Genomic DNA, 57,671 nt, shown 5'->3' with positions numbered 1-57,671 from the left:
CGACCCAGTCCCGCAATCCAATCAACCAGTTCATTATGCGGTCTCCTGATCGATACCGATGACGAGCACGTGCTCGCCCTCATAGGAATGGGGCGGTACTTCGAGATTGGTCGGCGCCGGCACTCCCTTGAACACCCGGCCGGCCAGATCGAATTTGGATCCGTGGCAGGGGCAGAAGAATCCGCCAAGCCACTCGGCGCCGCCCAGGTCGGCCGCACCCACATCCGGACGGTATTTGGGGGCACACCCGAGGTGGGTGCACAAGCCAAGCAGCACCAGGAACTCCGGCTTGATCGAGCGCTGCTCCGGATCGACATAGGCCGGTTGTACCGACTCCTGCGACTCGGGGTCGCGCAGCATGGACGTATCGCGGGTCAGCGAGTCGAGCGACTCCTGCGTACGCCGCACCACGTAGACGGGTTTGCCGCGCCATTCAACGACGACCATCTGTCCGGGTTCGAGCTTGCTGATATCTGCCCGCACCGGCGCACCGGCTGCTCTTGCTTTCGCGCTCGGATTCCACGAGGCCACAAACGGCACGGCAACTCCGACCACGCCCGCCGCCCCAACAACCGAGGTGGCGGCGGTCAGGAACTGACGCCTCCCCTTGTTAACACCTTGCTCACTCACGAGGGAGATACTCCATTCACGGATTGAAAACTGCGCGGATAAAACGCCCGGAATGCTAAAGAATTTTCCGCTTTCTGACAAGGAATTTAGGGATATTGCCGAACCGGCATGGATCACGGGTACGGCAAAAAAAAACGCCCGGGCCAGCGGGGCTCCGGGCGTTCGTCGATTCGACCTGCATCCGCAGGACGCGCGTCGATGCGATCAGCGCTTGGAGTACTGCGGACGCTTGCGCGCCTTGCGCAGGCCGACCTTCTTGCGCTCGACCTCGCGCGCATCACGGGTGACATAACCCTGCTGACGCAACGACGCTTTCAGCGTTTCATCGTAAACGATCAGGGCGCGCGTAATGCCATGACGGATGGCGCCGGCCTGTCCGAAGCTGCCGCCTCCGCAGACCGAGACCATGATGTCGAACTTCTCGTTCAGACCTACCAGCTCGAGGGGCTGGCGCACGATCATGCGTGCCACCTGCCGGCCAAAGTACTGGTCGAGCGGGCGATCGTTGATCGAAATCGTGCCGCGACCCGGCCTCAGGAAGACCCGTGCGGTTGCGGTCTTGCGGCGTCCGGTTCCGTAGTATTGCGTAACGGCCATGAGCGTTTATATCTCCAGTGCTTGCGGTTGCTGAGCGGCGTGCGGATGTTCACTGCCCGGGTAAACCTTGAGCTTGCGCGCCATGGCCCGGCCCAGCGGATTCTTCGGCAGCATGCCTTTCACCGCCATTTCAATCGCCTGCTCCGGAGCTTTTTCCATCAGTTTCCCGAAACTGATCGATTTCAGCCCACCCGGGTAGCCGGTGTGATGGTGATAGATCTTGTCCTTGGCCTTGTTGCCGGTTACATGAACCTTGCCGGCATTGACGACCACGACGAAATCACCGGTATCCACATGCGGCGTGAACTCCGGCTTGTGCTTGCCACGCAGGTGCGAGGCGATGGCACTGGCCAGGCGACCGAGCGTCTTGCCACTGGCATCGACCACGAACCAGCTGTGCTCGATTTCGCCGGGTTTGGCGGAATAGGTTTTCATCGGATAAAGCCTCGACGGGATGAGCCCGGAAAAGGGGGCGAATACTACACCATTGCTTTTCGGCCGGGCAACACCGGTGCCGGGAATTTTCACACCGCAAGCCGCAATCAGGGCCGGTGGGGACGCCCCAGGTATTCGTGCGACTGCATCTCCATCAGCCGGCTCACGGTGCGCTGGAACTCGAAAGCAAGATGCGTGGCCTGGTAAAGCTCCGCGAGCGGCGCCGCGGCCGACAACACCAGTTTCACGTTGCGATCGTAGAATTCGTCGACCAGGTTGACGAATCGCCGCGCCTGGTCGTCCTGCTCGGCGCGGAATACCGGCACATTGCTGATCAGCACGGCGTGGAACACCCGGGCCAGCTCGATATAGTCGTTCTGGCTGCGCGGACCGTCGCACAACTCGGCAAACTCGAACCAGACCACGTCATCGGCGCAATAGCGCGTGACGATCGTCCGGCCCTCGACCTCCAGCACCTGGCCTTTGGTGGCGGGTTCCGGTGCCAGGCTGTTGAAGCTGTCCATCAGGCTCTCGTCGGCGCGCTCGTCGAGCGGGCAATGAAAGAGCTCCGCCTGCTCGAGCAGGCGGAGCCGGTGATCGATGCCGCCGTCGACGTTGATGACCCGCGCGTGCTGTTTGAGCAGGGCGATTGCCGGAAGGAAGCGCTGGCGCTGCAATCCACCCCGGTACAGTCCATCGGGCTCGACATTGGAAGTCGCAACCAGCGTCACGCCGCGGGCGAACAATTCCTCGAGCAGGCCCGCAAGAATCATCGCGTCGGTGATATCCGCCACGAAGAACTCATCGAAGCACAGCACCCGGGTCTCGCGCGCAATACGCTCTCCGAGCAGTTTCAGCGGGTTCTTGTGCCCCGCCAGATCGCGAAGCTCGTGATGCACCCGCTGCATGAAGCGATGAAAATGGGTGCGCAACTTGTTCCCGGGCGCAAGCGACTCGAAAAACAGGTCCATCAGGTAGGTTTTGCCGCGTCCCACGCCACCCCAGAGATAAAGCCCCCTGACCGGCTCATGGAACCGCGTCGCGGCCGGGGACACGCGGGCCAGCAGGCGATTCAGCAGACCGGTGCCCGGTCCTGCCGTGAGTGCCAGGTAGAGACGCTGGAACTCGCCCACGGCCAGCTCCTGGGCGGGATCGAAGGTGAAGCCGGGGCGCCGCAACTCGGCGCGGTATCGTTCCTGTGGGTCCATATGCCTCTGTTTCGCTCGCCCCCATGGCATCGGCGATGCGGAAATGTAGCCACGCCTTCCGCGCTGTGCAACCACCTGCGACGCGACGGGGAGTGGCCCGAATGGTTATACTCGCAGACACGTACACACAAGCACCAAGGAGAGCGATTCTCTTGTACAGCTCCGCAACTTTCTGGCTGATCATTGCAGCCTGTCTGGGACTCGGAACCGTGGCCGGCTGGTTCATGCACCGCATGATGGACCCTGCCGAGCGCCGCCAGCGCGAATTTGCCCGCAAACTTGCGGATACCGAGCGCGCGCTGGCGGAATACCGCACCGAGGTCAACGAGCATTTCCGCGGTACCGCCGAGCGCGTGAATCGCCTCACCGAGGATTACCGCGAGCTGCATCAGCACCTCTCCGATGGTGCGGTCGGATTGTGCGCGGGGGGTGATACCGAGCAGCCGCTGCTCACCAGCCTCGCCGGCGCCGCCCATCGCGGCGCTGCGCCGAGCACCAGCCCACCGCTCGACTATGCGCCCCGCCGCTCGGCCATGGAGCCTGGCATACTCAACGAGGAATACGACCTCGACAGCGTGCGCAGCGCCTGACAGGGCCTGGAGGCGCCCGCGCAACAGCCTCGATCGCAGGAGGACACGCATTGAAACTGCCCCCATCGCTAGGCTGGCCGGTGGCAGGCGGGCTACTGGCCGCACTGCTGTTTTCCGCATACCTGCAGCAGCGCGGGACCCCGGGCGAACATGCGCATCTCGCGCAACGCGGGGTGGACTCCTATGCGACGGCCGTGCAACGCGCAACCCCGGGTGTCGTGAACATCTACACCAGCAAGGTGGTGCGCCGCCCCTACCACCCGCTCCTCGACGATCCGGTACTGCGGCGCTTCTTCAACCGCAGTCCAGCACCCCAGCGCGAGCGTATCCAGCGCAGCCTCGGGTCGGGCGTGATCATTTCCGAAGACGGCTACCTGCTCACCAACAACCACGTCATCGAGGGTGCCAGCGAAATCCTGGTACTGCTCGCCGATGGCCGCGAGGCGCTGGCAACCGTGATCGGCACCGATCCTGACACCGATCTGGCAGTACTCGACATCGATCTTCCCGACCTCAAACCGGTTTCAATCGGCGACCCGGATAGCGCCGAGGTCGGCGATGTCGTACTGGCGATCGGCAACCCCTACGGTTTCGGACAAAGCGTGACCCAGGGCATCATCAGCGCGACCGGGCGCTTTGGACTGCAACTCAACACCTACGAAAACTATATCCAGACCGACGCCGCGATCAATCCGGGAAACTCCGGCGGGGCGCTGGTCGACAGCAACGGCAACCTGCTCGGGATCAATACCGCCATCTATTCCCGTTCGGGCGGCTCGCAGGGCATTGGCCTGGCAATTCCCGCCGACTACGCCATCAAGGCGCTGCGCGACATCGTGAGTCATGGCTTCGTGGTACGCGGCTGGCTCGGGGTGGAAGTACAGCCGCTTCCGGCACGGGTACAGAACCGCGACACCGTCACCACGGGCCTCGTGGTGAGCGCCATCGAACCGGGCAGCCCGGCCGCAGCCGCGGGGCTGGAGCCCGGCGACATCCTGGTCTCCATAAATGGCAAACCAACCCACCAGGGCCGCAGCGCGATGTACCGCATTGCGCTGATGGCGCCCGGAGATGCCTTCGAGCTCGAAGTCTATCGCGCGGACCGGCGCATCAATCTGCGCGGGACGCTGGGTCAGCATCCCTGAGCCCGAGCGCCCCGTCGAGTTCGGCCAGCAAGCGGTCGTTCTCGGCCCGGCTTCCCACGGTAAACCGCAGGCACTCGGTCAACGTCGGGTGAGTGCCATGCAGGCACTTCACCAGCACTCCCCGCTCGCGCAACGCCGCATGAGCCCCGACCGCGTCTCCCGCGACGATTCGCGCCAGGATGAAGTTGGCATCGCTCGGCCAGCAATGCAGTCGTGAATCGGCTTGCAGCAAGCCGTAGACGCGTTCGCGCTCGCGCACCAGCGTACGGCTCTGTTCCAGCAGCAATCCGAAATGTTCGAGGGCCACGCTGGCCGCCAACTGATTCAGTGTGCCGATATTGTAGGGCAGGCGTACCTTGTCCAGTTCGGTGATCCAGCGCGGGTCCCCGACCAGGTAACCGAGGCGCAATGCGGCAAACCCGAGCTTCGACAGGGTTCGCATGATCAGCAGGTTCGGATATTCGGCCAGCCAGGACAGATGGTCGCGGGTGGAAAACGCCGAGTACGCCTCATCGATGACCACCAGCCCGGTGCTCGCCTCGAGGATGGTGCGCAGTGCCGCCTCGTCAAACAGGTTGCCGGTGGGGTTGTTGGGGCAGGCCAGGAAAATCAGCCGTGGCTGGTGGCGCTCCATCGCAGCGAGCATCGCCGCCACGTCGAGCGTGAAATCATCACCGAGCGGCACCTCGTCGAAGCCGACGCCCGACCATTGCGCGATCAGGCGAAACATCACGAACGAAGGCGCAGGCGCAAGCACCCTGCAGCCTGGGCCGGCAAGCGCGGTCACCAGCATCTGGATTATCTCGTCCGAGCCGTTGCCGAGCAGGAGCTCCCAGCGCGGATCGATGCCGAGCGCCGCGCGCATACGCGCTTTGAGGGTCGAGGCCTGCGGGTCCGGATAGCGGTTGAACTCCACATCGCGAATCCGCTCGCCCAGCGCATCGCGGACCACTTCCGGCCATGGGAAAGGATTCTCCATCGCATCCAGTTTCACCATGCCCCGCGAATCCGGAACATGGTAGCCGGCGGCGGCACGCACCTCGGCGCGCACCAGCCGCGCGATGTACTCCCCGATCCCGCGGCTCACTGCCCCGGACTCTCGCAACGGGCGTCCGCCGCCAGCGCGTGCGCCTGCAGGGACTCCGCCTGCGCAAGCGTGCGCGCCAGCTTCCCGAGGCTGCGCGCACCGGCAGGCGTGCAACCGATCAGGGAACTGCGTTTCTGGAAATCATGGACTCCGAGCGGGGAAAAAAACCGTGCGGTGCCCGAAGTCGGCAGCACGTGGCTGGGACCGGCGCAATAATCGCCGATGGCCTCCGAGGTGTTGCGACCGAGGAATATCGCGCCGGCGTGGCGGATACCGGTGAGCAGCGCGTCCGGGTCGGCGACCGACAGCTCGAGATGCTCGGGTGCAATCCGGTTGCTGATCCGCGCCGCATGCGCGAGATCATGACAAAGAATCAGCGCACCGCGTCCGGACAGCGAACGTGCGATGATTTCCGCGCGCTCCATCTCCGGCAGGAGTTGCTCCATGACGCGCTCCACCCGGTCGAGAAACGCGGCATCGGGGCTGATCAGTATCGCCTGCGCGTTCTCGTCATGCTCGGCCTGCGAGAACAGATCGAGACAGATCCATCGCGGATCGGTCGCGCCGTCGCAGATCACCACGATCTCGGACGGCCCCGCAATCATGTCGATACCCACCCGTCCGAACAGCTGCCTCTTGGCTTCGGCCACGTAGACATTGCCGGGACCCACGATCTTGTCGACGCGCGGCACCACGGCAGTGCCGAACGCAAGCGCCGCAATGGCTTGCGCGCCACCGACCTCGAACACGCGGTCGACACCCGCGATGCTTGCCGCCGCCAGCACCACGTCGCTCAATTTGCCGTGCGGTGCCGGCACGGTCATGACCAGTTGTCCGACACCGGCAACCCGGGCCGGGATGCAGTTCATCAGCACCGAGGAGGGATAACTCGCCTTGCCGCCCGGCACGTAGACGCCCACGCTGTCGAGCGGCGTCACCCGCTGACCGAGCAACGTGCCCCCGGCATCGTGGTATTGCCACGACTCCTGCCGTTGCCGGCGATGAAATTCATCGATGCGCACGGCGGCCTCGCGCAATGCCTCGCGCTGCGCCGGCTCGATACGATCCAGCGCCTGCGCCAGCCTCGGCACCGGCACTTCGAGCAGGGTCGCATCCTCGATCTCGCGCTGATCATAGCGGTTGGTGTATTCGAGCAGCGCCGCATCGCCGCGCCGCTGCACTGCATCGATGATCGCGCTGACCGTGGTCACGACCTGTGGATCGCGCGCAACCACGAACTCGAGCAGCTGGTCGAGCGCTGCATCGAACAGCGGGGTCGTGGCATCGAGCCGGCGCATCATTGCCGGCTATTTCCCGGCGTTTGCGCTGCCGCCGCGCGCACCGCATCGGAAAGTTGCTCCACCAGTTCGCGCAGCGGTCCCGGATGCAATTTCATCGACGCCTTGTTCACCACCAGCCGCGAACTGATCTGTGCGATGACTTCGATCGGCTCGAGACCGTTGGCACGCAGCGTGTTGCCGGTATCCACGATATCGACGATGCGTTCGGCCAGCCCCAGCACGGGAGCCAGCTCCATCGCCCCGGAGAGCTTGATGATGTCGACCTGCCGGCCCTGCGCCGCGTAGAACCGTCGCGCCACGTTCACGAATTTGGTCGCTACCCGAACCCTGCCCGGCAGCGCCGTGCGCCCAACCAGGCCTGCTGTCATCAGCCGGCAACGCGCAATACCCAGATCGAGCGGCTCGTACAAACCCTCACTGCCGGTTTCGAGCAGCACATCGCGCCCGACGACTCCCGCGTCCGCCGCACCATGACGAACGTAAACGGGCACATCGGAGCCCCGCAGCACCAGCAAACGCACCCCAGGGTGGCTGGTGGTGATGACCAGCTTGCGGCTGGAACCGGGATCCTCTTCCGGGGCGATCCCGGCGCGCGCCAGCAGCGGCAGGCATTCCTTCAGGATTCGCCCGCGTGTCAACGCCAGCGTGAGTGGCCGTGCCACCGCTTGCAGACTCATGCGCAGAGCCTCCGGATATCGGCACCGAGCTGTTGCAGTTTCTGCTCGATGCATTCGTAGCCGCGATCGATGTGGTAGATCCGCTCGATCACGGTTTCACCCTCCGCAACCAGCCCTGCGATCACCAGGCTCGCCGAGGCACGCAAATCGCTGGCCATTACCGGGGCTCCCTTGAGACTCGGCATGCCTTCCACGATGGCTGTATGCCCCTCGACACCGATACGCGCACCCATGCGGTTCATCTCGTGGACCTGAATCAGGCGATTCTCGAAAATCGTCTCGATGACCGTGCTGCTGCCCTCGGCAACCGCGTTCATCGCCGTGAACTGCGCCTGCATATCGGTTGGAAACGCCGGGTAGGGCGCGGTACGGATACTGACCGCTCGCGGCCGCTTGCCTGCCATATCGAGCTCTATCCAGTCCGGTCCGTGCTCGATACGCGCGCCGGTCTCGGCGAGTTTGACCAGCACCGCCTCCAGGGTATCGGAACGCGTCCCCAGCAATCGCACCCGTCCACGGGTAGCCGCCGCCGCGACCAGAAACGTTCCGGTTTCGATGCGGTCGGGCATGACCGGATATGCGCATCCCTTCAGCTGTTCCGCTCCGTCCACCACCAGGGTATCGCTTCCCGCTCCGCTGATACACGCCCCCATTGCCTGAAGACAGTGCGCGAGATCGACGATCTCGGGTTCGCGGGCCGCGTTCTCGAGGACCGTGCGGCCATCGGCCAGACAAGCGGCCATCAACAGGTTTTCGGTGCCCCCGACGGTGACCTTGTCGAACAGGATATGCGCGCCACGCAGGCGCCCCGTGACGCGGGCATTTATATAACCCCCGTCGATCTCAATCTGCGCCCCCATCGCCTGCAATCCGTGCAGATGCAGATCGATCGGGCGTGAACCGATCGCACATCCGCCGGGAAACGACACATGGGCGCGACCAAAGCGCGCCAGCATCGGGCCGAGCACCAGGATCGAGGCGCGCATCGTCTTGACCAGTTCATAAGGTGCGCTGAAATCGGTGACTCGCGCCGCGCACGCCAGCACCTCTCCGTGCTCATCGGCACGCAGTTCCACTCCCATGCTCGAGAGCAGCTTTATCATCGTCGTGATATCGCGCAGGCGCGGCACGTTGCCGATACGCACCGGGTCCGGCGTCAGCAGGGTTGCCGCCAGAATCGGCAGCGCGGCATTCTTGGCGCCGGAAATGCGGATTTCGCCATCGAGGCGGGTGCCTCCGCGTATGGAAAACCTGTCCATCGGTGGTGCTTCCCGCCCCCCTCAGGGCGTTGATCCGGGATGTGCGGCACCCCATTCGGCAGCGGTCAGCGTGCTGATATTCACCGCGTGCAGCGCGCCGGTGCGGATAGGATCAGCCAGGGCCGCGTACACGAGCTGCTGGCGACGCACCCGCGTCAGCCCTGCAAACGCCTCGCTGACCACGGTGATGTCGATGTGATAGCCATCGCCGCCAACATCCACGCGCGCACCGGGCATGCCGGCAAGCACCAGATCCCTGATTTCGTCTTCACTCATGCTGCTCGACACTCCCTGCCATGCCGGATCCGATGCCCGGACATTTTGCTCACTGCTTCCGCCCGGTCTCCGGAACGACCGACCAGTTCTCGATTACCGCATCGATGTCACCACCGAATTTCCCCGCCGCAGAGGCAAACTGACTCTGGTAGACCTTGCCGAGATTGAGCGTGTCGAGCGTCACGTTGCGCACCCTCCAGTTCTGGTCCGGATCCTTGCGCATCTTGTAACGAATCACGTACTGGTTACCGTCGCGTCCATGAATCACCTGCACCACGGTGGCCACTCCGGTTGCAATTTCTTCCGGCTTTGCGCTGTGAACCTCGATGGTTTCGCCGCTGAAAGCCATGAGCCCCTTGCTGTAGGTGCGCACCAGGCCCTGGCGGAAAACCCGCACAAAGCGCCCGACCTGGTCCTGGTAGCGCTTTTTCTCCGGCGCGCCCAGCGATTCATAGTAGGCCTTGCTGCCCCAGCGCCCCATCACGCCGCGCGAAAAGCTGTAAAAATCGACCACGGGGGCGATCGCGGAATCGACCTCGGCGTAATAGCGCTCGGGATCGCGGTCGAAGTACCCGCGCGCACCGTCGACTATCTGGAGCAGGTTTTCGGTTGCCGCACGGATCGCGGCATCGGGTTCGGCCGGGCTGCCGGCCAATGCCTGCTGGTTCAGGGCCACCATCAGCAGCAGGCTGCCCGCGATCCGGATCCAGTTGCTCCGCCTCCTCATTTCAGCCTCCCTCGATAGCCGCTTGCTCCGGCATGATGCTGGCGCATTGGTTCCGGAAACCCGTTATCATACCCGCCCGACGGAACCCCAGTGAACACCCGCGTGCGTGACTTTCACCGCCAATTGCCCGCCAAAGTGCGATATTGCCCGATCACGGCACCCGAGGTGCCGGCAGGCACCGGGGAACATCCGGGCTCGCAAACCAGCCGTCACGACGACCGGACCACGATACGGAAAGCGGTGACATGACAAGCCTCTCGTACCTCGAATCGGCCCAGCGCACGGTGGCCATGGAAATCGCGGCCGTGACCCAACTGCAGACACGCATCGACGGCTCTTTCGTCAGGGCCTGCGACATCATGCTCGCCTGCGGCGGGCGGGTAGTGGTCACCGGCATGGGCAAGTCCGGTCATATCGGCAACAAGATCGCCGCAACCCTGGCAAGTACCGGCACGCCGGCCTTCTACGTTCATCCCGGAGAGGCCAGCCACGGCGACCTGGGCATGATTACCGGCAAGGATGTGGTTCTCGCGCTGTCGAATTCGGGGTCCACGCCGGAGATTCTCACCATCGTTCCGCTGATCAAGCGCATGGGGGCCAAGCTCATTGCAATGACCGGCAAGCCCGAATCGACCCTGGCGCAGCTGGCCGACGTGAACCTCGATGCGGGAGTCGAAGCCGAGGCTTGCCCGCTCGATCTCGCCCCTACATCCAGCACCACGGTGGCATTGGTGCTGGGCGATGCGCTGGCCATTGCGCTGCTGGAAGCACGGGGATTTTCCGTCGAAGACTTCGCGTTCTCGCATCCCGGCGGCGCACTGGGCCGCCGCCTGCTGCTGAAAGTCGCCGACATCATGCACCGGGGTCGCGAGATCCCCAGCGTTTCGCCGGAAACGATCATGCGCGAGGCCCTGCTGGAAATGACCGCCAAGGGTTTTGGCATGACCACCGTAACCGACGTCGAGGGCCGGTTGCTGGGTATATTCACTGACGGTGACCTGCGCCGCGCGCTCGATCGCGGCATCGACGTTCATTCGACCCGGCTTGCGGATTTCATGTCCGCGCGCTGCAAGACCGTGACTCGCGAAATGCTGGCCGCCGAAGCGTTGCACATCATGGAGGAGTGCAAGATCACCGTACTCGTGGTGATCGACGGGGAGCGACGACCTACCGGGGTGATCCATTTGCACGACCTGCTCCAGGCGGGGATCGCCTGAACATGCAACGAGGCCAGGCCCCCATGGACGCAGAACTGTTGTCCGCAGCCGCCGGCATCAGGTTGCTGGCGCTCGATGTGGATGGTGTTCTCACCGACGGACGCATCCATTACACCAGCACCGGCGAGGAGCTGAAAAGTTTTTCGATACTCGACGGTCTTGGCATAAAGCTGGTGCGCCGGCACGGCATCAGCGTGGCGATCATTACCGCCCGCAAATCGGACATGGTGACCCGCCGCGCCCGCGAACTCGGCATCGACCACTGCCTGCAGGGACGCGAGGACAAACTGGCCGCATTGCTGGAGTTGTTGCGCGAAACAGGAATCTCGCTCGCGGAAACGGCGTATATGGGCGATGATTTGCCCGACCTCGGGGCGTTGCTCGCGGTCGGGCTGGGTATGACCGTGGCCAACGCCAGCAGCGAGGTGGCACGGCGCGTCGCATGGCAGAGCAGCGCCCGTGGCGGCGAGGGTGCCGTGCGCGAAGCCTGCGAGATGCTGCTGCGTGCGCGCGGCGCCTGGGAAAGTGCGATCGAAGCCTACCTGCTTGCCCCCGGCCCTTGATCATTCTGGAATCACGAGGATTGTTAGCAGTGAGTCATGCGTTTTCTGCACCTTGTCGCCCCTGGCTCCGCGCCGTGACGTTGTTCGCGGGACTGGCAGGTTTGCTGTCCTCGGTGGCTGCGCTCGCGCTGCCTGAGGATCGCGACCAGGCGATCTACATCCAGTCGGACCGTGCCGAGCGTGACGAGCGCAAGGGAACCACCGTATACACCGGCGATGTCGAAATCGACCAGGGAAGCCTGCACATCTCCGCCGAGCGCGTGACCATCCGCAGCACCGATGACGAGGTGAGCGAGATCGTGGCCACCGGCTCGCCCGCAAAGATGCACCAGAAACCGGCCGTGGACCGCGAGCCCGTCTACGCCCGGGCCCGCAACATACAGTACGACGTGAAAGGCGAAGTCCTGACCCTGCTCGAAAAGGCCACGGTAACCCAGGAGGGATCGACGGTTACCGGCGAGCGAATCGTTTATTACATCAAGGAGCAACGCGTCAAGGCCAGCGCAGGCAGCGCCGCATCGGGGCAGCCGCGCGTGGAGACGATCATCCCGCCACGGCGCAACAGCGCGCCCGAAACCGCCCCCGAAACCGTCACACCACCTGCCGCGAGCCCGGACAATGGCGCGTCTTGAGGCGCTCAACCTGGCCAAGGCATACCGCGGCCGCAAAGTCATCCGCGACGTTTCCCTGACCATGGACAGCGGGCAGATCGTTGGCCTGCTGGGACCAAACGGAGCCGGAAAGACCACCTGCTTCTACATGATCCTCGGGATCATCCCGGCCGATTCGGGCCGCATCCTGCTCGACGGAGAGGATCTCACGCACCTGCCCATGCACGGACGGGCACGCAAGGGCATCGGCTATCTCCCCCAGGAAGCCTCGGTGTTCCGGCGCCTCAGCGTCGAGGAGAACATACTTGCCATCCTGCAGACGAGGCGCTCGCTGGGGCGGGAGCGAATGACCGAGAAGCTCGAGGAGTTGCTGCAGGAGTTCAATCTCACGCATCTGCGCGATTCGCGCGGTATCGCCCTCTCGGGAGGCGAGCGGCGGCGGGTGGAAATAGCGCGCGCCCTCGCCAGCGACCCGGCCTTCATCCTGCTCGACGAGCCTTTCGCGGGAGTTGACCCGATCTCGGTCAATGACATCAAGGAAATCATCAAGCACCTGCAGCGGCGCGGCATCGGCGTGCTGATCACGGACCACAACGTACGTGAAACGCTCGACATATGCGAACGCGCCTATATCGTCGGCGAGGGGCATATCATCACCGAGGGCGATGCCACCGCCATCCTCACCAATGACAAGGTCCGCGAGGTCTATCTCGGGCAGCAGTTTCGCATGTGAAATCTATTTGTGGCGCGGGCGTTGCATGGCCAAGGCGCCACGACTACACTCTCGGGACCAGCCATTTTCCGGGCCGCCGAGCGCCCTCCGCCCCAAGACGGAGCCCTGACGAAGATCTCATGAAGCAGTCGCTACAACTAAAACTGGGTCAGCATCTGACGATGACCCCACAGTTGCAGCAAGCGATCCGACTGCTCCAGCTATCGACACTGGAACTGCAGCAGGAAATCCAGGAGGCCCTGGACAGCAATCCCCTGCTCGAATTCGTCGAACACGATGGCGTCAATTCCGCGGAAGCGCGCGTTTCACAGGACAATTCGACACAATCACAACCCGCCGAATCGGGCGGGCCGGCCACCGAGGCAGGGGAAGCCGCGGCGACCGATGCCATCCCCACCGAACTTGCCGTGGACACCAGCTGGGACGATATCTACGAACCGGTGTCGATCAGCGGCAGCGGCGAGTCCGAGGAGAGCCGCGATTTCGAAAGCTATACAGCCGAGGTATCGACGCTTGCGGATCACCTGAAGTGGCAACTGAACCTCACGCCGATGTCGGATACCGACCGGGTGATCGCGCTGGCGATCATCGATGGCATCGACAACGACGGCATGCTCACGGTGAGCATCGAGGAACTGGCGGAGGGCTTCGCGGGCGAATCCGGGGTCGAAACCGATGAAGTGCTGGCCGTGCTGCATCGCCTCCAGCATTTCGACCCGGTCGGAGTCGCTGCGCGGGATTTGCGTGAATGTCTGCTGATCCAGCTGCGCCTGCTCGACCAGCAGGACGCTGCAGTGCGCAACGCGCACGGCATCGTCGACAAGTATCTCCACCTTCTCGGAGGCAAGGACTACGCCACGCTGATGCGGCGGCTGCATATCGGCGAGGCAGAGCTGAGAGACGCCATCCACTGCATCCAGCAGCTGAATCCGCGACCCGGCAGCGCGGTGAGTGCCAGTACCGCGGAATACGTGGTTCCCGACGTCATCGTCAGCAAGCGCAACGGGCGTTGGCTGGTGGAGCTCAACCCCGATATCGCTCCTCGCCTGCGCATCAACCCTTACTACGCCGGGCTGATCAGGCGCGCCGACAACTCGGCAGACAACGTTTTTTTGCGCGACAACCTGCAGGAGGCAAAGTGGTTCATCAAGAGCCTCCAGAGCCGCAACGAGACGCTGCTCAAGGTTTCCAGCTGCATCGTCGAGCGCCAGCAGGGATTTCTCGAGCATGGCGAAGAGGCCATGCGCCCGATGATTCTTCATGACGTGGCCACCGCGGTGAACATGCACGAGTCGACCATTTCGCGGGTGACCACGCAGAAATACATGCATACACCGGGCGGCATTTTCGAGCTGAAGTATTTTTTCTCGAGCCACGTGAGCACGGCCGCCGGCGGCGAATGCTCGTCGGTGGCGATACGGGCTATCATCAGGAAGCTGGTCAGTGCCGAAAACCAGCGCAAGCCGTTGAGCGACAGCAAGATCGCCGCGATACTGGAAGACCAGGGCATCAATGTCGCGCGGCGCACCATCGCCAAGTACCGGGAGGCACTCGGGATTGCACCTTCCAACGAGAGGAAGCAACTGGTCTGACGACAGGACCATGTGTTTCCGGGCAGCACCATTTCACCCAGTCAGGAGTTACGCCACATGCAGATCAACATCAGCGGACACCACGTTGACCTCACACCCCCGCTGCGCGAGTACGTCACCAGCAAATTCAGCCGCCTGGAGCGCCACGCGACCAACATCACCCATGCCGACGTGGTGCTGAACGTGGAGAAACTGCGGCAGAAGGTAGAGGCCACCATTCGCATGGCTGGCGCCGAGCTGTTTGCGACTTCGGAGTCCGAGGACATGTACGCTGCGATAGACGCCCTGACCGACAAACTCGACCGCCAGCTCAGGAAGCACAAGGGCAAGGCAAAGGGACGCCAGCAGGCCCCTGCCCCGCGCCCCGCCGACTCCTGAGTCTCCCGCCGATGACCGATTCGCTCGCCAGCATGCTCGCTCCGCACCGGGTGCGGCGCGCTTGCGATTGCGCGAGCAAAAAGCGCTTGCTGGAAGTCGTTGCCGGCCTGATCGCGGACGGGTCACCGGGCCTCGACGAAAACCGTTTATGCGAGAGCTTCAATACCCGCGAGCGGCTGGGCAGCACCGGCATCGGTGAGGGCATCGCGATTCCCCACTGCCGCTTCAAGGATTGCCGGACCGCGACCGCGGCACTGGTCACCCTGGAACGACCCATCGATTTCGCCGCCATCGATGACCGCCCGGTCGATATCGTGTTCGCCCTGGTAGTGCCCGAGGAAGCGGCCGAGGCGCACCTGCAGCTGCTCGCCCGGCTCGCCGGTCTTTTCAGCGACCACGCATTCTGTGCCCGCCTGCGCGCATGCCGGGATGCGGCGCAAATGCATCACTGCCTGGGCGCGGCCTGGGAGCACGGCGCGGCGGCGCCCTGAAATCCTGGTCATGGGCAGCGATACACGAACCAGCAAGCTCGTTATCGTCAGCGGGCGCTCGGGCTCGGGCAAGAGCACCGCGCTGCATGTGCTCGAGGATGCCGGGTTCTATTGCATCGACAATCTCCCTGGCGTCCTCTTGCCCGAACTGGTCACCCAGGCCGAATCACGCGGCGATGCGTCGCTGCAGCGCATGGCAGTGAGCATCGACGCGCGCAACATGGCCAGCAGCCTGGCTGGTTTCGCCCAGATCCTGCTGGCACTGCCGCGCACCCTGACAGTCGAGGTAATCTATCTCGACGCCGATGACGCCACGCTCATCAAGCGCTTCAGCGAAACCCGGCGCAAACACCCGCTCAGCAACAGCAACACCTCCCTGAACGAGGCGATCGCCGCAGAGCGCACCTTGCTTGCCCCGATCGCGGCACGTGCCGCGCTGTCGATCGACACCAGCCAGATGTCGCTGCATGACCTGCGTGATCTGGTCAGCAAGACCGTGGTCGCCGATGGCGGCGCCGGCATGGTGGTGCTGTTCGAATCATTCGGCTTCAAGCGCGGCATCCCGATCGATGCCGATATCGTTTTCGATCTGCGCTGCCTGCCAAACCCGCACTGGGTGCCGCACCTGCGCCAGCTTTCGGGCAAGGATGCGCTGGTAATCCGGTTTCTCGAGCAAAGCCCGGAGGTAGGGGAAATGCTGAACGACATCGCCGCCTACCTCGAAAAATGGCTGCCTCGTTTTGCCAACAGCAACCGCAGCTACATGACCGTGGCGCTCGGTTGCACCGGTGGACAACACCGTTCCGTATACATGTGCGAGCGGCTGCTCGAGCGTTTTGGCGCAACCATGCCAGGCGCGCAGGTCCGCCACCGCGAACTCAACCTGCCGCTGCGGACGCCTTCATGATTGCCCGGGAACTTCTGATCATAAACCGGCTCGGACTGCACGCCCGCGCCGCAGCCAAGCTGGTCGCGACCGCCTCGCGTTTCTCCGCCAGCATAAAGCTGCAGAAAGACGGCAAGAGTGCCGACGCCAAGAGCATCATGGCGGTGATGATGCTGGCCGCCGGAAAGGGAAGCCATCTCACCGTGCAATGCGACGGCGAGGACGAAGCCGCCTCGCTGGCCGCCGTCGAGGCGCTGATCCAGGATCGCTTCGGCGAAGACGAATGAAGCGCGCGGCCGCGGCCGCAAGGAATGGCCATGATGCAGTCGCGCGGGCGCAATGACATAAGACAACGTCTCGAACAGCTGCTTGCAGCCATCGACGCCGGCACACTCGCGCCGGTAAAGCACCTGCTGGCACACCACTCGCCCGAGGACGTTGCCTACCTGCTCGAATCCTCCCCGCCGCGCGCGCGCCATATCCTGTGGCAGCTGATCGAGACCGACCGTGAAGGCGAGGTCCTGCAGGAACTCGGCTCCGAGGTGGCGAGCGAATTCCTCGGGCAGATGAACACCGACGACGTGCTCGCGTTGATGGAACATCTCGAGCCCGACGATGTCGCCGACATCCTGCAGCAATTGCCCGGAAAAATGATGCAGGAAGTGCTCGGCGCGATGGGCGCGCAGGACCGCCGCCGGGTCGAGCGCGTGCTGTCGTTCGAGGAGGATACCGCCGGCGGCCTGATGAACACCGACACGATCACGGTGCGCCCGAAGCACACCGTGGACGTCGTGCTGCGCTACCTGCGCCGGCTCGGCGAGATACCTGACACCACCGATGCGATTTTCGTGGTGAGCCGCGGCGACAACTTCCTCGGCATCCTGCCGCTCGGCCGGTTGCTGGTCTGCGACCCGGATTGCACCGTGCGCGAAATCATGCAAACGGATGTGCAGCCAATCCCCGTCGACAAGCCGGCACGCGAGGTCGCCAACCTGTTCCAGCGTCATGACTGGGTATCCGCGCCGGTGGTCGATACCGATGGCAAGCTGCTCGGCCGCATTACCATCGACGACGTGGTCGACGTGATCGTGGACGAGGCGGATCACTCCCTGATGCGCATGGCGGGGCTGGACGAGGACGAGGACACCTTCGCACCGGTGTTCAGGGCCACGCCGCGCCGCGCCGTGTGGCTGGGCATCAATCTGGTGACGGCATTCATCGCTTCCGCCGTCATCAACGTGTTCGAGCAAACCATCGACAAGGTAGTGGCGCTCGCGGTCCTGATGCCCATAGTTGCCAGCATGGGCGGGGTTGCCGGCAGCCAGACGCTGACGGTGGTGGTGCGTGGCATGGCACTGGGCCAGATCGGCCGCGGCAATGCGCGCTGGCTGCTGAATCGCGAACTCGCGCTGGGCGCGTTGAATGGCATGCTCTGGGCGCTGGTGTGCGCCTGCGCCGCGACCCTCTGGTTCGGTGATTATCTGATCGGTGTCTGTATCGCAGCCGCGATGCTGATCAACCTGCTGGCGGCGCCACTGGCCGGGGTACTGCTGCCGATACTGCTGCGGGGCATGCGGGTCGATCCGGCGCTGGCCGGAAGCGTGCTGCTCACCACGATCACCGACGCGGTCGGCTTTCTTTCCTTCCTCGGTCTGGCCACCGTGTTCTACACCTGAAGCGGAGCGTACAGTGAAAAAGGGCAGCGACGATGACGATCTTGCGCCACCCAGCAAATCGCAGCGCAAACGCGATCACCAGCTACTCCAGTTGCTCGCCGAGACGTTGAGCGCCCTCCCGGAGCGCCGGTTTCGCAAGCTTTCGCTGAACGAGCGCACCCGCGAGGAACTGTTGCTGCTCAGGAACATGTCCGCGAGCGGTGCCCGCAACCGTCAGATCCGCCTGATCGCCAAGCTGCTCGAAGACGAGAACGTCGCGGAACTGCAGCGCCCGGGCGCTGAAATCGATGCCCACAGGCGCGCCACGACCGCATTGCACCACCGCGCCGAGCGGCTCCGCGAACGACTGCTGGCGGCCGACGGCCCGACGTTCGAGAAACTGACGCGCAGCACTCCCGAACCGGTGATCGCTCAATTACGCGAGTTGTGCGCGCTGGCGCGCGACCCGGGTGGTGGCAACCGCACCCGCGAGGCCTATCGCGACATCTATCGCTTGCTGCTGGAGTCGTTCGTGCCCGGATCAGGGACGTAGATCCGCTGGTGCGAACGCACCGGCAAACGCGCGCGCACCTCCTCGAGCACGCCCGGATCGAGATCCGCGCAGATCACCTGCACCCCGCTGGCAGCACTCGCCAGCACACGCCCCCACGGGTCGATGATTGCCGAACCGCCCCAGGTCTCGCGCTGCGCCGAGTGCCGCCCTCCCTGGGCCGCGGCGATCATAAAAGCCTGGTTCTCGATCGCGCGGGCACGCAACAGTACATGCCAGTGCGCCTCGCCGGTCATCCGCGTAAACGCCGAAGGCAGCGCGAGCACATCCGCGCCGCGCTGGAACAGCACCCTGAACATCTCCGGAAAACGCAGGTCATAACACACCGCCAGCCCAAGCAGCCCACAGGGAGTCAATGCGCTGACCACCTCCGCGCCGGGCGCATAGAACGCGGACTCCCGATAGCAGCGCTGGGCATCGGGCAGGTCCACATCGAACAGATGGAGTTTGTCGTAACGCGCCAGTTCCGCCCCATCCGGACCATACAGCAGACATGCGGCTCGCGGCAGTGCGTCCGCCCCGGTGATCGGAATCGTGCCGCCCACCAGGAACACGCGATGACGACGTGCCTGCGCAGCCAGGAAGCAACGCAGAGGGCCATCCGCAAACCGCTCCGCGGCGCCGAGTGCAGCGCTCTGCTCGCTGTCGTAACAGGCAAAGGCTTCCGGCAGGACCAGCAATGACGCACCGCGTCCCGCCGCATCGGCGATCAGCGCTTCCGCGACCTGCAGATTCCCGGCCACGTTGCCGCCGCTGATCATTTGCAGTGCGGCGACGCGAGCGCTACTCATGCCCGGTTTCCGGGACGACCCGAGGCACGGCATCCTGCGCAGGATCGACCGCGGGTGAGGGTGCGGAATCTTTCGCCGCAGCTTCAATTGCGGCGCTCTCCGCGGATGGCGCAGCGGCGGGCGCTGGCGGTGCCTCGGTGCCAGCTACCGACTCGCCGGGTGGTGACTCAGGTGCTGCCTCCCGCGGCTTCGGCTCGCCCTGTTTCACCGCCTCGGTCACATCGAACACCTTGACGAACTCGAGCTGAGGGTCGTCTATCGCGCCGCTCACCTTGTACACCGCACTGGAGAACTTGCCCAGCTGATTCTCGAACAGACGACTCGCCACATACACGCCCGCTGCTGCCGGCAAGCCGCCGGCCAGCGCCGCGACCCAGGGCAGATTGCTGCCGATGGGAAGGGTCACAATCAGATCCGCGTCGATCGTCCGGGCGCGCAGGTCCGATTGTCCCGACAGACGGATACGCGCCGATGCTCCCTGCAGCTCCACCGGCTCCCGGGTACGCGCCAGGCCGCGCTCGAGGTCGATCGCCGCTTCAAAGCGGTCGAAACTCAGGCCCTCCTGATACAGGTCCTTGAAATCGAACTTGATGCGGCGCAATGCCTCGTTGAAATTGAGCACGCCGAGCGCGCGCATGATGGGGTTGTTGCTGCCCTCACGCGTGAGGTTGCCATCTTTCCAGGTAAAATCGACCAACCCGCTGACCTCCGCCATATCGAAATCGGTGGGATATCCGGGCCATTCGAGCGCAATGTCCGTATTCCCCTTGTGACTCTCGACCAGTCGCGAATAACCCCAGCTTTCGAAAAACTTCCCGATATCCCGCGTCTTCAGCCCGGCCACCAGTTCGGTCCGTGGCTGCCCCTCGACCCAGCGCAACCTGAGGCTCCCGCCCGGCGCCTTGCCCTGCCCGCGCACCCGCATTCCAGGCAAGCTCGCGCGCACATCGTCGAGCGCCATCGCGTCCTCTTCGGACTCCACCCGGAACGACCATGTACCGACATCCTGCTCGCCCAGCGTCGCCTGCGCGACTTCGACATCGATCGCGGGCACCTGCACTCCATGCAGCGCACTCCACGCATCCGCCCGCTTGCGACGGTCACTGCCGTCGGTTGACGCCATGAACGGCTGCAATTGAATGTCCGATAACTTCAACCCGTATGGCAATGCATGATCTCCCGGCACCCGGAACTCGCCAGCCAGCACATCAGACGTGAATACGAGCACGAAATCCTGCTGTTCCCGGCGCGAATCGAGGCGTAGCCCGTGGAGGGTCGCCGACAGCAAGCTTGCGGAGCGGAACTGCAACCCGTCGAAACGCAGGCCGTGATCGCTGCTCATGTCGCCGCGCGGATTGGCGCTCAGCAGCCGCTGACTGGCCTGAATCCAGCCGCCCGCATCCGCATCCTCCAGCGCACCGCTGACACGCAGACCCTGCCCGCCTCCATGCGCCTCTGCGCCCAGGATCACCTCTCCGGACCAGCTCCCGTTGCGATCGCGCAGCAACGCCGACTGCAAAAGCTGATCGAGCGTGATATGGATCTCGTTGCCGGCTGCCAACGGCAGCGATTCGACATGCAGCGCCAGGGCTGCCTCGGCGCTCTTGCCAAGCGGCGCGGGCAACGAACTGCCAGCGCCGACAAGATCAGAATCGAGCACGCTGCGCATCCCGCCTTCCGGCTGCTGTTCGATGCGCAGGCGAAACGCACTGGTTCCGGACAGATAACCCGCAGGATCCACGCCGAGCCACTGGGCAACGCGCTGCGGGTGCGCGGATCCGAGCACGTTTATCGCCATCAGCCGCGATCCCGGCTCACGCTCGGAAATAGCCGCGCGCAGCGGCAGACCCCACAATTTTCCGGTCAGCGAGTCACTGCTCAATCCACTGGCAAGGTCATAGACAATATGCCCCCGCGCCGTCTCGATCGGCAGATCCTGGTCGCCCAGATAAACCTCCGCCCCTGCGATATCCGCGCTCACCCGCAACCGCGATTTCTCCGGATCCAGCGAACCGCCCAGCGGCATGTCGAGATCGAGTGCCACACCAAGATCGCCGTGCGCGGTCCAGCTGCGCAATGCGCCGCCGGTAACTGCCGCCAGCGGAGATTCGTTGATGACCCGCAACCCGTCAGCGAGATCGCCGCTCAGACGACCATGGACACGCAAGCGTTTGCCGTCACTGGCCGGCGTGATTTCAACCTCCGCCTGCCCGATGTCGCTCTGCAGCATGCGTCCCGCATGCGCGCGAACCTCGACCCGCGCGCCATCGAGCACGAAACGCCCGTCGACTCCGCTCACCGGTGGCCACTCGGGGTGAAAGCTCAGCGCGGCGTCACGCACATCGAGCCCCAGCTGCAGCTTGCTGGAAGCCGCATGCTCCGGGCGCGCGAAAATCGCGTGGTAGGCGAGTGCCCCGACATCCACCCTGCCGCCCTGAATGTTGGCATCCAGCCAGTCACGCAAGCCCGAATCGACCAGGTAGGGGATGTACTTGGCACGCGCCGAGGCTTGCGCATGGCGCAACCCAACCGCCAGCGAGATCTGGTCGTCGAGCTGAGGATCACGGTGAAACTCGAGATCGAAGCGCGCGCCAAGCTCGGTTTCCCCGTCGACCAGGCGCAGCAACTCGCTGCCGACACGCACCCCGTCGGCGTCACGCAGCCAGCTCACTCGCCCGGATATGCTGTCGAAAGCCAGGTCATGATCGTAGATGCGCGGGAACTCCAGGGAGATCGCGCCACTCGCAATCTCCGCATGACCGCCTCCCGGCGTGACTTCGAGATAGCCCTCGGCATTGCGCACGCCGGGTGCATGCTTCCACGGCGATACCGACACGTCGATCATCCGTGCCCGCAGGCGGAAGTCCGCGGGCGCGGACGGACGCAACGCCAGGCTCATACGCGCATCCGCCAGACCGCCGTAAGGCGCCAGCTCGGCCAACGCATCGCCCCACGGCCCGGTGAGCAGCGCGCTGGAATGCAGCACGCCGGCCACCGCACCCAGGTCGAGGTAGTCCGCTCCGATTTCGACATTGCGGGCTTGCGCGTCGCCTGACACATCGAGCCGCAGACGCTCCAGCGCAAGCGATTCCCCATACCATTCGAGCGCCAGGCGATCAACCCACAGCGTGCCGCGACCTGCCGCCCATTCACCCGCGGCACGCAACTCGAGATTGTGCACCGCCGCCAACTGACGACCTTTCCAGGGCCCGGTGAGCTCGACTTTCGCTGCCTTCAGATCCCCTTGCCAGGAAAGCCGCCCCCCGGCCTCCATGCGGGCCCAGATCTTGCCGTTCAACCCGGCATCGGGCAGCTTGAGCCTTGCGCCCAGCAGGGGTTGAAAACGGGCGAGCTGAATATTGTGCAGATCGATATACGCCGCGGCATCGAAATCCCCGGACTTGCGCGGATCGCCATGGGCCTCCAGAAGCACATTCAGATCCCCGTCACTCGCATCCTCGCGGGCGGAAATCTGCAGCCGCCGGAAGCGCCGGTAATTTTCCATCAACAACAGCGCGCCGCGGGTCTCGATCGGCGCGCCCGAGCGCGCCTTGAGCAGCAGCCTCGTCTGGTGCAATTCGATTTCCTCGATGGCGAGGAAAAACGCGATGATTTCCTCCGGGTTGGACCGCGACCGGCTGTCGCCGACGCCGGCCATTCGCCAGCTGCCATCGGCCATCTCGAGGAATTCGAGCGCAACGTTCTCGGCAACGATCTTGCGCAAACGCGGCGCCAGACTGAACAGCGAGCGCAGGATGTCGATACGGATTTCGCAGCGGCTCGATGACAGGATCGTGACAGCGGGCTCGTTGCGCGCATACAGGCGCAGGCCCTGAACATGGAAAGTCGGCGCCAGCCCGGTCCACTCCGCGTTCAAACCGGTGATCTCGATACCGAACGGCAGCTCTGCGGCAGCGCGGCGCAGCAACGGCTCCCTGTATTCACCCAGATACGGAAAATAATACTGCCCGAGACTCACCAGCGACGCGCTGAGCACCAGCACCAGGGCGGCAAGATACCAGCTCCATACCGCCAGCCGGCGCAGCCCCGATTTCATCGCCCGGAGTCCCTCACCTCAACACCCATCACAACAGCACGACGTCATACTGTTCCTGCGAATACAGAGTCTCCACCCGCAAGCGGATCGTCTTGCCGATGAACTCCTCCAGGTCCGCCAGGTTTCCCGATTCCTCATCGAGCAGGCGATCGACCACCGATTGCGCGGCGAGCACCAGCAAGGTGTCGTTGTCGTAGCTGCGTGCCTCGCGCAGGATTTCACGGAATATCTCGTAACAAACCGTCTCCGCCGACTTGATCGTGCCGCGCCCCTGACAGGTCGAGCAGGTTTCGCAAAGCGTGCGCTCGAGGCTTTCGCGGGTGCGCTTGCGGGTCATCTGCACCAGCCCCAGATCCGATACCTGGCTGATGGCGGTCCTGGTGTGGTCACGCTCCAGCGCACGCTCGAGATTGCGCAAAACCTGGCGGCGGTGCTCGGGATCCTTCATGTCGATGAAATCGACGATGATGATGCCGCCCAGATTGCGCACCCGCAACTGGCGCGCCAGTGCCGCAGCCGCCTCGAGATTGGTCTTGAATATGGTCTCCTCGGGATTTCGACTGCCCACGAAGGCGCCGGTATTCACGTCTATGGTGGTCATCGCCTCGGTCTGGTCCACGATGAGATAGCCACCCGATTTGAGCTGGACACGACGTCCCAGCGCTTTTTCGATCTCGTCCTCGACGCCGAAGAGATCGAATATCGGACGCTCGCCAGTATACAACTCGAGCCGTTCGACCGCCTCCGGCACGAACTGGCCGGCAAACGAGCGCAGGCGCTCGAAGTTCTCCGCCGAGTCGATGCGGATTTTCTCGACATCGGTGCGCACCAGGTCGCGCAGGGTGCGCATCGTGAGTGGCAGGTCCGCATGGATCAGCGACGGCGCGCTGGCGCGGGCGATCGATTCGCGCAGCGACGCCCAGAGTTTGACCAGAAACCGCAAATCGCTCTCGATCGCTTCCGCGCCCACGCCCTCTGCCGCGGTGCGAATGATGAAGCCGCCGGGAGCGGCAGGCTGCGCCGAAGCACTCACGCGCTCCACCAGGGTTCGCAGGCGCTCACGCTCCCGGTCATCCTCGATGCGCTGGGAAATTCCGACATGACGCGTGTGCGGCACGAATACCAGGTAACGGGAGGAGATCGACAGGTGCGTGGTGAGGCGTGCCCCCTTGCTGCCAAGCGGATCCTTCACCACCTGCACAGCGATCGACTGTCCTTCGCCAATCAGTTCGCGGATGTCGCGTGCCTCGTCATGGCGCAGTTCATTGCCGCTCCCGTCGAATATCGCCAGGTCGCTCGCATGGAGAAAACTTGCCCGCTCCAGGCCAATATCCACGAACGCCGCCTGCATCCCGGGCAGCACGCGCATGACCTTGCCGAGATAGATGTTGCCGACGAGGCCCTTGTGACTGTGCCGTTCGACGTAGATCTCGGCCAGCGCACCGCCTTCCACGAGCGCCACCCGCGTCTGCACCGGTGTCGAATTGATCAGGATCTCATCGCTCATCGTCAGACCCGGCCCGCTGCCAGCCTCGCACCCCGATGGATTGCAGCAAGCTCGAGGTTTCGAACAGCGGCAAACCCACCACCCCCGAGAAACTGCCCTCGATTCGCGCAACGAATACCGCGGCGAGACCCTGTATGGCATAGGCTCCGGCCTTGTCACGGGGCTCGCCGGTGTCCCAATAACGGCGGATTTCGTGGGCCTCGATATCCCTGAACAACACCGTGGTCTCGCTGAGTTCGGCCCGGGTCGTCGCGCCTGAGGTCACGGCAACCGCCGTGAGCACCCGGTGTGTGCGCCCCGACAGCAGTCCGAGCATCCGGGCCGCATCCGCGGCATCCTCGGGTTTGCCCAGAATCTGTCCGTCGACCACCACCGCGGTGTCCGCACCGAGCACAGGCAGGGCAATCCCGGTTTCCACCACGCGCCATCCCGCCATCGCCTTGCCGATTGCGGTGCGGCGCACGAACGCCTCCCCGCTTTCGCCGGCTTGGGCCCGCTCATCGATAGCGACCGGCAGCACCGCAAAGCGATAACCCAGCTGGAGCAGCAAATCGTGACGCCGCGGCGAGGCCGAAGCGAGATAGAAGTCCGCGTTGCGATCGTTCATCGGATCAAGGCATCGCCCGGCACGCTGCCCGCGGCTAATGCGGCAACCTCCAGCTTTGCATGGTTGCATCGCGCGCGCCGATCATTGCCAGCATCGGCCAAAGAAGCGCGCTGGCCACCGGGCCCATCAGGAATGAAAGATTCGGAGTGCTGTGGCCGCTGAGATTCTGTACCCAATGACACAGCAGCTGGTCGAGGGTCGTCACCAGGAATACCAGCGCCATCTGTTGCGGCAACGTATAGATGTGCATACGCCCCCGCAGTATCAGGCTCGCATAGGCAACCACCCCCAGCGCCAGCGCATGACGTCCGAGAACTGCTCCTCCGACAACATCCATCAGTAAACCCGCCAGCCACGCCCCACCCATCCCGATACGGGCCGGTTGGCGTGTAATCCAGTAGATCGCCCATAGTCCCAGCCAGTCAGGGCGCGCCGCCATCAACCAGACAGGCAGTGCCATCAATGACAGCACCAGTGCGATCAGGCCCGAAAAGCCGACCGCAAGCGGAAACTCGCCGCTCCTGGCCGTACTCATTCCGGCTCCGGACCCGGCGTGGCCGGAGGCTCGCGCACCGCGGAATCCGCCGCCACGGTGACCACCATCACATGACGGCTGCGATCGAGTTGCGCGCTGGGGCGCGCCTGTACCACCGCAAAAGTGCGCCCTGCGTCGTTGGTCACCGATTCGACCACGGCCACCGGATACCCGCCGGGAAAGCGCTGGCCCAGACCCGAACTCACCAGCAGGTCACCCGGACGAACATCCATGTTGGAAGAAACATGGTTTACGTCCAGTACGTCAATGCGTCCCGTGCCTTCCACGATCAGCCTGACCCCGTTGCGCACCACCTGCGCCGGAACGGCGTGGGTGGTGTCGGTGAGCAGCAGCACCCGGCTGCTGAAGCGCCCGACTTCCACGACCTGGCCGAACAATCCGTAAGCGTCGATGACGGCCTGTCCCCGCGCCAGCCCCTGCGCACTCCCCTTGTCTATGACCACGGTCTGGTTGCCGAGATCCGGAGAAACCCCGATGATTTCCGCCACCAGAAGTTTCTCGTCCAGCAATGCCGTTGAATGCAGCAACTCGCGCAGCCGCACATTTTCCGCGGCCAGCGCCGCCAGCCGCTGGGTGCGGGCACGCAACACCAGCGCTTCGCCGCGCAAGGCCCGGTTTTCCTCGACCAGGGCTTCGCGCGTGGTGAACACACCGTCGAACCAGTCGGCGATCCGGGCCGGCAGATTGCCGATCCAGTAGAGCGGCACCGCGGCATCGCCGAGCACTGCTCGCCCCGGCGCCAGCAAACCGAGACGCCAGTCCGCCAGCATCAGCAGCAACGCGGCAAGCACCAGCGCCAGCAGTCGCGCGCCGATGGATGGTTCGCTGCGAAATATCGGTTTTATGACGGCTCTCCCAGTCGACAGCAGCCCGCAATCACGTGCTCTCCGGTGCCGCGCCCCGCTGCGCAAGATGCCGCGGCACCGCCATCATCCGGCCGGAATCAGTCGGACGAGAGCAGTTCCAGGCTCTTGCGGTCCATCATTTCGAGGGCTTTGCCCCCGCCGCGCGCAACACAGGTCAGGGGATCTTCGGCGACGATTACCGGCAGACCGGTTTCGCGTTCGATGAGCCGGTCGATGTCACGCAGCAATGCCCCGCCGCCGGTGAGCACGATACCGCTTTCCGCGATATCCGAGGCCAGTTCGGGCGGGGATTGCTCGAGCGCACCTTTTACCGCCTGCACGATGATATTGAGCGGTTCCTGCAATGCATCGAGTATTTCGTCGCTGTTCAGAGTGAAGGAGCGCGGAACGCCTTCGGCAAGGTTGCGTCCGCGCACATCGATTTCGCGCAACTCTCCGCCGGCCAGCGCGCAGCCGATTTCCTGCTTGATGCGCTCGGCGGTGGCATCCCCGATCAGGCTGCCGTAAGTGCGCCGCACATAAGTCACTATCGCTTCGTCGAAGCGGTCACCGCCGATGCGCACCGAATCCGAATAAACCACGCCGTTCAGCGAGATGATCGCAATTTCCGTGGTACCGCCGCCGATATCGACCACCATCGATCCGCTGGCCTCCTCGACCGACAGGCCGGCGCCGATCGCCGCAGCCATCGGCTCCTCGATCAGACGCACATCACGGGCACCGGCACCGTAGGCCGATTCACGAATCGCGCGTCGCTCCACCTGGGTCGATTTGCAGGGAACGCAGACGAGCACCCGGGGACTGGGCCGGATAAAGCTGTGCTGGTGCGCCTTGGCGATGAAATGCTGCAACATTTTCTCGGTGACCTGGAAGTCCGCGATCACGCCATCCTTCAACGGCCGGATAGCCGTGATGTTCCCGGGAGTGCGGCCCAACATGCGCTTGGCATCGGTTCCCACCGCCTCGATGGTTTTCTGCCCGTTGTGTACCCTGATTGCCACGACCGAGGGTTCATCGAGCACGATGCCTTGGTCGCGCACGTAGATCAGGGTATTGGCCGTGCCAAGATCGATCGAAAGATCGTTGGAGAACAGACCGCGGATTCTCTTGAACATGCTGCTGCTTCATACCTCGGGTGATGGCGCCAGCCAGTGTTGGTGGGCCGCTCATAAACAGATCAATCTATCAATGCCGTGTATTCAGGGCAAGGCACAATTATGATAGTTTACGCGCCTCGAAGCCGATATCGGCGCATTATTTCCAGACTCCCGGTCATCGAGGCCGGCGGGCGGCGCTGATCCGTCCGCACGGCCGCTTGTTGGAACCTCAAGGATGCCTATTACCGAACAGGATATTTCACGGGTGGCGGAACTCGCCCGGTTGCGTCTCGATGAAGCCACCGTTACCGATGTTACCCGGCGCATCGGCGACATTCTTGCGATGATCGACCAGATGCAGGCCGTCGATACCGCCGGTGTTGAGCCCATGGCCAATCCGCTGGATGCGATCCAGCGACTGCGTGCCGACGAGGTCAGCGAGTGCGACCAGCGCGAGAGCTTCCAGGCGCTGGCTCCCGCCACCGCGGAGGGCCTCTACCTGGTCCCCCGGGTCATCGAGTGAGTATCCGGCACCCAGGAACCCCGCCATGCACGAACTGACATTGCTCGAGATCGGTGCCGCGCTCGAGCGGCGCAGCTTTTCCTCGCTGGAAATCACCCGGCATCTGCTCGAACGCATCGAGACCCGCAACACGGAATTGAATGCCTTCATCACCATCGACCACGAAGGCGCCCTCGCGGCCGCCCGCCGCGCCGACGAGCAACGCGGGCGCGGCGAAGGCGGCCCGCTGTGCGGGGTGCCGATCGCCCACAAGGACATCTTCTGCACCGCGGGCCTGCGCACCTCCTGCGGCTCGCGCATGCTCGACAACTTCTTTCCGCCCTATGACGCGACCGTGGTCAGTCGCTTGGCCGCTGCCGGTTGTGTGACGCTTGGCAAGACCAATATGGACGAGTTCGCGATGGGCTCATCCAATGAAACCAGCTATTACGGAGCGGTACGCAATCCCTGGGACACCGGTCGCGTGCCGGGCGGATCCTCGGGTGGCTCGGCAGCCGCGGTTGCCGCGCGCCTGGTGCCGGCCGCCACGGCCACGGATACCGGTGGCTCGATCCGCCAGCCTGCCGCACTGTGCGGGATCACCGGCATCAAGCCAACCTACGGCAGGGTCTCGCGCCATGGCATGATCGCTTTTGCCTCGAGCCTCGACCAAGGCGGGGTGATGGCCCGCTCCGCCGCCGATGTTGCCCTGCTGCTCGGCGCCATGGCCGGGTTCGATCCGCGGGATTCCACCAGCATCGACGCACCGGTTGCGGACTACAGTGACTCCCTCGAAGACGACATCGCGGGGCTGCGGATAGGGGTGCCGCGCGAATACTTCGATTCCGGACTCGACCCCGCGATCGAGCAGGCGGTGCACGCGGGCCTCGCCCGGCTGCAGGACCTCGGCGCCAGCGTGCACGAGATCAGTCTGCCGCATACCCGGCTGTCGGTTCCCGCCTACTACGTCATTGCACCGGCCGAATGCTCCACCAACCTCGCCCGCTACGACGGCGTGCGTTACGGCTACCGCTGCAAGAATCCGGGCGACCTCCACGACATGTATTCCCGCACCCGTGCCGAGGGCTTCGGCGACGAGGTGAAAAGACGGATCCTGGTTGGCACCTACGCCCTGTCGGCGGGGTATTACGACGCCTATTACCGCCAGGCGCAGAAAATCCGGCGGCTGATCGCGGAGGATTTCCGCGCCGCCTTTGCCCGGGTTGACGTGATCGCGGGGCCTTCCTCGCCCTCGCCGGCTTTCCGTTTCGGGGAAAAGAGCGCGGACCCCGTCACCATGTACCTCGAAGACGTGTACACGATTGCCGCCAACCTCGCGGGGCTGCCGGCGCTGTCAATGCCAGGCGGGCTGAGCCGGGGGCTGCCGATCGGCATCCAGCTGATCGGCAATCATCTGCAGGAGGCGCTGCTGCTCAACGTGGCGCATCGCTTCCAGCAGGCCACCGACTGGCACCTCGCGCAACCCGGCACCGCGGCCTGAACAGGAGGCAGCAAATGCACAACGACTGGGAGACCGTGATCGGCCTGGAAATCCATGTTCAGCTCGCCACCCGCAGCAAGATCTTTTCCGGAGCGGCCACCCGCTTTGGCGCCGCCCCCAACACCCAGGCCTGCGCCGTGGACCTTGCGATGCCCGGCACACTGCCGGTGCTGAATGCAGAGGCGTTGACGATGGCGGTGAAATTCGGTTTGGCCATAGACGCGGACATCGCGCGGGTATCCGTGTTCGATCGCAAGAACTATTTCTACCCGGACCTGCCGAAGGGCTACCAGATCAGCCAGCTGGACTACCCGATCGTCGGGGCAGGCGCGGTAACGATCGAGTTGCCCGACGGCAGCTCGAAGCGAATCGCGGTGACGCGCGCCCACCTCGAAGAGGATGCCGGCAAGTCGCTGCACGAGGATTTCCACGGCGCAACCGGCATCGACCTCAATCGCGCCGGCACGCCCTTGCTGGAGATCGTCTCCGAACCCGAAATGCGCAACGCCCAGGAAGCGGTCGCCTACCTGCGCCAGATCCACTCGATCGTGCGCTACCTCGGCATCTCGGACGGCAACATGGCCGAAGGTTCGTTGCGTTGCGACGTCAACCTCTCGCTGCGCAAACCGGGCAGCGACACGCTCGGCACGCGTACCGAGATCAAGAACCTCAATTCGTTCCGCTTTGTCGAGAAAGCCATCGAAGTCGAGCGCCTGCGCCAGGCCGAACTGCTCGAATCGGGTGCCAGCGTCGCGCAGGAAACCCGCCTCTACGATCCGGTTCGCAACGAGACCCGACCGATGCGCTCGAAGGAGGTGGCCCACGATTACCGTTACTTCCCGGAACCCGACCTGTTGCCGGTACATATAGACGACGCCTTCATCGAGCAGGTGCGCGCCCGGTTGCCGGAGCTTCCGGCCCAGAAAGTGCAGCGCTTCCGCTCCAGTTACGGCTTGACCGCCTACGATGCGAGCGTGCTGTCGGCGAGCCGCGAACTGGCCGATTACTTCGAGCAGGTCACGCAGGGCGCCGGTGATGCCAAGATCAGCGCCAACTGGGTCATGGTGGAGTTGCTCGGCCAGTTGAACCGCGAGGGCCTCGAGGTCGGTGCCAGCCGGGTGTCCGCTCCGGCACTGGGCGCACTGATCGCACGCATCCTGGACGGGACGATTTCCGGCAGGATCGCCAAGACCGTGTTCGAGGCGATGTGGGCCGGCGAAGGCGAGGCCGACCAGATCATCGATGCCCGCGGGCTACGCCAGCTCGACGACAGCAGCGCGATCGAGGCGCTGGTCGACAAGGCGCTGGCGGACAATGCCGGGCCGGTCGCCCGCTACCGCGCCACCGACCCCGACAAGCGCGTCAAGCTGTTCGGTTTTTTTGTCGGACAGGTCATGAAGGCGAGCATGGGCAAGGCAAACCCGCAACAGGTCAACGAACTGTTGCGCCGCAAACTCGACGGGGAATGATTCGATGCAACGCAAGGAGAAGCAGAAGGTCATCGACGAAGTGTGGACACCGGAGCGTGTGCGCAGCTTTCTCGAGCTGGCGCCCCCCGCGAACCGGAATGCCGATTTTCATCGCCTGTTGCGCGCCTACCAGAGCATGCGAATCGAGGATTTTGCCGATTTCATCAAGCTGTTCGTGGCCGCTGGTGGCAAGCTCGACGCTCGCGGACCCGAACAGCAAACCCTGCTCGAGGAACTGGGGCGTCACCGCCACGGCACCGAGTTCGCGGCGATCCTGCAGAACCCCGACGCCTAGAAACCCGACGTACAGGCTCTGAAGCGCGCCTCGAATCCGCGGCTCAGCCGTTGGTCGCTACGCGCGGCGCAGCCCGGCACAGGCTAGCGGCGGCGTTCGAGCAACTCGGGGGATGGATGCAGGCAGGCCAGCTTCTGCCCCAGCAGCTCTTCGATCTGCGGCAACAGGAACGCGTCGTCCTCGCAGGCAAAGCTGATCGAGGTGCCCGTCGCCCCGGCACGCCCGGTGCGGCCAATGCGATGCACATAATCGTCGGGATCCTCGGGCAAGGTGAAATTCACCACGTGGGTGACCCCCTCGACATGGATTCCGCGACCGGCCACATCGGTGGCGACCAGCACCCGAAACTCGCCCGAACGGAACGATTCCAGGGTTTTCATCCGCTTGTGCTGGGGCACCTCTCCGGAGAGGATCCCACAGGGAATTCCCGCGCGTGCCAGGCGCTCATGGAGTCTGCGGACCTGGTCACGGCGGTTGGCGAACACCATGACACTCGCCGCCTCGGGCTGGCGCAGCAGGTTCAGCAACAGATCGAGTTTCTTGCCGGATTCGACCAGGTAGACCAGCTGCTCGACATCCTTGGCCGCGATGCTGTCGGGCTCGATTTCCACCCGCACCGGGTTGTAGGTCCATTGATCGGACAGCCGCACCACATCTTCGGTAAACGTGGCACTGAAGAACATGGTCTGGCGGTGGGTCTTCTGCGGAGTCTGGCGAATGATGCGGCGCACCTGGGGTATGAATCCCATGTCCAGCATGCGGTCGGCCTCGTCGATCACCAGCAACTCGACGCGATCGAGGTGAATCTGGCGCTGACTGTGGAAATCCATCAGGCGCCCGGGGGTCGCCACCAGGATATCGACCAGCTTGCGCTCGAGTTGCTGGCGCTGGCGATCATAGTCGACGCCGCCGATCAGGGTAACGATGTGAATGTCTGTGTGGCGCGACAGGTCTTCGGCGTCCTTGGCGATCTGCATCACCAGTTCGCGGGTCGGCGCGATGACCAACGCCCGCGGTTCGCCCGCGTAGCGCGGCTCCTCGGCCGGGTTGTTCAGCAGGTCGCTCAGTATCGTCAGCAGAAACGCCGCCGTCTTGCCGGTTCCCGTCTGCGCCTTGCCGATACAGTCATTGCCAAGCAGGGTATGCGGCAGGACCTCCTGCTGGATGGGCGTGCAGTGGCGGAAGCCGAGATCGTCGATCGCTTTCAGCAGCGGTTCCGGCAACCCCAGTTCGCGAAAGCTTACCGTGGCCGGGGCTGGCGTGACGCCATCGACATTTTCAGCGGATTGTTCTTGCATTCTTTCGGGTCCGTCATTGCGCAAGCGGGCCAGCTTAGCGACAAGGTGCCTCACCCGCAATCGCGCTGGCACCGCCCTGGCGCTTATTACCGTTGCTTTGGGGTAGCAGAGTATCGACAGGCGCAATAGAATCGGCGGAGCTGCCATCAGGCAAGGCAATACATGACGCTGGTCCCCGCAAGCAAGCAATCGCGCGCACTCCTGCTGTGCGAAGATCCGCTCGAGTCGCATCTGCTGCGAAGCCTGTTGCGCTCGCTGCCGGCTCAGCTGCGCCCGGAGATCATCAGCGCCGACCCCGCGGGTCCGGAACTACCCGCGGAGGCTGCCCACTGCGAATTCTGCTTCCTCGGGTTTGGCTTCGCCGGCCTGACACCCGAGCGGCTGCTGGGGCAGCTCACGCGACTCGCGCCCACCATTCGCTGCTTCGGCATACTGAGCGCCGCGACCCGCCACGGCGACCGGGCGGAACTGGTGCGCGGGTTGCGTGCCGGGTTGCACCAGATCCTGATACTCGAGGAACTTTCGGTAGCAAGCCTGGGTGAACTGCTCGCCGAGCCATCCGCACCGGCCCAAACCAGGACTGCCGTTGCCGCGAGTCCCGCGGCGCTGACCCAGGGCGACCCGGTGCTGCGTACCGGGTCATGGCGCATCACGCTGGCGACCCAGCATGCCTGCTTCTCCGACACCACCCTGCGCGACCTGGGCTATGCGGGCAGCGAGACCGGTACCGGCATCGGCGACTGGAAATCCCTGATCCACGCCGATGACATCGACCGGCTGGTTGCCGAGGTGCACCGGGTGCTCGATGGCTCCGCCCCACCCCATCCGGTGAGTTACCGTGTTCGAAGGCGCGACGGGGCCTGGCTGCCGGTGGTCTCCGATGACATCAGCGTGGAACTCGACGCGGGCGGCGCTCCGCTGTCGATCGGCGGCACCTTTTATCATGCGCAGCAGGAGGCGCAGGAACCTCTTGCGGTTGCCGGCGATTCCGCGACCGCCAAGGCTGCGGGACCGGATAACGCCGGGTGGCTGGCGGACTGCGATACCGGCATCACGGTCTATCGGCGCGATGCGTACGGCGTCTTCCGGGTCGACTGGTGCAACCCGGCCGCCGCGCTGCTCGAAGACCGACCGGGCGACCCGATGGACGGCCTGAGTGCCGCCCAGACCGCGCCCCCCTGCGATGGTTTCGATCTCTCCGAAGCCTTGCAGCGGGTGCACGAAAGCGGCATCAGCGAAACACGCGAGGTGATGCTCCTGGCCCGCGGCGAATTCACGCGCTGGCGACGCTACCACCTGCACCTGCTGGGCGATGACGAGGTAATGGCGGAAGTCGCGGACATCAGCGAGCAGGTGGGGGCGCGCCTGTCACGGCGCACCCAGGAAGAGATGGCACAATACATCGCACGCTCGTTTCCACTGACCTGCCTGTTGCTCGACGAGCAGGGCCGCGTGATGCATTGCATCTCGGTGGCCGGAGGGGTACTCGCGGAGCAGCCATCCGAGCTCGAGGATCGCCGTATTTCCGAACTCTTCGGGGCCGCCGCAGGTGCCGAGTGCCTGCAGCAGATCACCCACACGCTGAATACCGGCAGGGTGAACAACAACCTCTATGCGGTCGAATCCGCCACCGGCAAGCGCTGGCTGGAATGTTTCTCCGCGCCGCTGCGCGCCCGGCCCGGCATGCCACAGCGGGTACTTCTCAGCGTGCAGGACGCCACTTCCCGCAGCCGGGAACTGGCGGAGGCGCGCAACGCGCGCGAGCAACTGCGCGAAGCGCTGCGTCGCATACCACTGCCGCTTTACATCAAGGACCTCGACGGCCGCTACCTGGCGACCAACCCGCCCTTCGAGGAACTGTTGGGAATCGAGGAGACGATGCTGCTCGGCAAGACCGATGTGGAAGTGTTTCCCGACGAACTCGCCATGGCGCTGCACGAAGCGGACCGTCGCCTCATCGAGACCGGCGCCGGGTTTTCCGAGTTTCGCTGCGCCGGCCACGGCACCCGGCGCGGCGAACATCACTGCTTTTATTTCCCGCTGCGCGCCACCGATGGTGCGCTCTGCGGAACCGGCGGCATATGGCTCGCACCCGGGGATCTGCCGCAGGCGGACAACCGCGCCGAATTCGCGACGGTACACGATCTCGAGCACCATCGCGCACAGCAACGCGTGGAAATCGGTGATGCAACCGCCTCGGTCATCAGCCGCGTCGAGGACGTGCTGACCGATGCCGGTGATTACGCAGGCGTGTTGCAGCAGCTCGAGCAGCTGGTGGAAACCACGATGCAGGCGCAGGCCCTGATCCACCAGGTGGCCGGGCAGGCCGAGCAGCCATCGCCGCCAGCACTGATCGCGCTCAAACCGCTGGCAGAAGACATCGTCGACCTCGAGCGCATCCTGCTTCCCGCCGGCGCATGCTTTGACAACGAACTGGAGTCTTCATTGCCGCCGGCGCAGTGCGACCCGGTGGTGTTTCACCAGATCATGCTGCGCGGCATCCGCCATGCACGCCGTGCGCTCGATCCCCGGGGAACCCTCGGCATCCGTCTGCGCAACAGCAATGCCGGCAAACGTTCCTGCATCTCCTGCCGCGAAGGCTTCGAGGGCAATTTCGTGGAACTGGTGATAGAGGATTCGGCATCGCAACTCGAGGCCGCCGAAATCGAACGCCTGAGCGTCGCGCCGCAGCAGCACCGTCCAAGTGGCGGTGCGCTCGATGATCTGGCCGAGATCCACGCCCTGGTGCACGCGCAGGGCGGCCACCTGCGGATTCACCAGAACGTGCCCACCGGCATCAGCTTGCACATATTCTTCAGGGCAGCGGATTGCGCCGAGGATGGCCCGAGCCCGGAAAAGCCACGCTCTACCGTGGCGCGCTTCCCGCTCGGCCGTATCTGGCAGAACAAGGGACCCGTCTAGCAGCGCAAAAACAGGCCGGTTTCCCCTCGGTCGCCGCAGGCGCGACCCAAGTCCGGCGCTTCCTGCGCGCTCAGGCCACGCCCGGCGTCGTCACGCCGCGCAAACCGGACAATTTGCGCGTGGCGCGATGCGCAAACGATGAAATTCCAGTGCCAAAGCATCGAATGCGAGCAGTTCGCCACATAGTGCATCCCCCGCGCCGCACAGCAACTTCAGTGCCTGCAACGCCTGCAGCACCCCGATGGTGCCGACCACCGGCCCCGCCACCCCGTTGCGGGCACAGGATCTTTCGCTGACTGCATTCGCATCCGGATAGAGGCAGCGATAACAGGGGCCCGTGCCAGTGCGCGGATCGAACACCGCGATCTGCCCCTCCCAGCCGAGAGCGGCACCACTGACCAACGGCACCCGCCCGGCAAAGCAGGCCGCGTTGATGGCATGACGGGTCGCGAAGTTGTCGCTGCAGTCGAGTACCAGCGAGACCTCGTCCAGCAGCTGCCCGATACCGGCCTCGTCGAGCCGTTCCCGGATCGGCACGGTGCGCACATCCGGATTGATGGCCCGCACCGTCGCCGCCGCCGAATCAACCTTGGCGCGGCCGATCGCAGCGCTGTTGTGAATCACCTGCCGCTGCAGGTTGGACAACTCGACCAGATCATCATCGGCCAGCATCAGGCGACCTATGCCGCTGGCACCCAGATACAGTGTCGCCGCAGAACCGAGGCCGCCCAGGCCAACCACCAGCACCGTGGCTTCGAGCAGTCGCTGCTGCCCGCTCACATCGATTTCCGGCAACAACAGGTGCCGGCTGTAGCGCAACAGTTGCTCGTCATTCATGTGCGTGCCCCCGCGCCCAGCTTAGCCGTTCGCGGCCGGCCAGATCACGCTCGGTATACGCCGGCGCGAAACCCGCATCCGCGAACAGCCGCCGGACCGCCTCACCTTGCTCCGCGCCATGCTCGCAGAGCAATGCTCCATGCGGCTCCAGAAACTGCAGTGCACCGGTAATCACGCAACGCAGGGCATCGAGCCCGTCGCTCCCCGAGGCGAGCGCGGCGCGTGGTTCATGACGCAGGCCGGATGCTCCCAGGCACGGATCATCCTCGGAAACATAAGGTGGATTGGACACGATCAGGGAATAGCGCCCGGCGCAGGGCGCATACCAGCTGCCGGCGACGAAACTGGCGTTGCCGATCCCGAGCCGCATCGCATTCGCCGTGGCCACCGCGACCGCGGCCGGGTCGATATCCACTCCAAGCACCTGCCATGCGGGACGCTCCCTGGCCAGCGCCAGGGCGATCGCACCGCTGCCGGTTCCCAGGTCCAGCACCCGCGCCGCGGCCGGTCCGAGCAGTTGCAGGGCGCGCTCCACCAGCAGCTCGGTTTCCGGACGCGGCACCAGCGTGGCAGGACTCAGCCGCAGATCCAGCGACCAGAATTCACGCTGACCGGTCAGATATGCAACCGGCTCCCCATCGAGGCGCCGCGCGATCAGCCCCCGGTAGCGCGCGGCCGCAAGCGAAGGCACCTGGTCCTGGTCGTGTGCGTAGAGAAAGGTGCGTGAACGTTGCAAGACAAACGCGAGCAGGACCTCGCTGTCAGTGCGGGCCTCCTCTTGCGGAAGACTGGTCCGCGCCCATGCGAGCAGGGCGCGGATCGTGGTGTGCTGCCCGTTGTCCATCGGACGTGCGCCGCTAATCCGCAAGCGCCGCGAGCAGTTCCGCCTGGTACTCGTTGACCAGCGGCTGGATCACGTGCTCGAGTGCCCCATCCATGATCTCGGCCAGCTTGTAGAGGGTGAGATTGATGCGATGATCGGTGATGCGGCCCTGCGGGAAGTTGTAGGTCCGGATACGCTCGGAGCGATCGCCGCTGCCCACGAGGCTGCGCCGCTCGCTGGCCTGCTGTTGCTGCTGCTCTTCCTGCGCCTTGCTGAGCAGCTTGGCCTGCAGCAATGCCATTGCCCGCGCCCGGTTCTTGTGCTGCGAGCGCTCGTCCTGGCATTCGACCACGATGCCGCTCGGCAGATGCGTGATGCGGATCGCCGAATCGGTGCGGTTGACATGCTGGCCGCCGGCTCCCGAGGCGCGATAGGTATCGACGCGCAGATCGGCCTTGTTGATCTCGACCTCCTCGATAGCGGCCACCTCGGGCATCACCGCCACGGTGCAGGCGGAAGTGTGGATCCGTCCCTGGGCCTCGGTTTCGGGCACTCGCTGCACCCGGTGCGCCCCGGATTCGAACTTGAGCCGCGAATAGACTTCGCGCCCGGCAATGCTGGCGATGATTTCCTTGAAGCCGCCGTGCTCGCCGGGGCGCTCGCTGACGACCTCGACCTGCCAGCCCGCGCGATCCGCGAAACGCGCATACATGCGGAACAGATCGCCGGCAAATATCGCCGCTTCGTCACCCCCGGTGCCGGCGCGGATTTCGAGAAACACATTGCTCGCATCGCGCGGATCACGTGGCAAAAGCAGCTTCTGCAGCTCGAGTTCGAGCGCATCGCGACGCGCCGAGGCGTTCTGTATCTCTTCCTCGGCCAGCTGCCGGATCTCCGCGTCCGCATCGCGCGCCATGAGTCCGGCTTCGCGGATAGCGCCAAGCAGCGCGAGATATTCGGCATGCGCGGCAACCACCGGGCCGATCTCGGCATACTCGCGGCTGTAGGCACGAAAGCGGTTCTGATCCCCGATCACGCCCGAATCGCTGAGCAATGCCGAGAGCTCCTCGTGTCGCTCGCCGAGTTGCGCGAGTTTGTCGAGCAGGGATTTCTTTATCATGGATCCTCGTCACCAGGGGCAGCGCCGTGCTCGAGGCCGAGCAGGCGGCGACTCCAGTCGAGCAGCTCCGTGCGCCCCTCGGCCGCGGCCCTGCGCAACTCGACGCTCGGGCCATGCAACAGCTTGTTGGTCAGGCCGCGCGCCAGTTGCTCCAGCACCTGATCCGCGGCAGCCCCGCCACGCAGCTGGCGCTGCGCGCGCTCGAGCTCCTGGTCCCGCAGCCGCTCGGCGCGCTCGCGGTAGTCACGCAACGCACTCACCGCATCGAGACTGCGGCTGCTGTCCAGGAAAGCCTGCACCCCGGCGTCGATGATGGTGCCGGCGCGCTCGGCTTCCGTGGCGCGGGCGCGCCGGTTGTCATCGATGATCTGCTGCAGATCGTCGATGCTGTAGAGATACACATCGTCGATCTCCGCCACCTGCGACTCGATGTCACGCGGAACCGCGATATCAACCATGAAGATGGGCTTGTGGCGGCGCGCGCGCATGGCCTGCTCGACGGTGCCTTTGCCGAGAATCGGCAACTGGCTCGCCGTCGAGCTGATGACTATGTCGGCGCGCACCAGGTTGTCGGGAATCTCCGCGAGCAGGATCGCCTCGCCCGCAAACCGCGTGGCGATCTGCTCGGCGCGGTGCAGTGTGCGATTGGCGACAATCAGCCGCGGCACGCCCGCTTCCGAGAGATGGCGCGCCACCAGCTCGATGGTTTCGCCGGCGCCGATCAGCAATGCCGTGGTCGCCGCGAGATCGGAAAAAATGTGGCGGGCCAGCTTTACCGCGGCGAATGCGACCGAGACCGGATTCTCGCCAATCGCCGTCTCGGTGCGCACCTTCTTCGCAACCGCAAACACATGGCTCACGGCACGGCTCAATTCCGCGCCCACCGTACCCGCATGACGCGCGGCGGAATAGGCCGATTTCAGCTGGCCGAATATCTGCGGCTCTCCCATCACCATCGAATCGAGCCCGCTCGCCACCCTGATCAGGTGACGCATCGCCTCGGCATCCCGATGCCGATACAGGGAGCCGTCGAGCTGCGCGCGACTCAGATGGTGAACCGTGGAAAACCAGTCGAGCGCACACTCCTCGCCGTCCCCACCGGCAGGAGTCGCGGCAATCAGCTCGGTGCGGTTGCAGGTCGACAAAATAACCGCCTCGGCCAGGCCCGTACCATCCAGCGCGCGCAGCAAGGCCTCCGGAATCTGTTCCGGGGAGAAGGCCACACGCTCGCGCATTTCGATCGCGGCGGTGGTGTGGTTGAGGCCTATTACAAGCAGACTCATGAATCAGGAATACCCGCCCCGCGCATCGGCGCAGGCGACGCAACACACTCTCACGGGGCAACAAGGGGAACTGGAACGCTGCCAAAGTGTATCAATTCGCGGACAAATTGTGCAGAATCCTGCGCTTCCGTCGCGTTGGCGACACATTCCGCGATCCATGAGCATATCGAACCTCCATAGCTTTTTCGCCGCGACCAGCCGCCTCGCACGCGTTGCTGCCGGCGTTGTGCTGACGGGCATCATGGTCGCCTGCAGCGGTGCTGCGCAGCCGGTGCCGGCAGCAGTCACCGCCCCCGAACCGCTGCCGGCAAGCGCCGAACCCACTTACCGACCGTTTCCCGAGGATACGCTGTACGCATTGCTGGTGGCGGAATTCGCGGCACGCCGGGGCGTGCTCGACGTGGCGCTGGGCAACTATCTGCAACAGGCAGCACGTACCCACGACGCCGGGGTCGCGGCACGCGCCACCCGCATGGCCCGCTACTTCGGAGCGGACCGCGCCACCCTCGAGGCCGCCTTGTTGTGGGCCGCGGCGGAGCCGGAAGAACCCGAAGCCCAGTTCACCGCGGCCACCGAACTCGCCCGCGCCGGCCGGCCGCGGGAGGCCTTCGCCCACATGCGGGCGGCGCACGATGCCGGCGGCGCCAGCAATTTCGCGGTTATCGCAGCAAGCTCGCTCGAGCTTGCGCCGAGCGAGCGCCGCGAGATGCTCGCCGAGCTCGAGGCACTGGGTCCGGGAAACGAAGTCGATGTGCTGATCGCGCGCGCGGTACTCCTGCAGAGTGTCGATGAAAACGAGCTCGCGCTCGCAAGGGTGCGGGAAGTGCTGGCACTCGACCCCGACAACTACCAGGCGATTCTGATCGAAGCGCAGGTCTACCAGAACCTCGGCGATACCGAAAAGGCTTACGCCCGCATCGAGCAGGCGCTGCGCGATACACCGGACAACACCCGCCTGCGCCTGCAATACGCAAGACTGCTGGCAAAAACCGATCTGGCACGCTCCGAGGAGCAGTTTCGGATTCTCGTCGCGCAGCAGCCGGACGATGCCGAACTACGGCTTTCCCTGGCCCTGGTCTACCACGAGACCGGTCAATTCGAGCGCATGAGCGAGCAATTGAACGCACTCCTCGCGGCGGGCCAGCAACTGAATGCCGCGCATTTCTATCTCGGACAGGAGGCCGAGCGCCAGGGAGACAATGACGCTGCCATTGCCCATTATCTCGAGGTCAAACCCTCGCCGATGTTCATCGCCGCACTGGCGCGCGGCTGCGAGCTCATCAGCCGCACCCGCGGCCCGACCGCGCTCGGCGAAGCGATGACGGAGCTGCGCGCGCGCTGGCCCGACCAGAAACTTCGGCTGTTGCTACTGGAATCCGAGTTGCGGGTGGAATCGAAGGATTATGACGGCGCGTGGCGGCTGCTGAGCAACGCACTGGCCGAGCAGCCCGAGGAGCCGGCACTGCTCTACGCCCGCTCAATGGTCAGCGAGAAACGCGGTGACGTGGCAGCCATGGAACAGGATCTGCGGCGCATGCTGGCGCTCGATCCCGATAATTCGCTGGCGCTCAACGCGCTCGGCTACTCGCTCGCGAACCTCACCGACCGTTTCGCCGAGGCCCTCGCACTGATCAGCCACGCGCTCGAACTCAAGCCCGATGATCCCGCCATTCTCGACAGCATGGGCTGGGTACAGTACCGGCTTGGCAACCTTGAACTCGCGCTCGAAAACCTGCGCAAGGCCTTCGACCGCTTTCCCGATCACGAGGTCGCGGCCCACCTCGGCGAGGTCCTGTGGGTGATGGGACGCACCGACGAGGCGCGGCTCGTCTGGGGCAAGGGACTTGCCGGCACACCGGACAGCGCGATCATCCGCGCGACCACCGAGCGACTCGGCGTCAGCCCTCCGGTACAGCCCGAACCGGCACCCGCACCGTGACCACCGCGCTGCCCCGCGCCGTCACGATAGTGGTCATGCTGACGCTCGGCCTCGGCGCCTGTACCCGGGAAACCCTGCGTCCGGCGCCCACCGGCGACTGGGAAGCACATGTCGCCGCGGTCAACCAGCGCGCGAACTGGGCGTTGAACGGCAAGATCGGCGTGCGCGCGGCAAGCGGCTCGGGCAGCGCTGCGCTCGGCTGGCAGCAACAGGGAGCGAACTACCGCCTGGTGCTCAGCGGCGCACTCGGCATGGGCAAACTGGTTCTCTCCGGCGATCGCGATGGCGTGAGCTGGACTGACCAGCAGGGCCAGCCGCGGCACCATCCCGATCCGGATCTGCTGGTGCGCGAACTCTGGGGCTGGAATATTCCGGTCGCGGCGCTGCAGTTCTGGGTCCGCGGCATCCCGCAACCCGATCAACCGTTCGATTCCGCCGCAATCATCAACTCCGAGGCCGCCAGCTTCAGGCAGTCGGGCTGGCTGGTCAAACCTGGCAGTTATCGCGATATCGAAGGCATATCGCTGCCGACCCGGATCCGGCTCGAGGGTCAGGATGCAGTCTTGACGGTGCTGGTCAATCGCTGGAGTGCGTCGGCCCCATGAGCCGCACCGTCACACTGCGCGCACCCGCCAAGCTGAACCTTTTTCTGCACATCATCGGGCGCCGACCTGACGGTTACCACCAGCTGCAGACCGTTTTCCAGCTGATCGATCTGTGCGACGAACTGCGTTTTACCGTCACCGACGAGGCGACCCTCTCCCTGCGGGGCGGACCCACCGATATTTCACCCGAGAGCAACCTGGTGATGCGTGCCGCGCGCTTGCTGGCACCACACTGCACCGCCCGGAACGGTGTGCAAATCGAATTGCGCAAACGGATCCCCACCGGCGGCGGGCTCGGCGGTGGCAGCTCGGACGCCGGCGCCACGCTGCTGGCACTGAACAGACTCTGGAGCTGCGGCCTCGCACTGCCCGAACTCGCGCAACTCGGCCTGCAACTCGGTGCGGACGTGCCGGTGTTCGTGCACGGCGCCAGCGCCTGGGCGGAGGGCATCGGCGAGCAACTCCAGGCCATCGAGCTGCCCGAGCGCTGGTACCTCGTGATCAGACCCGGGTGCGCGGTAAATACTGCCGCGATTTTTGCAGACCGGGAATTGACACGAAATACGCCCACAATGACAATAGCGGGCTTTCTGGCGGGCGGTGGTCATAATGACTGCGAAACCGTGGTCAGGAAGCGGTATCCCGAGGTCGATCGGGCACTCGGGTGGCTCTCCCGCCACGGGACAGCGCGCATGAGTGGTACCGGCAGTTGCCTGTTTGCCGCGTTCGGCAGCGAACGGCAGGCGCGCGCAGTGGCAGCCGGTGTGCCGCAGGAATGGGACTGGTTCGTTGCCCGGGGCATCAACCACTCCACGGTGCATGAAGCACTGTATTGAGCATCGATTGGGGCGTCGCCAAGTGGCTAAGGCAGCGGGTTTTGATCCCGCCATTCGGAGGTTCGAGTCCTCCCGCCCCAGCCAATTTTTCATGCGGGAATTACCTCCAGGGTGGCCGAGCGATATGAAACGCCAGCAATCCCCGACAGCAAATTTCCGCTTCAGAAGCCCAGCCGTTGCGTAGCAAGACAGTCCCGAAGGATTCCGCCGTGCCCGAAATGATGGTTTTCACCGGCAATGCCAATCCCGGTCTCGCCCACAAGATCGTGCAGCGACTCGGCCTGCGCATGGGCAGTGCCACCGTGAACCGCTTCAGCGATGGCGAAATCAGCATTGAAATCGACGAGAACGTGCGCGGCAAGGACGTGTTCATCATCCAGTCGACCTGCGCGCCGACCAATGACAACCTGATGGAACTGATCCTGATGATCGACGCGCTGCGCCGTTCGTCGGCCTCGCGCATCACCGCGGTGGTGCCCTACTTCGGCTACTCGCGACAGGATCGGCGGGTCCGCTCGAGCCGCGTGCCGATCAGCGCCAAGGTGGTCGCCGACATGATGGCCAAGGCCGGGGTGAGCCGTGTGCTCACCGTCGACCTGCATGCCGAACAGATCCAGGGCTTCTTCGACGTGCCGGTGGACAACGTCTACGGGTCCGCCATCCTGATCGACGACATCGAACGCCAGCGCTACCCGAACCTGATGGTGGTTTCGCCCGATATCGGCGGCGTGGTGCGCGCCCGGGCCATCGCCAAGCAACTCAACGATCTCGACCTGGCAATCATCGACAAGCGCCGCCCCAAGGCCAATGAAGCGCAGGTCATGCACATCATCGGCGATGTCAGCGAGCGCACCTGCCTGGTGATCGACGACATGGTCGATACCGCCGGCACGCTGTGCAAGGCCGCCCAGGCGCTCAAGGAGCATGGCGCCTCGAAAGTCATCGCCTATTGCACTCACGCGGTGCTGTCGGGCAATGCGCTCGCCAATATCAACGCCTCGGTGCTCGATGCGCTGGTCGTGACCGACACGATCCCGCTGTCGCCCGAGGCGCAAGCCTGCACCCGGATCCGTCAGCTGAGCAGCGCCCCGCTGCTCGCCGAGGCGGTGCGCCGGGTCAGCAACGAGGAATCCATCAGCGTGATGTTTGGCTGATGCAAACAGGAGGGAGCGTTCTCCCTCTTTCATGAACCGCGACAGTCATCCCGGTCGCACGGAGACTGATCGCATCACAAAGGAGTACAGACCATGTCTGGCGAATTTGTTCTGAATGCCGCAGCACGCGGCGACGCGGGGAAAGGTGCGAGCCGCCGCCTGCGTCACCAAAACCTGGTTCCGGGGATCATCTACGGCGGTGACGGGGAACCACGCACGATTTCCCTGTCGCACAAGGACCTCAGCAGGGCGCTGGAGAACGAAGCGTTCTTCTCCCACCTGATCACGCTCAACGTGGACGCCGATACCGAAGAGGTCATCCTCAAGGATCTGCAGCGCCATCCGGCCAAGCCGCGCATCCTGCACGCCGACTTCCAGCGCGTGGTCAGAGGCCGCAAGCTCCACATCCACATTCCGCTGCACTTCATCAACGAAGAAAAGTGCCACGGCGTGAAACAGCAGGGCGGCATGATCCAGCACAACGCCAACGAAGTGCACGTCAGCTGTCTGCCAAAGGATTTGCCGGAATTCATCGAAGTCGACATGACCCCGTACCATGTCGGTGATTCGGTGCATCTTTCGGAACTGACACTTCCCGAAGGCGTCGAGAGCATCGAACTCTCGCATGGCCCGGAGCACGACCTGCCGGTTGCGACGGTTCTGGCAGCGAAGGTCGGCGCGACCGAGGGCGAGGAAGATGCAGCTGCCGCGGAACCCGCGAAACCCGCATCCTGACCCGCTGCGCGGGCCAGCCCGGAATGGGCGCTGGCCCGCGCTTCCTGATCCTTACCGGTGTCAACAGCGCTCGCACTGATCGTCGGGCTCGGCAATCCCGGGCCCGAATACGCGCGCACCCGGCACAATGCGGGTGCCGATTTCGTGCTGGCGCTGGCGCTCTCCTGCGCAGCCACGCTCAAACCCGAAGCCCGCTTTCACGGGTTGACGGCCCGCGTGCATATCGCGGGGCAGGAAGTGCGCCTGCTGATACCGCAGACCTGGATGAATCGCAGCGGCCAGGCGGTCGGAGCGATGGCCGGGTTCTTCAAGCTCGAGGTCGGGCAGATCCTGCTGGCCTACGATGAACTCGACCTGCCACCCGGGGAGATCCGTTTCAAGCTCGGTGGCGGACACGGCGGACACAATGGTGTGCGTGATGTCATCAGCGCGCTGGCCAACAACCGCGAGTTCCATCGTCTGCGCATTGGTATCGGACATCCCGGCGACCGCGAACGGGTCACACCGCATGTGCTGTCGAAAGCCGCGCCCGATGAGCGCCGCAAGATCGATCTGTGCATCGCGGAAGCCATCCGGGTACTGCCCGATGCGGTGCGTGGCAACTGGCCGATCGCGATGAATCATCTCAACAGTTACAGGGCTGAATAAACCATGGGTTTCAACTGCGGCATCGTCGGACTGCCCAATGTCGGCAAGTCGACACTCTTCAATGCACTGACGCGCGCCGGCATCAGTGCCGAGAACTTTCCGTTCTGCACCATCGAGCCGAATACCGGGATCGTGCCGGTACCGGACCCGCGCCAGGAGCAGATCGCGGCGATCGTCAGACCGCTGAAAATCGTGCCCACCGCGATGGAATTCGTCGATATCGCGGGCCTGGTCGCCGGCGCCTCGAAGGGTGAGGGACTCGGCAACCAGTTCCTCGCCAATATCCGCGAGACCGATGCGATCGCGCACGTGGTGCGCTGTTTTGCCGACGACAACGTGGTCCACGTGGCGAGCCGCATCGATCCGGTCAACGATATCGAGGTCATCAATACCGAGCTGGCCCTGGCCGATCTCGACAGCGCCGAAAAGCAGTTGCAGCGCGTCTCCCGTTTCGCCAAGGGTGGCGACAAGGACGCGATCCGCCAGAAGCTGCTGCTCGAAAAGCTCATCCCGCACCTGAACGAGGGCAAACCCGCGCGCACATTGCCGCTTGCCGGCGACGACGAGCGTGAAACGTTGCAGCAGTTCCACCTGCTCACCGCCAAACCGACCATGTATATCGCCAATGTCGCCGAGGACGGCTTCAGCGACAATCCGCATCTTGCCGCGGTGGAACAACTCGCCGCCACGGAGAATGCCATCGTGGTACCGATCTGCAACAAGCTCGAGGCCGAGATCGCCGAGCTCGAGGAAGACGAGCGCGCGGAATTCCTCGCCGAGCTCGGCTTCGACGAGCCCGGACTGAACCGGGTGATCCGGGCCGGTTACCGCCTGCTCGAACTGCAGACCTATTTCACTGCCGGTGAAAAGGAAGTGCGCGCCTGGACGGTGCGCATCGGCGCCAAGGCGCCCGAGGCGGCCGGTGTGATCCATACCGATTTCCAGAAGGGGTTCATCCGCGCCGAGGTGGTGGCCTATGCCGATTTCATCGCCTGTCGCGGCGAGCAGGGCGCCAAGGATGCCGGCAAGTGGCGTCTGGAAGGCAAGGAATACGTGATCCAGGACGGTGACGTGGTGCACTTTCGCTTCAACGTCTGACGATATTTGCTGGATCTTGGTGGCGCTCAGTAGCGCTTAGTGGACAGATTGGCCCATTTGAAATCAATGGGTTGCGTAAACAATACGGTCTGCTGAGCGTTCCTATTGTTCATCGAGGTCTGAAAAATTCGGGGGTAGCGTTGGGGGTACTCGTGTTCAACCGTGGGGGTACTTTTCCCCGCAGTGGAGTCCAACGATGCCCGAAAATCTACTCACCGACCTCAAGGTCAGGTCGGCCAAATCGACTGATCGAGATTGGAAACTTTCAGACGGCGGGGGCTTGTTCCTGCTGGTCAAGCCCACCGGCGGCAAGCTCTGGCGGTGGAAGTACCGCCTGCAAGGCAAGGAGAACCTCTTTGCCATTGGCGGCTTTCCTCAAGTAAGCCTTGCGGAGGCGCGTGCTGCCCGTGAGAAGGCACGCGCCCTGGTTAAGCAAGGCATCCACCCTGCCCATGAGCGGAAGCAGGTCAAGCAGCGCAACTTGGAAGTGCTGGAGGAACGCAAGCGCGCAAAGGAAAGCTCGTTTGCCAAGGTGGCGCAGGCGTACCTGGCCGAGATCAAGCCAGTCTTTGCACAGAGTTCCTACCGCACGAAAGAGTCCCGCATCAGGAAGTACCTGTCGCCGAAGCTCGACGAGATGCCGATGAGCGACATTGGCGTCAAGCAGATTCGCCCGCTGCTGGAGGAATGCAAGTCCCACGGAGCCTGGGCGGCCATTCACGTCAAAGGCGATCTGGCGGCGATCTTTGAGTTCGCGGTGGTGCGGGGTCTGGTCGAGGCCAATCCTATTCCCAGCCTGCGTGGGCTGCTGCGCGTGCCGTTCAGCGAGAGCAAGGCGGCGATGACGCGAGAGCAAATCCAGAAGTTCTATCAGGAGTTGCGCGGCTACCGGGGCTACCCGGAAACTTCGTTGTGCCTGCGGCTGATTGCGCTGACCGCCTGCCGTCCAGGGGAAGCGGCGGATGCCGAGTGGGATGAGTTCGACTTTGAGGATGCGCTGTGGCGTCGGCCTGCGGCGAAGATGAAAGCGCGGCGTGACCATGTCAGCCCGTTGTCGGTGCAGGCCATTGCCGTACTGAAGGATTTGCAGTGTATTACGGGCGGTGGCCGCTATTTGTTCCCACACCGGAGCGGCAAGGGCTTCACCACGCCCAACCGGCTGACCTACGCGATGCGCGACATGAACCTGGGCCGGGGTACGACGCCGCATTGCTGGCGGACGACCTTTTCAACCTGGGCCAATGAGAACGGATACCGGCCTGATGCAATTGAACGGCAGCTTGCCCACGTGGAAAGCAACAAGGTGCGGGCGACGTACAACAAGGCGCTGCTGCTGGATCAGAGAAGGACGCTGTTGCAGGACTGGGCGGATTATCTGAGTGCGGCGGAGGGCAGCGGCACAGCATAGGGACGATTTGGCCGGGTATCGCAGCAGCGAGTGGGCAGAACGGCCTTTTCCTTTTCAGGATAGGGCCGTTGTCCCTTGAGTGCCGTTCCCTTGCCGTTTGCCTTTGCCCTGAGTTGGGCCTGGGATGGGGTAAACAATGGAGTAAATAGGGTAATTGTAAAATTATTGCCCTCTTTAGGCATTTCCTTCCTGGTCGGCCATGCCAGCCCCTCGCGACTGGGCCTACGTTCAGAAAATGGGGTAATCAAACACTTTTAATGAGGTATTTCTAGAGACAATGCCCCATTTAAAGACTATGATTACCCCATTTAGACAGCCTGGGCTTACATTTCCATGCACTCGCTCACACCCGAGTACCTTGCCGCGCTTCGCTTCGATGGCACTCAGGCCGCCACGTTGCGCACACTGGGCGAGTACCAGGGTAAGCAGCAACTCTACGCCGCGCAGTCGCCCGAAGCCCTCAAGGGCCTGCGCCAGATCGCGGTAGTCGAATCCACCGAGTCATCCAACCGCCTGGAAGGCGTTGTTGTCTCACCCTCGCGACTGAAGTCTCTGGTCATCCGCAACGCAACACCAAAGAGCCGTTCCGAACAGGAGATCGCCGGCTACCGTGATGCCCTGGCGCTGATCCACGAGTCGGCCGCGCACATGCCCTTCAGCGAAGGCGTAGTGCTGCAACTGCACACCCTGCTGTACCGCTATATGCCGCAGGCGGGCGGGCGCTGGAAGGCTACCAACAACGACATCATCGAACGCCATCCCGATGGCACGTCGCGGTTGCGCTTCCAGCCAGTTGCTGCGCACCTCACACCCATGGCCATGGCCGATCTGACCGGGCGCTACGCCACCGCACTGGATCTGCATCTGGCCGATCCGCTGGTGCTGGTGCCGCTGGCGATGCTCGACTTCCTGTGCATCCACCCCTTCCCGGATGGCAACGGTCGCATGTCCCGCTTGCTGACCTTGCTGCTGCTCTACCACTTCGACTATGCAGTGGGTCGCTACATCAGTTTGGAACGCATCTTCGAGGAAACCAAGGAAGGCTATTACGAAACGCTGGAAGCCAGCTCGCGGGGATGGCACCAGGGGCAGCACGACGTCAAACCCTGGCTCGACTATTTCTGGGGTGCCTTGCTGCGGGCCTACCGCGAGTTCGAGGAGCGTGTCGGCACCATCGAGCGTGGCCGTGGCAGCAAAGGCGACCGGGTGCGGACGGAAGTTCTGGGGCGCACCCTGCCATTCTCGATTTCCGAGATTGAAGAAGCCTGCCCGGGCGTGAGCCGGGACATGGTTCGACTAGTGCTGCGGGCGATGAAATCAGAGGGATTGATCGAATCGACCGGCAAGGGGCGAGGGGCGAAATGGCTTCGCACCGATCAATCGGGTGAGAAATGAGTACTCAAAGAAACATCATCAGTCATGGCATCCGCGACAACCATACTCGCGGCAAGGTCGCCGACTTCCTGGCCGAGAAAATGGCCGTGGGCAGTCAACTTTCCGTGGTGTCTGCCTACTTCACCATCTACGCCTACGATGCGCTGTCCAGTCAGCTTGACCAGATCGATCATCTGAACTTCCTGTTCGGCGAACCCAGCTTCATCGCTTCGCTCGACCCGGACAAGACCGACAAGAAAGCTTTCAAGATCGAAGACGAAGGCATGGAGTTGGCCAACCGCCTGCAACAGAAGGAAGTTGCTCGTCGCTGCGCTGCATGGTTGCGCGACAAGGTCGATATCCGCTCAGTCCGCCAGGCCAACCTCCTGCACGGCAAGCTCTATCACATTGACGATGGCCGACGTGAACATGCGCTATTGGGTAGCTCAAACTTCACCCGGCGCGGCCTCGGCTTGTCCGACACGCCCAACATCGAACTGAACCTCATTGTCGATGGCGACCGCGACAGGGCCGACCTCAAACAATGGTTCGATGAAATCTGGAGCGACGAAAAACTGGTTGCCGACGTCAAGGCCGATGTTCTGTGCTACCTGGAGCAGCTTTATGTTGATCATGCTCCGGAGTTCGTCTATTTCAAGACGCTCTACCACGTCTTTGAGCGCTTCCTGTCCGGGCAGGAAGCCGACGCCGCATTGTTCGACCAAACCGCCATCATCGACACAGAGGTCTGGAAGGCATTGTTCGACTTCCAGAAGGACGGTGTCAAAGGCGCCATCCATAAGATCAACCAGCATAACGGCTGCATCCTGGCCGACAGCGTGGGCCTGGGTAAAACCTATTCGGCATTGGCGGTCATCAAATACTACGAGCTGCGCAACGACCGCGTGCTCGTGCTATGCCCCAAGAAGCTGCGCGACAACTGGACCGTCTATCTCGCCCAGAACAACAGCGAACTCAACCCCTTCCTCAAGGATCGCTTTGCCTACACCGTGCTCTCGCACACCGACCTGTCACGTGACAGCGGCCGCGTAGATGGCATCGACCTGGCAACGCTCAACTGGGGCAACTTCGATCTGATCGTCATCGACGAATCGCACAACTTCCGCAACAACACCAAGGGCAAGCGCGACGAAGAGGGCAATCTCATCAAGAAGAGCCGCTATGAGCGGCTGATGGATGACATCATCAAATCCGGGGTCAAGACCAAGGTGTTGCTGCTGTCCGCAACCCCGGTCAACAACGACCTCAAAGACCTGCGCAACCAAATCTACTTCGTCACCGAAGGGCGGGATACCGCCTTTTCGCAGAGCTTCGGCATCAACAGCATCAAGGACACGCTCACCGTCGCCCAAAAGACCTTCATGGAGTGGGCCAGGCGCTCTGGCGAGCGGGATGCCCGTGATCTGATGGAAAGGCTCTCCACCGGGTTCTTCACCCTGCTGGACGAACTCACCATCGCCCGTTCGCGCAAGCACATCCAGAAGTATTACAAAGCCTCGATGGCACAGATCGGGCAATTTCCGAAGCGCAGGAAGCCGGAGTCCGTATTCTCCGAGATCGATCTCAAGGGCCGCTTCCTTTCCTATGACAAGCTGAACGACGAGATCGACAACTACCAGCTTTCCATCTTCAAGCCGTCCAAGTACGTGCTGGAAGCGTTCAAGGCGCAGTACGAAGACCATCGCGTCAAGAACTTCAGCCAGGAGAACCGCGAGAAGTTCCTGATCGGCATGATGAAGGTGAACTTCCTCAAGCGCCTGGAAAGCTCTGTGCGCGCCTTTGCCATCACCATGGAGCGCACCGTCAGTAAGATCGAAGACTTGGAAGAGCGACTCAAGCAGTTCCTGCAACATCAAGCTGAGACGGCGGAGGACATCCAGCCTGATTTCTTCGTGGAACCAGCCGAAGAAGACGAAGAGCTGGCTCAGGCCTTCCAGGCTGGCACCAAGCTCAAGTACCGCATGGAGCATATGGACGTGGCCTCCTGGCTGGCCGACCTGGCCACCGACAAGCAACAGCTTTCGCTGCTGGCCGACGCCGCCCAGGCCGTCGATGCCGCGCGCGACGCCAAGCTCGCCGAACTCAAGCGCCTCATCGAACACAAAGTTCGTCACCCCAGCACCAACACGCTAGGCGAGGAAAACCGCAAGGTCATTGTGTTCTGCGCCTTCGCCGATACCGCTGCCTATCTGTACGAAGAATTGGAAGACTGGTCACGCAACACGCTGGGCGTTCACATCGCCCTTGTGTCTGGCGGCGCACGCCCCAACCGCAGCACCTTCGGCCAAGCCGACTTCACCCACATCCTCACCAACTTCGCTCCACGAGCCAAACAACGGGGCAAGATGAAGTCCATGTCGCAGGATGGCGAAATAGACCTCCTCATCGCCACCGACTGCATCTCTGAAGGTCAGAACCTGCAAGACTGCGACTACCTCATCAACTACGACATTCACTGGAACCCGGTGCGCATCATCCAGCGCTTTGGTCGTATCGACCGCATCGGCAGCCCCAACAACGCCATCCAGCTCGTCAACTTCTGGCCCACGCCGGACTTGAACAAGTACATCAATCTCAAGAACCGTGTCGAGGCGCGCATGGCGCTGGTCGATATTGCCGCCACGGCGGAAGACAACATCCTGCAAACCGAAGACCTGGAAGACCTCATCAAGCAGGATATGCGCTACCGCGACAAGCAACTGTTGCGGCTCAAGGACGAAGTGCTGGATCTGGAAGACTTCAACGAATCCGTCGCTTTGGGCGAGTTCACTCTGGATGACTTCCGAATCGAGTTGGCTACCTACATCGAAGCCAACCGAGAGAAGCTGGAAGAAGCTCCCTTCGGCCTTTACGCCGTAGTGCCTCCGCACGCCGAGTACAGCGCCATCAAGCCCGGCATCATCTATTGCCTGAAGCAGCGCATCGACGCCGCCGGCAATGAGGCAGTCAACCCGCTGCAACCATACTTCCTCGTTTATATCCGCGACGATGGCGAGGTGCGCTACAACTTCACCGCGCCCAAGCAGATTCTGGAAATCTTCCGCGCGGTCTGCCAGGGCCAGACCGAACCACACGCCAAGTTGTGCAAGCTGTTCGACGAAGAGACAGCGCACGGGCAGGACATGAGCCGCTACAGCGGCCTGCTCGACAAGGCGGTTGCCGCCATTGCCGCGCAGTTCGGACGCAAAAACGCAGGCAATCTCTTCTCGGGACGTGGTGGCAAGCTGTTGAGCAGCCAGAGCGCTATCAAGGCCACAACTGACTTTGACCTTATTACTTGGCTGGTGATCAAGCATGAGCAATAGCATCCAAATGAAGCAGGCAATCAGCCAGCACATCCAAAAATTTTCCAGCCAGCCCTTGCGTCAAGCTGCGCTGTCGCTGTTTTCCACTTTGGGCTACGCATCCGACCGTACCGTTGAAACGCCTTCGGTAGCCGAGTTCCGTGCGCAGTTCGATTCAGAATCCAAGCTGGAACACCCGGCAGCACTGATCGCAAGCTGGCAGTCTGCTGAACTGTTGTTCCAGCTTACAGACGAAGAGCTTTCCCGCAGCACCGCGCTGTTCAAGGATGAAGCCGTCAAGACCTCCCTGCTTCAGTCCTACGTCTTCATCGCCATCGAACTGGCGGATGGCGACTACGCACGCGGCAAGCTCGCTGGTATCGCCCGCCAGATCAACCGCATCTTCCCCATGCCGGTGATGGTGCTGTTCAAGATCGGCGGACGGCTCTCCATTGCCGTCATCAATCGTCGTCTAAACAAGCGCGATGACAACAAGGACGTGCTGGGCAAGGTCACGCTGATCCAGAACATCGCCATCGACGAACCGCACCCCGGCCATCTGGACATCCTGGCATCGTTCTCGCTAGCCGAGCTGACCGAGGGGCGCCGTGTCATCCAGAACTTCGACCAGCTTCATGCCGCCTGGGAAGAAGTCTTCAATGTCGAACTACTCAACAAGCGTTTCTACCGCGAACTCGCCAACTGGTATTTCTGGGCGCTGCCACAAGTCGATTTCCCGGCCGACATCGAAAAGGACGACGAAAAGCGCCGCGCCACCGGCCTGATCCGCCTGCTTACGCGCCTCATCTTCTGCTGGTTCCTGAAAGAGAAAGGGCTGGTTCCCGACAAGCTCTTTGCCGAGGCCGACCTGAAGAAAATCCTGAAAGACCTGTCGCCCAACGCCTCCACCTACAACGAGGCCATCCTGCAAAACTTGTTCTTCGCCACGCTCAACCAGCGTATGGGCAAGGATAAAAATGGACAACCATTCCGCGCTTTTGCCACTGACGAGGGCTTCCAGAAGAACCGCAGTACCTACGGCGTGGACACGCTTTACCGCTACGAAGACCACTTCCGCGACCCCGCCACTGCGCTGGAACACTTTGCTGACGTGCCTTTTCTGAACGGCGGCTTGTTCGAGTGCCTTGATCGCATCGAGGACGGCACGGGCAAAAAGCTCTACCTAGATGGTTTCTCACGCAACAAGAAAAAGCGCCCCGCCATCCCCAATCATCTTTTCTTCGGTAGCGAGCACGAAGAAGATCTGTCCGGGGCATACGGCGACACCAAGCGCAAGCGGGAGAAGGTGCGTGGCTTGCTGCACATCCTGAACGCCTACAAGTTCACCATCGTCGAAAACACGCCGGTCGATCAGGAAATCGCGCTTGACCCGGAACTGTTGGGCAAGGTGTTCGAGAACCTGCTGGCCAGTTACAACGAGGAAACCAAGACCACCGCCCGCAAGCAGACAGGCTCCTTCTATACCCCGCGCCCCATCGTTGAATACATGGTGGACGAATCGCTCAAAGCGCACCTCACCGGCGCGCTTGCGAAGGCGGGTATGAGCGAGCAGGACGCGAAAGCCGGTCTCGACATCCTCTTCGCCTACACCGAGCGGGCGCACCCCTTCAACGAGAAAGAGGCCGCCACGCTGCTGGATGCCATCCACATCTGCAAGATTCTTGACCCTGCTTGCGGCTCAGGCGCGTTCCCAATGGGCATGCTGCACAAGCTGGTTTACATCATCCACAAGCTCGACCCCGACAACGCGCGCTGGAAGCAACTCCAGATTGATGCCGCCGCGAAGATTCCTGATATTTCCGCGCGTGATGCCGCCATCGCCGCCATCGAGCGCGACTTTGCCGACAACGAGGATGATTACGGGCGAAAGCTTTACCTGATTGAGAACTGCCTTTATGGCGTGGACATCCAGCCCATTGCCATCCAGATTTCCAAGCTGCGCTTTTCATCTCCCTTATCTGCGATCAGCGCACCAACCGCAACAAGCGGGAGAACCACGGCATCCGTCCGCTGCCGAACCTGGAAACAAAGTTCGTTGCTGCCAATACTCCCCTTGGCCTGCCCGACATGGCTCAGATGACACTGCTTTCTGCGCGAGTTCACCAGATCGAAGCTGAAATCGAAAGCCTCTACCACGGCCACTTCGGTGTGCAAAGGCGCGACCAGAAGCTCGCCCTCCAGAAGAAGATCGAAACTCTTCGAGAAGAGCTTGGGAGAGAACTTGCCCAGAGTCTCGGCTCATCCAAGAAGGCGCAGCATATTGCTGAATGGAACCCCTTCGACCCGCAGGCTACAGCCGATTTCTTCGATCCGTATTGGATGTTCGGGCATTCACTGGTCGGCGGATTCGATATCGTCATCGGCAATCCGCCGTATTTCAAAGAAAACGACGACAAAAAGCGATTCGACGGCCTTCGCAACCTTCCCTGTTATCAGGGAAAGATGGACGTCTGGTATCTTTTCGTAGATGTAGGCTTGGATATTTTGAAGCCGAAAGGAATTCTGTCATTCATTGCCACGAACAATTGGGTGACGAATGCTGGTGCATCCAAATTGCGGGACAAGATATTGGCGGAGGCCTTGCTCGTCGAGCTGATCGACTTCCAGGATTTCATGATATTCGAGTCGGCGGCCATCCAGACGATGGTCATGCTGCTGATTAAGCAGCAGAGCCCACAGCGCTACAAGGCCGAAATTTCCAAGGCTCCATCCTACTTTTCACGCCAGGACATTTACAAACTGTCCTCTGGGGTGCCAAATCAAGATGCCAATCTCCAGACCTATATGGTCGAAGTAGATCGCGTAGCGATGGCCGGTAAGACATTGCTGTTCAATTCCAGCGACAAGAATTTGATTCTCGACGCAATCCAGCAGCGAGGGAACTTCTACATCGAAAAGTCGGAAATAGCCCAGGGCATCGTTCCAAATCCAGACCGGATGAACTCTAGGAACATAAAAACTCTTGGCGAGAAAAAGGCGGAACAGCGCGGAATTAACGTCGGCAATGGTGTCTTTGTCCTGGACAAAGAAGAGTCGAAAGTTATTCGCGGGGAAGATCGCCGATTTCTGAAGCCGCTATATGAGCCTGTTCACATCAGAAAGTACCACCGCAGCCCCACAGACTTGAGCATCCTTTATACGAAAAAGGGGCTCCTTTCGCCAAATGAAGCTCCATCCATCATCAAGCACCTTTCCCGGTTTCGGGAGATCATGGAAGAACGCCGCGAGAATCAGACCGGCCAGATTGCCTATTTCAACCTTCACTGGCCACGTGACGAAGCGTTCTTTCGCGAAGGCAACAAGATTCTTTCCCCGAGAAAATGCGTGTCACCGACGTTCTATTTCACGCGCGATCCAGCTTACGTAATGCTCTCGATGAATGTCATCAAGACATCGCGCATCGACACGCGCTACTTGTCCGCCGTCCTGAACTCGTCAGTGATTCACTACTGGCTTAGATTTCGTGGAAACATGCAGGGTCTTAATTTTCAGGTGGATGCGGCACCGATTCAGCAGATTCCCGTCGTCAAGCCGGCGGTAGAAGTCCAGAAAAGCATTGCGACCTTGGTTGCGTTGACCCAAGCGGCACATGGGTTTGGTGATCTGGCTGCTGCGGGCTTCTTTGAAGACCTCATCGATGCCTGTGTGATGGAATGCTATTTCCGCGATCACATGGCAGAGCACGACTTGTTGTTTATCGACGAAATCGCATTGCACCTTGTCGCTTATAAATCCGATGCATCCGAAGCGCAGCAGCGCGAGTTCATCACCCAGCTTTACAAAGCGTTTAATGCACCAGAATCGAAAATCCGAAACCGAATGCTGCGCATATCCGCCGACAGCCCCGATCTCCTCGCCGTCATCAAGGAGGAGGGCAAGGTATGAAGGCGCGCCTGCACGACATCGCCATCACCAACTTCAAGGCCTTCCGTGAGTTCTCGCTCAAGCTGGAGGGGCGCCACCTTTTGGTGTACGGCGCCAATGGTGCAGGCAAGTCTTCGCTATATTGGGCGCTCTACACCTTTCTCCAGAGTGCAGGAAAGAAGCCGAACGGCAGTATCGCCAAGTATTTCGATCCTGAGAATCCACAACACTTGCTTAATCTGCATGAGCAGAATGAAACGGCTCCCAGGCCTGGGGAAATCGCATTGACGTTGCGGGATACAGAGACCCGCAACGACACTATCTATCGCATTAGTCAGGCCGATCATGGAACCTACAATCAACCCATCATTTTGAAAGGCGATCTTGCCAGCGACTTCATCACCTATCGTTTCTTCTTCGGCTTCTCTCACTTCCGCAATTCGGAAGACTTCGATTTGTGGCCGCTGTTTGAAAAGGAGATATTGCCATTCTGTGCCTCGACCAGTGGTGGAAGCCCATTGCAG

Annotated in this window: 51 protein-coding genes, 1 tRNA gene and 2 pseudogenes (2 of these 54 only partly in view); 31 read left to right on the top strand and 23 right to left on the bottom strand. The window is 63.0% G+C overall.

Features of this window, described 5'->3' with window-relative positions; genetic code table 11:
- The 5 genes from IPF49_13705 to IPF49_13685 form a co-directional block, all read right to left on the bottom strand.
- Positions 1–37, bottom strand: partial view of a ubiquinol-cytochrome c reductase gene (locus tag IPF49_13705; GenBank protein ID MBK6288661.1) — the start only. Its footprint begins 2,006 nt before the window's first position; 37 of the gene's 2,043 nt are visible here — the first part of the coding sequence; the start codon lies at positions 35–37; its stop codon lies off the left edge, out of view.
- A complete protein-coding gene (gene petA, locus IPF49_13700; GenBank protein ID MBK6288660.1) occupies positions 34–630 on the bottom strand; it encodes a ubiquinol-cytochrome c reductase iron-sulfur subunit in 597 nt (198 codons plus the stop codon). Before petA ends, IPF49_13705 begins: the two co-directional genes overlap by 4 nt.
- A 204-nt stretch (positions 631–834) precedes the next feature.
- The gene (gene rpsI / locus IPF49_13695) at positions 835–1,227 is read right to left on the bottom strand and encodes a 30S ribosomal protein S9 (protein MBK6288659.1); all 393 of its coding nucleotides are present in this window, start codon (positions 1,225–1,227) and stop codon (positions 835–837) included.
- Positions 1,228–1,233: 6 nt separating this feature from the next.
- Positions 1,234–1,662, bottom strand: coding sequence for a 50S ribosomal protein L13 (gene rplM, locus IPF49_13690; GenBank protein ID MBK6288658.1), 429 nt, complete (start codon positions 1,660–1,662; stop codon positions 1,234–1,236).
- A gap of 107 nt (positions 1,663–1,769) precedes the next feature.
- Positions 1,770–2,870 (bottom strand): AFG1 family ATPase, encoded by a 1,101-nt coding sequence (locus IPF49_13685; protein ID MBK6288657.1) that lies wholly within the window; start codon positions 2,868–2,870, stop codon positions 1,770–1,772.
- A gap of 152 nt (positions 2,871–3,022) precedes the next feature.
- Here IPF49_13685 and IPF49_13680 point away from each other — a divergent pair, with 152 nt between their 5' ends.
- Positions 3,023–3,460 (top strand): DUF1043 family protein, encoded by a 438-nt coding sequence (locus IPF49_13680; GenBank protein ID MBK6288656.1) that lies wholly within the window; start codon positions 3,023–3,025, stop codon positions 3,458–3,460.
- A 50-nt stretch (positions 3,461–3,510) separates the two neighbouring features.
- Positions 3,511–4,605, top strand: coding sequence for a trypsin-like peptidase domain-containing protein (locus tag IPF49_13675; protein ID MBK6288655.1), 1,095 nt, complete (start codon positions 3,511–3,513; stop codon positions 4,603–4,605).
- Here the strand turns inward: IPF49_13675 and IPF49_13670 are convergent.
- From IPF49_13670 to IPF49_13645, 6 genes are read right to left on the bottom strand one after another with little or no spacing between them, the layout of a single operon-like run.
- A complete protein-coding gene (locus tag IPF49_13670; protein MBK6288654.1) occupies positions 4,571–5,680 on the bottom strand; it encodes a histidinol-phosphate transaminase in 1,110 nt (369 codons plus the stop codon). The genes IPF49_13675 and IPF49_13670 overlap by 35 nt on opposite strands.
- Positions 5,681–5,688: 8 nt before the next feature.
- A complete protein-coding gene (gene hisD, locus IPF49_13665; GenBank protein MBK6288653.1) occupies positions 5,689–6,993 on the bottom strand; it encodes a histidinol dehydrogenase in 1,305 nt (434 codons plus the stop codon).
- Positions 6,990–7,670, bottom strand: coding sequence for an ATP phosphoribosyltransferase (locus IPF49_13660; GenBank protein MBK6288652.1), 681 nt, complete (start codon positions 7,668–7,670; stop codon positions 6,990–6,992). Before IPF49_13660 ends, hisD begins: the two co-directional genes overlap by 4 nt.
- Complete coding sequence (murA, locus tag IPF49_13655; GenBank protein ID MBK6288651.1) at positions 7,667–8,929, bottom strand: UDP-N-acetylglucosamine 1-carboxyvinyltransferase; 1,263 nt, start codon at positions 8,927–8,929, stop codon at positions 7,667–7,669. The genes IPF49_13660 and murA overlap by 4 nt, the downstream gene beginning before the upstream one ends.
- A gap of 21 nt (positions 8,930–8,950) precedes the next feature.
- The gene (locus IPF49_13650) at positions 8,951–9,205 is read right to left on the bottom strand and encodes a BolA/IbaG family iron-sulfur metabolism protein (protein MBK6288650.1); all 255 of its coding nucleotides are present in this window, start codon (positions 9,203–9,205) and stop codon (positions 8,951–8,953) included.
- Between the two features lie 49 nt (positions 9,206–9,254).
- Positions 9,255–9,932, bottom strand: coding sequence for an ABC transporter substrate-binding protein (locus IPF49_13645; GenBank protein MBK6288649.1), 678 nt, complete (start codon positions 9,930–9,932; stop codon positions 9,255–9,257).
- 245 nt (positions 9,933–10,177) lie between these two features.
- Here IPF49_13645 and IPF49_13640 point away from each other — a divergent pair, with 245 nt between their 5' ends.
- The 11 genes from IPF49_13640 to IPF49_13590 all read left to right on the top strand — a co-directional run bounded on the left by IPF49_13640 (position 10,178) and on the right by IPF49_13590 (position 18,611).
- Positions 10,178–11,149 carry a KpsF/GutQ family sugar-phosphate isomerase gene (locus IPF49_13640; GenBank protein MBK6288648.1) on the top strand — a complete coding sequence of 324 codons (972 nt, stop codon included), beginning with the start codon at positions 10,178–10,180 and terminating at the stop codon, positions 11,147–11,149.
- Between the two features lie 23 nt (positions 11,150–11,172).
- Positions 11,173–11,712, top strand: coding sequence for an HAD hydrolase family protein (locus tag IPF49_13635; GenBank protein ID MBK6288647.1), 540 nt, complete (start codon positions 11,173–11,175; stop codon positions 11,710–11,712).
- 74 nt (positions 11,713–11,786) lie between these two features.
- Positions 11,787–12,344: a lipopolysaccharide transport periplasmic protein LptA gene (gene lptA / locus IPF49_13630; GenBank protein MBK6288646.1), complete on the top strand. Its 558-nt coding sequence runs from the start codon at positions 11,787–11,789 to the stop codon at positions 12,342–12,344.
- Positions 12,331–13,056: an LPS export ABC transporter ATP-binding protein gene (gene lptB / locus IPF49_13625; GenBank protein MBK6288645.1), complete on the top strand. Its 726-nt coding sequence runs from the start codon at positions 12,331–12,333 to the stop codon at positions 13,054–13,056. Before lptA ends, lptB begins: the two co-directional genes overlap by 14 nt.
- Positions 13,057–13,175: 119 nt before the next feature.
- On the top strand, positions 13,176–14,648 hold the full coding sequence (locus IPF49_13620; GenBank protein ID MBK6288644.1) for an RNA polymerase factor sigma-54: 1,473 nt from the start codon (positions 13,176–13,178) through the stop codon (positions 14,646–14,648).
- A 57-nt stretch (positions 14,649–14,705) separates the two neighbouring features.
- On the top strand, positions 14,706–15,026 hold the full coding sequence (raiA, locus tag IPF49_13615) for a ribosome-associated translation inhibitor RaiA (protein ID MBK6288643.1): 321 nt from the start codon (positions 14,706–14,708) through the stop codon (positions 15,024–15,026).
- 11 nt (positions 15,027–15,037) lie between these two features.
- A complete protein-coding gene (locus IPF49_13610; GenBank protein MBK6288642.1) occupies positions 15,038–15,517 on the top strand; it encodes a PTS sugar transporter subunit IIA in 480 nt (159 codons plus the stop codon).
- Between the two features lie 10 nt (positions 15,518–15,527).
- Positions 15,528–16,424 (top strand): RNase adapter RapZ, encoded by an 897-nt coding sequence (gene rapZ / locus IPF49_13605; protein MBK6288641.1) that lies wholly within the window; start codon positions 15,528–15,530, stop codon positions 16,422–16,424.
- On the top strand, positions 16,421–16,690 hold the full coding sequence (locus IPF49_13600; protein ID MBK6288640.1) for an HPr family phosphocarrier protein: 270 nt from the start codon (positions 16,421–16,423) through the stop codon (positions 16,688–16,690). The genes rapZ and IPF49_13600 overlap by 4 nt, the downstream gene beginning before the upstream one ends.
- A 30-nt stretch (positions 16,691–16,720) precedes the next feature.
- A complete protein-coding gene (gene mgtE / locus IPF49_13595; protein ID MBK6288639.1) occupies positions 16,721–18,079 on the top strand; it encodes a magnesium transporter in 1,359 nt (452 codons plus the stop codon).
- A 13-nt stretch (positions 18,080–18,092) separates the two neighbouring features.
- On the top strand, positions 18,093–18,611 hold the full coding sequence (locus IPF49_13590; GenBank protein ID MBK6288638.1) for a DUF615 domain-containing protein: 519 nt from the start codon (positions 18,093–18,095) through the stop codon (positions 18,609–18,611).
- Here IPF49_13590 and IPF49_13585 read toward each other — a convergent pair.
- The 7 genes from IPF49_13585 to IPF49_13555 form a co-directional block, all read right to left on the bottom strand.
- Entirely contained in the window at positions 18,566–19,420 is an 855-nt protein-coding gene (locus tag IPF49_13585; GenBank protein MBK6288637.1) for a carbon-nitrogen hydrolase family protein, read from the bottom strand. The two genes, IPF49_13590 and IPF49_13585, sit on opposite strands and share 46 nt — an antisense overlap.
- On the bottom strand, positions 19,413–23,477 hold the full coding sequence (locus tag IPF49_13580) for a TIGR02099 family protein (GenBank protein MBK6288636.1): 4,065 nt from the start codon (positions 23,475–23,477) through the stop codon (positions 19,413–19,415). Before IPF49_13580 ends, IPF49_13585 begins: the two co-directional genes overlap by 8 nt.
- Before the next feature lie 28 nt (positions 23,478–23,505).
- Entirely contained in the window at positions 23,506–24,984 is a 1,479-nt protein-coding gene (rng, locus tag IPF49_13575; GenBank protein MBK6288635.1) for a ribonuclease G, read from the bottom strand.
- Positions 24,974–25,591 carry a septum formation inhibitor Maf gene (maf, locus tag IPF49_13570; protein ID MBK6288634.1) on the bottom strand — a complete coding sequence of 206 codons (618 nt, stop codon included), beginning with the start codon at positions 25,589–25,591 and terminating at the stop codon, positions 24,974–24,976. Before maf ends, rng begins: the two co-directional genes overlap by 11 nt.
- A 34-nt stretch (positions 25,592–25,625) precedes the next feature.
- The gene (gene mreD / locus IPF49_13565) at positions 25,626–26,126 is read right to left on the bottom strand and encodes a rod shape-determining protein MreD (GenBank protein ID MBK6288633.1); all 501 of its coding nucleotides are present in this window, start codon (positions 26,124–26,126) and stop codon (positions 25,626–25,628) included.
- Positions 26,123–27,013, bottom strand: coding sequence for a rod shape-determining protein MreC (gene mreC, locus IPF49_13560; GenBank protein MBK6288632.1), 891 nt, complete (start codon positions 27,011–27,013; stop codon positions 26,123–26,125). Before mreC ends, mreD begins: the two co-directional genes overlap by 4 nt.
- Before the next feature lie 77 nt (positions 27,014–27,090).
- Positions 27,091–28,128, bottom strand: coding sequence for a rod shape-determining protein (locus tag IPF49_13555; GenBank protein MBK6288631.1), 1,038 nt, complete (start codon positions 28,126–28,128; stop codon positions 27,091–27,093).
- Between the two features lie 217 nt (positions 28,129–28,345).
- On the opposite strand from IPF49_13555, the gene gatC reads away from it, so the two are divergent.
- Genes gatC through IPF49_13535 form a run of 4 tightly spaced genes read left to right on the top strand, consistent with a single transcriptional unit; the run spans position 28,346 to position 31,877 of the window.
- Positions 28,346–28,633, top strand: coding sequence for an Asp-tRNA(Asn)/Glu-tRNA(Gln) amidotransferase subunit GatC (gene gatC, locus IPF49_13550; GenBank protein MBK6288630.1), 288 nt, complete (start codon positions 28,346–28,348; stop codon positions 28,631–28,633).
- 25 nt (positions 28,634–28,658) lie between these two features.
- Positions 28,659–30,113, top strand: coding sequence for an Asp-tRNA(Asn)/Glu-tRNA(Gln) amidotransferase subunit GatA (gene gatA, locus IPF49_13545; GenBank protein ID MBK6288629.1), 1,455 nt, complete (start codon positions 28,659–28,661; stop codon positions 30,111–30,113).
- Positions 30,114–30,127: 14 nt separating this feature from the next.
- Complete coding sequence (gatB, locus tag IPF49_13540; GenBank protein ID MBK6288628.1) at positions 30,128–31,582, top strand: Asp-tRNA(Asn)/Glu-tRNA(Gln) amidotransferase subunit GatB; 1,455 nt, start codon at positions 30,128–30,130, stop codon at positions 31,580–31,582.
- Positions 31,583–31,586: 4 nt separating this feature from the next.
- Entirely contained in the window at positions 31,587–31,877 is a 291-nt protein-coding gene (locus IPF49_13535; protein ID MBK6288627.1) for a PA4642 family protein, read from the top strand.
- An 83-nt stretch (positions 31,878–31,960) separates the two neighbouring features.
- Here IPF49_13535 and rhlB read toward each other — a convergent pair whose 3' ends face one another.
- The gene (gene rhlB, locus IPF49_13530) at positions 31,961–33,322 is read right to left on the bottom strand and encodes an ATP-dependent RNA helicase RhlB (GenBank protein ID MBK6288626.1); all 1,362 of its coding nucleotides are present in this window, start codon (positions 33,320–33,322) and stop codon (positions 31,961–31,963) included.
- A gap of 15 nt (positions 33,323–33,337) precedes the next feature.
- Between rhlB and IPF49_13525 the strand changes: the two genes are divergently transcribed.
- Complete coding sequence (locus IPF49_13525; protein ID MBK6288625.1) at positions 33,338–36,097, top strand: PAS domain-containing protein; 2,760 nt, start codon at positions 33,338–33,340, stop codon at positions 36,095–36,097.
- Between the two features lie 90 nt (positions 36,098–36,187).
- Here IPF49_13525 and moeB read toward each other — a convergent pair whose 3' ends face one another.
- The 4 genes from moeB to IPF49_13505 are packed head-to-tail and all read right to left on the bottom strand — an operon-like array spanning position 36,188 to position 40,160.
- Complete coding sequence (gene moeB, locus IPF49_13520) at positions 36,188–36,934, bottom strand: molybdopterin-synthase adenylyltransferase MoeB (protein MBK6288624.1); 747 nt, start codon at positions 36,932–36,934, stop codon at positions 36,188–36,190.
- Positions 36,927–37,778 carry a peptide chain release factor N(5)-glutamine methyltransferase gene (gene prmC, locus IPF49_13515; GenBank protein ID MBK6288623.1) on the bottom strand — a complete coding sequence of 284 codons (852 nt, stop codon included), beginning with the start codon at positions 37,776–37,778 and terminating at the stop codon, positions 36,927–36,929. The genes moeB and prmC overlap by 8 nt, the downstream gene beginning before the upstream one ends.
- A 13-nt stretch (positions 37,779–37,791) precedes the next feature.
- Positions 37,792–38,874, bottom strand: coding sequence for a peptide chain release factor 1 (gene prfA, locus IPF49_13510; protein ID MBK6288622.1), 1,083 nt, complete (start codon positions 38,872–38,874; stop codon positions 37,792–37,794).
- On the bottom strand, positions 38,874–40,160 hold the full coding sequence (locus tag IPF49_13505) for a glutamyl-tRNA reductase (GenBank protein MBK6288621.1): 1,287 nt from the start codon (positions 40,158–40,160) through the stop codon (positions 38,874–38,876). Before IPF49_13505 ends, prfA begins: the two co-directional genes overlap by 1 nt.
- A gap of 157 nt (positions 40,161–40,317) precedes the next feature.
- Between IPF49_13505 and IPF49_13500 the strand changes: the two genes are divergently transcribed.
- The 13 genes and pseudogenes from IPF49_13500 to IPF49_13440 form a co-directional block, all read left to right on the top strand.
- Positions 40,318–42,099, top strand: a complete 1,782-nt coding sequence (locus IPF49_13500; protein ID MBK6288620.1) for a tetratricopeptide repeat protein — start codon at positions 40,318–40,320, stop codon at positions 42,097–42,099.
- Positions 42,096–42,704 carry an outer membrane lipoprotein LolB gene (gene lolB / locus IPF49_13495; GenBank protein MBK6288619.1) on the top strand — a complete coding sequence of 203 codons (609 nt, stop codon included), beginning with the start codon at positions 42,096–42,098 and terminating at the stop codon, positions 42,702–42,704. Before IPF49_13500 ends, lolB begins: the two co-directional genes overlap by 4 nt.
- Positions 42,701–43,540, top strand: coding sequence for a 4-(cytidine 5'-diphospho)-2-C-methyl-D-erythritol kinase (gene ispE, locus IPF49_13490; protein MBK6288618.1), 840 nt, complete (start codon positions 42,701–42,703; stop codon positions 43,538–43,540). The genes lolB and ispE overlap by 4 nt, the downstream gene beginning before the upstream one ends.
- 8 nt (positions 43,541–43,548) lie before the next feature.
- A tRNA-Gln gene (locus tag IPF49_13485) sits at positions 43,549–43,624 on the top strand.
- A 125-nt stretch (positions 43,625–43,749) separates the two neighbouring features.
- Complete coding sequence (locus IPF49_13480; protein ID MBK6288617.1) at positions 43,750–44,694, top strand: ribose-phosphate pyrophosphokinase; 945 nt, start codon at positions 43,750–43,752, stop codon at positions 44,692–44,694.
- Positions 44,695–44,787: 93 nt separating this feature from the next.
- Positions 44,788–45,429 carry a 50S ribosomal protein L25/general stress protein Ctc gene (locus tag IPF49_13475; protein MBK6288616.1) on the top strand — a complete coding sequence of 214 codons (642 nt, stop codon included), beginning with the start codon at positions 44,788–44,790 and terminating at the stop codon, positions 45,427–45,429.
- Positions 45,430–45,486: 57 nt separating this feature from the next.
- Positions 45,487–46,077 (top strand): aminoacyl-tRNA hydrolase, encoded by a 591-nt coding sequence (pth, locus tag IPF49_13470; protein MBK6288615.1) that lies wholly within the window; start codon positions 45,487–45,489, stop codon positions 46,075–46,077.
- Between the two features lie 3 nt (positions 46,078–46,080).
- Positions 46,081–47,175: a redox-regulated ATPase YchF gene (gene ychF / locus IPF49_13465; GenBank protein MBK6288614.1), complete on the top strand. Its 1,095-nt coding sequence runs from the start codon at positions 46,081–46,083 to the stop codon at positions 47,173–47,175.
- Between the two features lie 196 nt (positions 47,176–47,371).
- The gene (locus tag IPF49_13460; GenBank protein ID MBK6288613.1) at positions 47,372–48,583 is read left to right on the top strand and encodes an integrase arm-type DNA-binding domain-containing protein; all 1,212 of its coding nucleotides are present in this window, start codon (positions 47,372–47,374) and stop codon (positions 48,581–48,583) included.
- A gap of 333 nt (positions 48,584–48,916) precedes the next feature.
- Positions 48,917–49,978: a Fic family protein gene (locus IPF49_13455; GenBank protein ID MBK6288612.1), complete on the top strand. Its 1,062-nt coding sequence runs from the start codon at positions 48,917–48,919 to the stop codon at positions 49,976–49,978.
- On the top strand, positions 49,975–53,283 hold the full coding sequence (locus tag IPF49_13450; GenBank protein MBK6288611.1) for a DEAD/DEAH box helicase family protein: 3,309 nt from the start codon (positions 49,975–49,977) through the stop codon (positions 53,281–53,283). The genes IPF49_13455 and IPF49_13450 overlap by 4 nt, the downstream gene beginning before the upstream one ends.
- Positions 53,273–55,797: pseudogene (locus tag IPF49_13445) on the top strand (Eco57I restriction-modification methylase domain-containing protein). Before IPF49_13450 ends, IPF49_13445 begins: the two are co-directional and overlap by 11 nt.
- A gap of 1,367 nt (positions 55,798–57,164) precedes the next feature.
- Positions 57,165–57,671 (top strand): annotated as a pseudogene (locus IPF49_13440) (hypothetical protein) (it continues 1,175 nt past the right edge of the window).

This window comes from Gammaproteobacteria bacterium (assembly GCA_016705365.1).
Taxonomy (GTDB): domain Bacteria; phylum Pseudomonadota; class Gammaproteobacteria; order Pseudomonadales; family UBA5518; genus UBA5518.
The sequence above is the reverse complement of the archived record's forward strand: the minus strand, read 5'-3'. Positions and strand labels throughout refer to the sequence as shown.

Bases quoted from the DNA above. Each gene is read 5' to 3' on its own strand.
- rpsI (MBK6288659.1), bottom strand. From the start codon at position 1,227: ATGGCCGTTACGCAATACTACGGAACCGGACGCCGCAAGACCGCAACC.
- rplM (MBK6288658.1), bottom strand. From the start codon at position 1,662: ATGAAAACCTATTCCGCCAAACCCGGCGAAATCGAGCACAGCTGGTTC.
- IPF49_13685 (MBK6288657.1), bottom strand. From the start codon at position 2,870: ATGGACCCACAGGAACGATACCGCGCCGAGTTGCGGCGCCCCGGCTTC.
- hisD (MBK6288653.1), bottom strand. From the start codon at position 6,993: ATGATGCGCCGGCTCGATGCCACGACCCCGCTGTTCGATGCAGCGCTC.
- IPF49_13660 (MBK6288652.1), bottom strand. From the start codon at position 7,670: ATGAGTCTGCAAGCGGTGGCACGGCCACTCACGCTGGCGTTGACACGC.
- murA (MBK6288651.1), bottom strand. From the start codon at position 8,929: ATGGACAGGTTTTCCATACGCGGAGGCACCCGCCTCGATGGCGAAATC.
- IPF49_13650 (MBK6288650.1), bottom strand. From the start codon at position 9,205: ATGAGTGAAGACGAAATCAGGGATCTGGTGCTTGCCGGCATGCCCGGT.
- IPF49_13645 (MBK6288649.1), bottom strand. From the start codon at position 9,932: ATGAGGAGGCGGAGCAACTGGATCCGGATCGCGGGCAGCCTGCTGCTG.
- IPF49_13640 (MBK6288648.1), top strand. From the start codon at position 10,178: ATGACAAGCCTCTCGTACCTCGAATCGGCCCAGCGCACGGTGGCCATG.
- IPF49_13635 (MBK6288647.1), top strand. From the start codon at position 11,173: ATGGACGCAGAACTGTTGTCCGCAGCCGCCGGCATCAGGTTGCTGGCG.
- lptB (MBK6288645.1), top strand. From the start codon at position 12,331: ATGGCGCGTCTTGAGGCGCTCAACCTGGCCAAGGCATACCGCGGCCGC.
- IPF49_13620 (MBK6288644.1), top strand. From the start codon at position 13,176: ATGAAGCAGTCGCTACAACTAAAACTGGGTCAGCATCTGACGATGACC.
- raiA (MBK6288643.1), top strand. From the start codon at position 14,706: ATGCAGATCAACATCAGCGGACACCACGTTGACCTCACACCCCCGCTG.
- IPF49_13610 (MBK6288642.1), top strand. From the start codon at position 15,038: ATGACCGATTCGCTCGCCAGCATGCTCGCTCCGCACCGGGTGCGGCGC.
- rapZ (MBK6288641.1), top strand. From the start codon at position 15,528: ATGGGCAGCGATACACGAACCAGCAAGCTCGTTATCGTCAGCGGGCGC.
- IPF49_13600 (MBK6288640.1), top strand. From the start codon at position 16,421: ATGATTGCCCGGGAACTTCTGATCATAAACCGGCTCGGACTGCACGCC.
- mgtE (MBK6288639.1), top strand. From the start codon at position 16,721: ATGATGCAGTCGCGCGGGCGCAATGACATAAGACAACGTCTCGAACAG.
- IPF49_13585 (MBK6288637.1), bottom strand. From the start codon at position 19,420: ATGAGTAGCGCTCGCGTCGCCGCACTGCAAATGATCAGCGGCGGCAAC.
- IPF49_13580 (MBK6288636.1), bottom strand. From the start codon at position 23,477: ATGAAATCGGGGCTGCGCCGGCTGGCGGTATGGAGCTGGTATCTTGCC.
- rng (MBK6288635.1), bottom strand. From the start codon at position 24,984: ATGAGCGATGAGATCCTGATCAATTCGACACCGGTGCAGACGCGGGTG.
- maf (MBK6288634.1), bottom strand. From the start codon at position 25,591: ATGAACGATCGCAACGCGGACTTCTATCTCGCTTCGGCCTCGCCGCGG.
- mreD (MBK6288633.1), bottom strand. From the start codon at position 26,126: ATGAGTACGGCCAGGAGCGGCGAGTTTCCGCTTGCGGTCGGCTTTTCG.
- IPF49_13555 (MBK6288631.1), bottom strand. From the start codon at position 28,128: ATGTTCAAGAGAATCCGCGGTCTGTTCTCCAACGATCTTTCGATCGAT.
- gatC (MBK6288630.1), top strand. From the start codon at position 28,346: ATGCCTATTACCGAACAGGATATTTCACGGGTGGCGGAACTCGCCCGG.
- gatA (MBK6288629.1), top strand. From the start codon at position 28,659: ATGCACGAACTGACATTGCTCGAGATCGGTGCCGCGCTCGAGCGGCGC.
- gatB (MBK6288628.1), top strand. From the start codon at position 30,128: ATGCACAACGACTGGGAGACCGTGATCGGCCTGGAAATCCATGTTCAG.
- IPF49_13535 (MBK6288627.1), top strand. From the start codon at position 31,587: ATGCAACGCAAGGAGAAGCAGAAGGTCATCGACGAAGTGTGGACACCG.
- rhlB (MBK6288626.1), bottom strand. From the start codon at position 33,322: ATGGCAGCTCCGCCGATTCTATTGCGCCTGTCGATACTCTGCTACCCC.
- IPF49_13525 (MBK6288625.1), top strand. From the start codon at position 33,338: ATGACGCTGGTCCCCGCAAGCAAGCAATCGCGCGCACTCCTGCTGTGC.
- moeB (MBK6288624.1), bottom strand. From the start codon at position 36,934: ATGAATGACGAGCAACTGTTGCGCTACAGCCGGCACCTGTTGTTGCCG.
- prmC (MBK6288623.1), bottom strand. From the start codon at position 37,778: ATGGACAACGGGCAGCACACCACGATCCGCGCCCTGCTCGCATGGGCG.
- IPF49_13505 (MBK6288621.1), bottom strand. From the start codon at position 40,160: ATGAGTCTGCTTGTAATAGGCCTCAACCACACCACCGCCGCGATCGAA.
- IPF49_13500 (MBK6288620.1), top strand. From the start codon at position 40,318: ATGAGCATATCGAACCTCCATAGCTTTTTCGCCGCGACCAGCCGCCTC.
- ispE (MBK6288618.1), top strand. From the start codon at position 42,701: ATGAGCCGCACCGTCACACTGCGCGCACCCGCCAAGCTGAACCTTTTT.
- IPF49_13475 (MBK6288616.1), top strand. From the start codon at position 44,788: ATGTCTGGCGAATTTGTTCTGAATGCCGCAGCACGCGGCGACGCGGGG.
- ychF (MBK6288614.1), top strand. From the start codon at position 46,081: ATGGGTTTCAACTGCGGCATCGTCGGACTGCCCAATGTCGGCAAGTCG.
- IPF49_13460 (MBK6288613.1), top strand. From the start codon at position 47,372: ATGCCCGAAAATCTACTCACCGACCTCAAGGTCAGGTCGGCCAAATCG.
- IPF49_13455 (MBK6288612.1), top strand. From the start codon at position 48,917: ATGCACTCGCTCACACCCGAGTACCTTGCCGCGCTTCGCTTCGATGGC.
- IPF49_13450 (MBK6288611.1), top strand. From the start codon at position 49,975: ATGAGTACTCAAAGAAACATCATCAGTCATGGCATCCGCGACAACCAT.